The sequence below is a fragment of the Sphingomonas floccifaciens genome (assembly GCF_042681125.1).
Lineage (GTDB): Bacteria > Pseudomonadota > Alphaproteobacteria > Sphingomonadales > Sphingomonadaceae > Sphingomonas > Sphingomonas floccifaciens.
In genome coordinates, this window is the sequence record NZ_JBHUFC010000001.1 from 18,290 (window position 1) to 74,382 (window position 56,093).

Genomic DNA, 56,093 nt, shown 5'->3' on the forward strand with positions numbered 1-56,093 from the left:
TCGTTCTCCCCGATCGCCGCGGACATGGCCTTGGGCAGGCGTTGGTTGCCACCCTCGAACAACAGGCCCGACACCTCCGGGTGCAGCGCCTGCATCTTCTGACCACGACGGCCGCGCCGTTCTTCCGGACGCTCGGCTATGCCGACACCGATCGCGGCGCGGCTCCCCCGGCCATCGCCGCATCGCGCGAGTTCGCCGCGCTGTGCCCCGCGTCGGCCGCCTACCTCGTGAAAGCTCTCTGATGCCGCTCCGCACGCTCGCCGATCCCGATACCATGCCGGCGCTCGATTCTGCCTACGTCATACAGCGGCCGGCGCTGGGGCTTGGCCCGCTCGATCCCGCACCGCGTATTCTTCTGCTCTATGGTTCGCTGCGCGAACGGTCCTTCTCCCGGCTGTGCGTCGAGGAAGCGGCGCGCCTGCTCCGGTTCTTCGGCTGCGAGACGCGCATCTTCGATCCATCGACTCTGCCGCTGCCCGACCAACATGCCGGCGATGACCATCCGGCCGTCCACGAGCTGCGTGAGCTGTCTTTATGGTCGGAGGGTCAGGTGTGGTGCAGCCCCGAACGTCACGGGCAGATCACCGGCATCATGAAGTTGCAGATCGACCATCTGCCGCTGTCGATGGGCGGGATGCGCCCGACGCAGGGGCGAACGCTCGCGGTCATGCAGGTGTCGGCCGGATCGCAGTCGTTCAACAGCGTCAACACGCTGCGCGTGCTGGGCCGCTGGATGCGGATGGTGACGATACCGAACCAGTCGAGCGTCGCCAAGGCGTTCAACGAGTTCGATGATGCCGGACGGATGAAGCCGTCGAGCTACTATGACCGGATCGTGGACGTGATGGAGGAGCTGGTGCGGTTCACGGTATTGCTGCGCCCGCATGCCGCCCAGCTCGTGGACCGCTATTCCGAGCGCAAGGAAGCAGGCGTGCGAATCGATCCGACGATCGATCTATCGAGTATCGCGACGGCCCCACAAAGTTAGCATCCAGGCGCGGGGAGGCTGCAGTGCACATAAGCAGATAGGATCAGCTCCCGATACCGAGAGCCATGCGGGCAGTTCGTCCCTGTCGTCGGCGATCCAGAAGCCGGCCCTAACCGTAAGACGCCACAGGCGTTATGTTTGAACGGACGATCTAACCCAGCTGCGTGGGCAGGATATGACGATGACCAATGCGATCATTCAGCCCGGCGCTAAGAAGGTGAAGACCAGCAAGACGCGATCCGGCAGCGTAACGGTGAGAGCGCCTGCGCCTTCCGAAGCGGTGGTCGAGCACAATGTAAGAGCCAGCACCCAAGCGCTCGACCGAGTGACAGAGCGATTGGCAAAGGCTGGCGTCAGGCTTTCCGTGAAGAAAAGCGTGCCGCTCTATTGGCTCGAGAGCGACAATCCCGATGTGATGATCCGCAAGCTGAACGGAAAAGTTGAGCGGGGTAGCCTCGTTGACGGTGTGTTCAAGGCAATCGGCTGATTACGGCGGTAGAGGCTACCAGGGTCGCAAGAACTCAAGAACAGGGCCAGGAAGGCCGCCCCTTGATGCCCAAGGCAAAAGCGGGGAGGCCATGTTGCTCGCATCCTACTGCATCTTCTGCGGCATTTGAAGAAACAGGCTGGCCAGGGAAACCGAGGGCCGCCTTGTAAGGCGGCCCCGGTGCTAGTTCCCTAAGCGGGAAACGGACAATCCAGTGGATGCCGCATGTCCCGATTTGATAGGGGTTGCCTCCTGGTTGGACAAGTCTCCTAGAAAGACGGATGTGCCACGTGGCACACCAATGGTCGTCGAAAGCACGAAGATTGGAGATTTTCAGGCTGAGCTGCTTGCCCTCGGTAGGGTCGACCTGCCGATCTTCGTGCTTTCGACGACCATCTCCAGCTTCGGTTATTAAAAGCTCGAACGCACCGCGAAAACGCTATCGGCAGCGAGGCGCCACCTCCGAGACGGCCAACGTAGTTCGTGCTTTTGAAAACCAGGCAAAGGCGCTGCACTAGGCTTCACGTCTTGCGCAACAGCGCCGCCTTTGTATCGTTGAGGATGCGCGAAAGCCGCTCACGACCAGAGCCCACCAAGCTGCTACCTTGGTGGGCTCAAACCATCGTTCATGAAGGCTGCTGTCTCAATGAGGCCGCCAACGACAAGAATCAGTATCCGAAATCCCGCGACAGGACGGCTCGTTACTGTCTACGGTGGCGGGGCTCTACGCGACAGGCTAACTCTCAAGGAAGAATTGGGCCTTGCTCGGCCCATTGCCGCGCAAGTTCTTCGGTCGGATCAATGACCGCGCAGGAAGCCCGCAGAAAGCCGATTGGCAATTGAACCAACGCCCGCCGCCACGATCGTCCCTGCTGCGATCCTTGTCGCTCTGCCTGCTCTGCTCGCGTTCCTGCCCCTGTTGGCGCATGCCGCCGACAGAGTGCTCGCCGGATCGTCATAGTGAGACAATTTGTTGTGTCGGCCCGCTCTGCCGATGACGAAATCCCAAAGCTCTCCAACTTTACCAACCCGCTTTGATCGCCGACGCGCGCTGAGACCAGCAGCATTTTTGAGAGAGCCGCCGCAGCGGTTGCACTTCCATGTCGCGGACAGGATCAGGCCGGTGAGCAGGAAGCGCACGTCGGTGGCGACCCGGCCGACGCCGAAGATCTCCCTTGAACCAGTTACCGCTCGCCATCACGACCATTGCCTCAATCAGCACCCTGAACCGGCCCGATTCGTGCCGGCGTCAGCTGGTCGCGCCGGTGGGCGTGATGGCCAGAGCTGAATCGGCATCGGGATGGCCGAGCAGCCTGAGCAGAATTTGCGAACAGAGGGCAGGGGGCACACGTTCGTCGCGCATTAGGTCGAATAGCGCGTCATCCTCAGGAGTCAGCGTCATGCCCTCGATTGCGAGATTTGCGCGAGCATCCTCATCGTCCTCGCGCCACATTGTATCCTCGGACGGGCTGCCGCGCACATAATCGAGCGCGCGAATTTCACGCCGCAGTGTGTCAAGGTCGATCATAGTCATGTCTCCCCTTTTGCCTCATCGAAGGCCCGCGTGCCGCGCCGCTTCCTCAGCCCAAGCTCGTCGCCGACAGGTTCGTACCACACCGTCCTACCATCCATGGAGCGCACGTAGGTGATCGCGCAATCGCGGCGGGGCGATCAGCGCTTTACGGCGCAATCTCGCTATCGAAGCGGAATGTGCCCGTCGCTGTTCTCGGGTTGATCGTGTCGCTTGGACCCTTGAGCCAATCACGTCGAGTATGTAGCTTAGCTGCGGTCAGGAGACCGCTCTTACGGTAAGACAGGCTCACAGTTTTACATAATCTATATTGTCGAGATTTCATCCATCATGTTTCGGTGAACTACCGGGCCCCAGTGGGTGCGCACTCGCCTGCAGCCTTCATGGCGCATCGTTGCGCCCAGCGGCGCTCCGTCTCCTCGACGGTGATCAGCCTCGGGGTATGAAAGAGTTTAAGCCACTGGTTGTTGCACTCGGCGCGCTCGATCACCGCGGCGGCGGCGACAAAGGCCGGATGATCCACGCATTGCGCGAGCGGCCTGCCTACCACGGCGACCGCTAAGGCCTCCGGATACGTCCCGTGAAGCGTCAGAACGCCATCGCTGTAACTGCCGCACGCGAAAGTGAAGTAGGGCGTCAGCACGCCGTTGTGGCAGAAGAGCGCGCCGAAATGGCCTTGGCAGCCGAAGTGCGCCCTGTCTCCGTCGTGGAGCGCCGCCTGCCGCTCCTCGCGGAAGACCTCGGCCGGGTTTTGGCCGGTCCGCTCGATCAGCGCCACCGCCACGTCACTGATCCAGCCGACTGAGCCGGTGCTTCTGATCACCTTCAGCCGCTCGACATTGCGGCGATGTCCGGTTCCGCTCTGCGCATGCATCCTGCCCAGCCGAGGCGTCGAGCCGACGCTCTCGATCCTCGACGGCGCCCACCACATGTGGATATCGAGCCGGATGTCGAGCGCCACGTAGGGAAGACGGAAGAGGTGCGACGGCGGCGCGTCGAACCGCAGCGGCTCCATACGAAGCCAGAGAGGAGCGGCTCCGCCGCCGAGGCGCGCCACATCGCGCTCGAAGCCCTCGCGCATCTTCCGATCGCGACGCAGCAGCTTGCGGCGATGCGTCCTGGCATGGACGAGCCGGTCAACCATGAGAGCGGCCACACGCTCCACCGGCGTCCAGGTGTCTCGGCGAAGCTGCCAGTCCTCGATGCCGATCGGTAGGACCATACCCCCGAGGTCGAAGTCTAGGACGTTTATCCCGAGGGTCGGCTCCGACACGTCGCCTTCCTCGCCGGCGAGCGTCACGCGGACATCGCGGCAATCGGGAGGCGCGACGCCGAGTCCGGGCAGGGCGGCCAGCAGGCGCCGCAGCTCGGCCACGAGCTTCCCCACCTCGTGTCCGGGCAAGATGGCGCCATCCCACGCGTCCATGTCGTCGACCAGCGGCTCGGCCTCGTTGGTGTCACGCTCCCCGTCCCATGGCCATTCGCCAACCGGGAGGTCGGACACGCCGTCCCAAGGGCGACCCAGCTAGCCGAGGCGGTTGTACTTGTCCCTCCTGATCCAGGAGGGTAGCCGCCGGATCCATGGCGCGACGTCGAAGGCGCGGAGCCTCCACCATTCGCGACCGGCCGCCATCCCGGTCACGATCCGCTCGCCGTCCGGTGCGCGGGTCAGATCATCCTCGGCGGCGAGTTCCGGGAGCGGCAGCGTGAGTTGCCTCCATGGCATACGCTTCGTCTCGGGATCGAGGCCCCGCGTCACGCGCGCACCGTCGCAAACTTATGCTTCAGTCCGTTGCGGGTCCCCGCAACCAACGGTGTAACACTAAAAGCCCCAGTCCCACCGGACTGGGGCTTTTGTGCGTTCTGCTCCCGCCGCTTCGCCGGCGAAAGACCGACCGCCGCAGCCTCGGCAAATGTCAGCATCTCGAACAGATCGCCGTGCAGCTGAATGTGGCGACGCTTCCCGCCCCGCTCATCGCCGGGCTGAACGACGATCCTGTCGATGAGGACGCGGATCGCCTCGCGTGCGACATTGCCCTCTTCCGAGCGCAAGTGCTGCTCGAGTTGCTCGACCGCTCGTTCGTAAACCAGCGCATAGTTGGCCGGCAGGCGCACGACGCACGACGACGACCGCGACCGCGGCGGTGGCCGCCGAGATCATGCCGAGTCGTCCGCCGATCAGCGAAATCGTGATGGCGATCGCGACCGAGGCGTACAGCCCCACGCGCGGATCGACGCCGGCGATAATTGAGAAGCCGATCGCTTCCGGGATCAGGGCAAGCGCGACGACGATGCCGGCGAGTACGTCGCGGCGGGCGGCGGTGCCGTCAGTAAACCACTGGCGGCGGTAGGAAGCGAAATCGAATGTCATGCGGGTTCCACATCAGGGCACATGGCGCGGCAGGGCGGCGCGGGTCGGTTGCATGTGTGATGTTGTCCGGCGGATCGGCGGCCGGCATAGCCACCCGGGGTCTCACCGGGTCCTTGCGATTGTCGCGGGCTTTAGGCGAAAATGTCGGGCGCGCGCAACCGCGACGCGATCAGGCCGATGTCGCGGTGACGTAGGAAGCGACGCCTACGTCAACGATCAGCGACGTGCCGATCGCAGCAGCTTCGCGAGTCCGCACGGACCGATCACGTTTGCAAATCAATGTCCCTCGCCCGGGAACGTTTCGACCCTAATCCGCCCTTTGCGCATCCAGCCAGCGGGCCGAGATGTCGCCCCGATGCCCATCCGGTGCCAGTGCCGCGCGGAGGGCGTCGAGCAGCGGTGGCAGTGCCTGGGTGAAGGCATAGGGCGGATTGATGATGAAGAGGCCTGCGCCGTTATAGATTCCGGGCTGGTCGGCATCGTACAGCCAATGCTCGACGTTCAGGAATTTCGGGATACCCAGCCGGCGCAACTGGCCCTTCCACTGCTGGTGGGTCAGGCGGTCCTTCAGCGGATACCAGACGACGGTCACGCCATGCGCCCATTTGCGGTGCGCCGCGGCGAGAGTGGCGGTGATGCGGGCGCGCTCGTCGGTCTGCTCATAGGGTGGATCGACGACCACCACGCCGCGCGCCGTGCGGGTCGGCAGCATCGCCAGCCAGAGTTCATAGGCGTCGCGCTCATGCACGGCCGCCGGCGTACCGCGCATCGCGCCGCGCAGGGCGTGCGCATCCTCGGGATGTTTTTCGTTGAGGATCAGCACGTCCTGCGGGCGCAGCAGTTGCGCCATAACCTGCGGGGAGCCGGGATAGAGGTGCGGCTCCGTCCCGACATTCACGGCGCGAACGGCGGCGCGATAGTCGTCGAGCAGCGGGTTCGCATCGGCAAAGGCCCGCAGCACGCCGTACGCGGCCTCGCCGGTGCGCTGCGCCTGTTCGCCGCCGAGGTCGTAGAGCCCGCAGCCGGCATGGGCGTCGATCAGCGTCAGCGCGCCCGGCTTCTGCTGCAAAGCCCGGACCAGCGCGATCAGCAGGCTGTGCTTCACGACATCGGCGCTGTTGCCGGCATGGAAGGAATGACGATAGTTCATGGCAATCCAAATCCTGTCATCGCGGATATGCGCTGAAGGTGCCGTCGCTTGGGCTGGAGGTCTCCTCGAACCGACCCGGCGCGATCCCCGCGACGGACCAGTCGCCGATCGACCAGCGGACCAGCCGCAGCGTCGGCAGCCCGACCGCCGCCGTCATGCGACGCACCTGCCGGTTGCGGCCTTCGCGGATGGTGATCCTCAGCCAGGTGTCGGGGATCGCCTTGCGCTGGCGTATCGGCGGATCGCGCAGCCAGAGGTCCGGCGGGTCGATCCGGACGACATCGGCGGGCAGCGTCATGCCATCCTTCAGCCGGACGCCGCGACGCAATGGGGCCAGGTCCGCCTCCTGCGGATCGCCCTCGACCTGCACGAGATAGGTCTTGGGCATCTTGAAGCGCGGGTCGGCGATCCGTGCCTGCAACCGCCCGTCGTCGCACAGCAGCAACAGCCCTTCGCTGTCCCGATCGAGCCGCCCGGCGGGATAGACGCTCGGCACCGCGATGAAGTCCGACAATGTCGCCCGGACCGTCGGCGATCCGCGATCGGTGAATTGCGACAGGACCCCGAAGGGTTTGTTGAACAACAACAGCCGGCTCATGCCGCGCCCATATCGTCCGCCCGCGGCAATGTCTTCCGAGCTTTGGCGGTCAGGCCGAGTTCCGGGCAATGGCAGCGGCGTCGGGGCGACGAATAATGTCCGCGCCGCCCGGTCGCGGATTTGCCTTGCTAGAAGTCGAGCGCGAGCGCGGCGACCAGCCGTCCCTTGCTGTCCTCCTCCGCCAAGCGCCCGCGATAGCGTGCATCGACCCAGGCGAGGGACAAGGTCACGGGGCCGGTCGCGAAATCGGCGCCGACCAGCCAGTCGATCTTGGGTGCATCCGTGGTGGTGTTGACCCCCGCTTCGCGACCGAGATGGGCTCGCACGGTGACCGGTACCCGGGGCAGCGGCGTCGAGACGTCGGTGAAGACGTAGAGGCCGTCCGTGTCGCCCAGCTGCGCCTGGTGCGGAGTGTAGCTGATGCCGAGCTTCACCTCGCCATCGCCCACGGCGTGAGCGCCGCTGCCATAGATTTCCGCGCTGCTGACGTTGTCGGCGCCGGGGTACAGATAGGAGATGATGCCGACATCGACGCTCCATCCCGAGAGCACGGTGCGGTAGCCGCCGTACACGTCCACTTCCGTATGCGCGCCTTCATAGGCCGCGATCGTCGAGCCCCAGAGGCCGGCGTAGATGCCGGACGGGGCGGTCGCTTCCACCGACCCCTGAACCGCCGGATCACCATCAGTCTGGGTGATGCCGCGGAAGCGATAGTCGCTGACGGCGGACAGGTTGATGTTCACGACCGGCGTGTCGCCCGTGATCCGCTTGCCGTCGGGAATTGCGTCGGGATCGCGGTTCGGGCGCGGCCCATTGGTCTGGACAGGGGGCGTGGGCACGGGAACGCCATCGGTCGGCGTCGGTAGCAGGAACGCTACCAGGGCAAGCGGAATCATGCGGCCTCCATCTGGCGAAGAAATATGGCGATGTCGTCGTTCAGGGTGCCGAGCATCGTCGCCAGGTCCATGGCGACGGCATCCATGCGATCCGCGGCGTCCAGGCCGACGGCGATCGCCGAGCGTGCATCGGCCACCGCAGCCGCGGTATTGCGACTTTCGGCGGCGACCGCATCGATGCTCTGCCGGATGGTCGAGGCGCCCTGCACCTGCTGCTGGACGACCGTGGTGATGACGCCGGTGGCGAGTTCGGTCCGCGACAGGGCGGACGCGACCGTCCGGGCGGCGTTCGAGGTGTCGGCGGTGCGGCGCATCAGCGTGTCGAGCTGATCGGCCACCAGCCGGGTCAGGCCGGCGGTATGATCGGCCAATGCCTTCACCTCGTTCGCGACGACGGCAAAGCCCTCGCCCGCGACACCGGCGCGCGCCGCTTCGATCCGCGCGTTGAGCGCGACCAGGTTGGTCTGTCGGGACAATTGGTCGATGCCGCCGACGATCCGGCCGATCTCATCCAGCGACGCGGACAGGGCGGTGATGCTGACCTGCACCTGTTCGCCGTCGTCGCTGGCGCGCTGGACCTCGACCAGCGCGGCGCGGGCCTCCTCCTCGATCTCGCGACCGGTGTCGGCGAAGGCGGCGGCCTCTGGCGTCAGCTTGCCCATGCACCGTTCGGTCTCCTCCGCGGCACGGGTGGCGACGTCAACCAGTTGTCCCAGCCCGCGGCCCTGGTCGCGGACATGCTCGGACGCGCCCGCCAGACTTTGCGCCTGGCCCTGCATGGCGCGGAGCAGCGGCGACAGCTTCGCGTCGAGCTGCTGTTTCGCGTCGCTCAGCGCCGCCTGTCGGGTCGCGGCAAGGCGCCGGTTCAGTTCGTCGTTCTCGCGCCTGACGTTGCGGACGATCACTTCCAGCCGTTCGCGAGCGGCTGCTTCGGCTGCCGCCGCGCCGGATCTGGCGGCCTTCAGGTCGGCCAGTGCGTGTCGCGCATCCTGCGCGTCGGTCGCGGACTGGCGCATCGCCGCGTCGGTCTGCTCGATCGCCAGGCGGCAGCGGCGCAGGATTCGACTGCCGATCAGCGCCATCGCCAGCAGGAGCAAAGCGAGCGGCGGCAGGCACATCGTGCGCAGCGCCGTTCCCGGCCGCTGCACGGACCAGGCAAGGTGGCCGAGCGGACGACCGTGCGGATTGCGGAGCACGGACATGCCGGGCGCGGACGCGGTCGACGTGGCCTTCGCGTCGAAATGCAGGCCGGTCAGTCCCCGTTCGGCGCCGAGAGCGCCAAGCTGCTCGGACGTCAGGATATCGACGAACAGCAGATAGGATGCCGGTCCCGAGGGCAAGCTGACCTTGCCGGGGTCCGGCACGATCGCCGCAATGCTGAAGGCGGCCAGCTGGTCGCCGATGCGAACCAGGCCGCCGCGGCGATGATCCTCGCCGACCGGCTTTCGGCGCAGTTCCGCCACGGCTTTCGTCAGCGCCGGCCCCATCATCGCGAACGGGTCGATGCGCGCCTGCGACAGGCGATCGCTCGCGTAGATCGCCCGGTTGCGGCCATCGATCACGAAACTGTGTTCATAGCCCTGCGTACGAAACAGATAGGGGCCGATGTTGTCGCTCGCCCATTCCGGGTCGAGCGCAATCACCAGATTGGCGACCGAATCGTCCCAGGTCGCGTAATCGCTCTGGTTGCGCCGCATGAAGTCGAGCCGGCCCGTCACCACCAGATTGGCGAGCTCTGCTTCGCGCTTCGCCTCCTGCGCATCGGACTTGACCGTCAGCCAGATCAGCAAGGCGAGGATGATGACGCCCGCTGCCCCCATGATCGCGCAGAGCGGATACAGAAAATGGCGCCGATAGCTGCGGAGCGACGCGCGATCATGTCCCTCCGCCATCGCTGTCGTGCCATCCTGCATGCAGAGGCTGATGACAGCGATACCTTAAAACCGAGATAATTGCTTTGAATTGTATAGTTTAATTTCTGCCGGCGAATCCGGCATCATCGGGCGATGCCATCCCGCGGGCGGCGGATCATGCCGGCGTCCCCTGCGTAATGCGACCACGCTCAGGCTGCGCGCGCGGCGAGCCCATGCCGCCGATGCCGGGCTAGACTAGGAGCGAATGACGCCGGCCGAGGGCTATCCGGGGCGGACGGTCCCGGCCGCACAGCTGCAAGACATCACTTCGGAGCGGTGTCGCCGGGATAGCGGTGGGCGGGATCGACTTCCGCCGGGGGATTGGTCGGTGCGGGGCGTATGTCGCCCGGCTTTGGCGCGGGTTTCGGCGTGGGGCTGGGGGCGGGAATGGTGCTGCTCCTCGAAGCGGTGGGCGTGTCCTGCGGCGCGCTGCACCCGGTGGCGACCGGCAGGACCAGCGCGAGACACATCAGCCGGGCAGGGTGGGGCAACGCCAGTCTCCGATCGAAATTCATGCGCGCAAGCTATCGGGCAATATCGCCGCGGCCAAGCCCCGTCCGCTGCTCCAATGGCTGCTGGCCTAATTAATCGGGCGTTGACGAAGGCCGGCCGGCGTGAAATATCTCCTGTCATCGACCTGGGGCAACATCCTGAATTGCTTTGGGGATTTCGGTTGTGCGGCGGTCTTGGGAGGGGCTGCCGAAGTATGCGGCGGGCGTGTGTCCTGCCGACCGGCGCCGGTCTGCGGACCGGACGCGCAGTCCCTTTGCGGGGGCTCGTAAAGACAGACTGTCGTTGCCTGCCGCCGGGTGTGGCCGGGGAAGCGTCGGATACGGCGCGGTGCCCGTCCGCGTGCGCGGTTCGTGACGGAATCACCAGGACATGTACGGGAGAGTTTGTAGATGATTAGCGAGATCTACCGGGCCGAGGATCAGGTCCAGCACGAAGCGAACGCCGCCATCTGCGGATGCCCGGCCTGCACGGGCACGGCGGGCGACGCATCCGACGCGGTCGGCGCCTCGATCGACCCGCTGGCGGGCGGCACCCTCAACGGCAAGCCGATCTGGACCGCGGATCAGGTCGCCGCCTACCTCAACCGTACCGGCGCCGCCTATGGCAGCAAACCGACCGACGCGGTCCAGCAGGGCGACAGCGATATCAAGACGATCACCTACGGCTTCTTCGCGACGCAGGCGGAACTGGCCAACAACGGCTATGTCTATCAGTCGCCGGCCGACGGAAAATATTACGGCCTGGCCGAATATTTCAACTTCGCCGCCTTCAACGATATCCAGAAGTCTGCCGCGCGCGAAGCGATGCAGTCGTGGGACGATATCGTCGCGGTGTCGTTCGTCGAAACCAACGTCAACAACGCCGACATTACCTTCGGCAACCTCGCGAACGCGCCGACGACCCAGGCCTATTCGCGCCTGCCGCTCGACCGCATCTTCGCAAACGACGCGGTCAACGCGCAGTCGAAGGAGATCGCCGGCGACGTCTGGATCTCCGCCAGCCAGCAGAGCAACTTCCGCCTGGACGAGGGCGGCTACGGACTGCAGACGCTGACGCACGAGGTCGGCCACTCGATCGGCCTCAGCCATCCGGGCGCGTATAATGCGGCACCGGGCCTCTCGATCACTTATGGCGCCAATGCGGAATATGCGCAGGACACGCGTGCCTATACGATCATGTCCTATTTCGAGGGCAGCTCGATCTCGGGCACGCGCCACTTCGACTTCCACATGTCGACGACCGCCTATGCCGGCGTGCCGCTGATCCACGACATCGCCGCGGCGCAGAAGATCTACGGCGCCGACATGACGACGCGCACCGGCGATACCGTGTACGGCTTCAACAGCAATGCCGGTCGTGATTCCTACGACTTCACCAAGACGCCGGCGCCGATCATGGCGATCTGGGATGCCGGCGGGAACGACACGATCGACGCGTCGGGCTATGCGACCAACCAGCTGATCGACCTGGCCCCGGGCTCGCTCAGCAACATCGGCGGCGTGACCTACGACACCGCGCCGTCGCTGGCGCAGGTCAACGCCAACCGCGCGCTCCAGGGCCTGCCGCCCGTCGCGCAGGCGACCTATGACGCCAACATGGCCGCGCTGAAGGCCAATCCGGTGGTCGGCACGCTGACCAACAACGTCGGCATCGCCTATGGCGCGACGATCGAGAATGCGATCGGCGGGTCGGGCAACGACACGATCCTGGGCAACAGCGTCGACAACATTCTGACGGGCAATGCCGGTAACGACATGCTCGCCGGTGGCGGCGGCAACGACATCCTCGATGGCGGAATCGGCGACGACACGATGCTGGGCGGCCTCGGCAACGACGTCTTCTTCGTCGGTCAGGTCGGCGACGTCGTGATCGAAAAGGCGAACGAGGGCACCGACACCGTCCGCAGCGCGATCGATTACGTGCTGGGCGACAATGTCGAGAATCTGGTGCTGACCGGCGCTGCGACGACCGGCACCGGCAACGCGCTCGACAATCGGCTGGAGGGCAATGCCCTGTCCAACCGCCTCGACGGCGGCGCGGGCAACGACATCCTGGTCGGTGGCGACGGCATCGATTACCTGACCGGCGGCGCCGGCGCGGACATCTTCGTGGCGGAAATCACCGCGACCAAGACCGCCAGCAAGGTCGGCACTTTGTCGTTCGACGTCGTGCTCGACTTCGCGGCCGGCGATCGCATCGATCTGAGCGGCATCGACGCCAACACCCTCGTGGCAGGCGATCAGGCCTTCACCTTCGTCGGCAACGCGGCCGGCAAGAATGCGGGCGAGCTGTCAATGCAGCGTTTCGGCAACATCAACGCCGCCGAGAACGCGCTGGGCATGGATCTCGACGGCATCGACGGCAAGAGCCCGTTCCAGGGGCCGGTGACGGTGCTGCTCGGCAACGTCGACGGTGGCGGCTATGATTTCGCGATGGTGTTGTTCGACACCAAGACGATCACGCCGCCCGAACTCATCCTGTGATCGACATGGCGGAGCGCACCCGCGGCGCTCCGCCATCTGTCCGGGCGCGGGCGTTGCTGAGACGAATCGTCATCCAGCCGATCCGTCATTTCCGTTCTTAGAGCTGGGAGCGATCAGCTTTGTTCACCCCCGTTCGCCCTGAGCGAAGTCGAAGGGCAGTTCTGCGCAAGGTGCTTCGACTTCGCTCAGCACGAACGGGTGAACAAAGCTGATCGAAACCGACCCTTAGCTTCGTCGTCCCGGACTTGATCCGGGACCCAGAGCCAAGAGCCGTGCCGCTTGTGGCCCTGGATCCCGGATCAAGTCCGGGATGACGGTGCCTTGATGGCAGATATTCGACGCCCTGATGCCGAGTGGCGATCCGTCGTCGAGTCCGGCCCATTGCACTTGCGACGGCCACGCCCGCCCCGCATAACACATCATGTCCTTTCCGATCGTGATGGACCGCGAAGGGGCCGGACGGCGGGGTGATGGTCCCCGCGTCCGGCCCTTTTCGGCGGTTCGTCGGATCGTCTCGTCCAGAAAGCTTCCCCGATGCGTCTGCTCGCCTCCTGCCTCTCGCTGTCTCTGATCGCCGGCACGGCGGCCGCGCAGGAGCGGCCGGCCGTGACTGCGGCCGACTACACGCGCGCCATGAAGCAACTGGGGCCGTGGACGGCGCCGCTGGTCGATCATGCGGTGCGCTCGGCGCATTGGATCGACGCGCGGCGCTTCTGGTATGTCGACACCGATCGCGGTGTGCCGACGATCATGCTGGTCGACGCGACCAAGGGGACCAAGGCACCCGCCTTCGATACGGTGACGTTGCTCGGTGCGCTGAACGCGGCCGGGCTGAAGGAGCGCGACGCGACGAGGCTGGGCTTCGACGGCTTCGAGCCGGACTTCGCGCAGGGCACCGCGGTCGTCCGTGTCCGCGGCGAGCGGTTTTCCTGCGCGCTGGCGCAACCCTATGGCTGTACCAAGCCGACGGGGCAGCGTGCCGGCCTGGCTTCGGCCGTGCTGTCGCCGGACGGCAAGCGCGCGGTGTTCGTGCGCGATTGGAACCTCTGGGTCCGCGACGTGGCCAGCGGGGCGGAGCGCCAGCTGACGACCGATGGCGTCAAGGACTTCGGCTACGCGACCGACAATGCGGGCTGGAAGCATTCGGACGACGCCATCGTCATCTGGTCGCCGGATTCGACGAAGGTCGCGACTTTCCAGCAGGACCAGCGCGCCGTCGCCGACTTCTCGACCACGACGACGCAGGTCGGCCACTCGGTTGTCGAAACGTGGAAATATCCCTTCGTCGGCGACAAGGAGATCATCCAGATCCAGCGCGTCATCGTAGACGTTGACCGCGGACAGGTGACCCGGCTGAAGATGCCGGCGGAACCCCACCGGTCGTCGCTGTGCGACGACGTCGTCTGCGGCGATGGCCCGCAGGACATGCAGTGGGCGAAGGACGGCCGGACGCTCGCCTTCGTCTCCACCTCGCGCGACCACAAGGTCGAGACGGTCCGCATCGCCGATGCGACCACGGGCGCGGTGCGGGACGTGTTCACCGAAACCGTGCCGACCTGGTTCGACAGCGGCTACAATGACGAGGGCTTCAACTGGCGCTACCTGTCGCAGCGCGGCGAGATCCTGTGGTGGTCGCAGCGGGACGACTGGGGCCATTATTATCTGTACAGCGCGAAGACCGGCAAGCTGCTGCGGCAGGTGACGCGCGGCGCATGGAACGTCGACCACCCCGTCCATATCGACGAGCGTAGCGGCCGAATGCTGATCGCCGCGGTCGGTCGCGAAACCGGGACGGACCCCTATTATCGCAGCATCTACGCCGTGAGTTTGAACGGCGGCGCCCCGAAGCTGCTGACGCCCGAGCGGCAGGACCATATCGCGCTGCCGTCGAGCGACGGTCGCTATTTCGTCGATATCTATTCGACGCCGCAGGAGGCGCAGACGGCCGTGCTGCGGCGCGCCGATGGCAAGCTGGTCGTAAACCTCGCGAAAGGTGACCTGACCCGGCTGCGGGCGACGGGGTGGCAGGCGCCGGAGAGCATCGCGGTCCGGTGCAGCGACGGCAAGACCGTGTGCCACGGGCTGCTCTTCAAGCCGGCGGGGCTCGATCCGCAGCGCAAATATCCGGTCGTCGACTATATCTATCCGGGGCCGTTCATGGGGACGATCCCATCGCGGCAGTTCTCGACGGCGCTGAACGACACTGGGGCGCTGGCGCAACTGGGCTTCGCGGTCGTGGCGATCGACGGGATGGGAACCCCGCGCCGGTCGAAGGCCTTCCAGGACTATTACCACCGCGACATGGGCCTTCAGGCCGTGCCCGATCAGGTCACCGGTATCCAGGATCTGGCGTCGCGCTATGCCTGGATCGATACCGACCGCGTCGGCATCTGGGGGCATTCGGGCGGCGGCAATGCGACCGCGACCGCGATGTTCCGTTACCCCGAGTTCTTCAAGGTCGGGATCGCCGAGAGCGGCAATCACGACAACCGGAACTATGAGGATGATTATTACGAGAAATACCTCGGCCTGCTGACGAGCGACGGCAAGACGACGAACTACGACGGGCAGGCCAACCAGGACTTCGCCAAGAACCTGAAGGGTAAGCTGCTGCTCGCGCACGGCATTCTAGACGACAATGTGCCCTTGTCGTCGACTCTGCTGGTCGTCGATGCGCTGCAAAAGGCGAACAAGGACTTCGACCTCATCCTCTTCCCTCGCGCCCAACACGGCTTTGGCGACATGGGCGGTTACATGATGCGGCGCCGCTGGGACTATTTCGTCGAACATCTGATGGGCGCGACGCCGCCGAAGGAGTTCAAGATCACGGGGCCGGGCGCGGGGCGGTAATCCGACGTCGGACGCGGGGCTCCTCGCCCTGCGTGCCGGCAAGGCGGTGAACGTCGGTGTGACGGTCGATTCAGGCGACGGTTCGCCGCCTCTTGCCGAATGCCGATCCGCCGGAGTGAAGCGCGAGCTTGCTGGATAGCTCATACCGGCGCCGCTTCGTAGCAGGCCTATATTCTCTAGATACGGTTACGGCCTTCACACCGCACATTCCACCGCTTGATTTTGTTACGAACTGGTCCGTATAAGAATAAAAAGAGCGGGAGAGGTGCGATGGCTGTGCAAGCGATGCCGGAGAAGGCGCGTGCGTCGTTCATGGGGGCAACGCGACAGCGCTATGTCATGCTGTCGCTGATCGCGACAGGCACGCTCATCAATTATCTCGATCGCACGATCCTCGGCGTCGCAGCACCCGCCCTGACCAAGGAGTTGGGGATCAACGCCGCGCTGATGGGTGTCATCTTTTCCGCCTTCAGCTGGTCTTATGCGGCGTCGCAGGTGCCGGGCGGGGCGTTCCTCGATCGATTCGGGACGCGACTGACCTACTGCCTGTCGGTCGCCTTCTGGTCGTTCTTCACGCTGCTGCAGGCGTTCGTCCACGGCGTCGGCGCGCTCATCGGGTTGCGGCTGGCGCTCGGGGTGGCGGAGAGCCCGTGCTTCCCGGCGAACAGCCGGGTCGTCGCCACTTGGTTCCCGCGCGACGAGCGGGCGTTCGCGACCGGCGTCTACACGGTCGGCGAATATATCGGCCTCGCTTTCCTCAGCCCGCTGTTGTTCCTCGCGCTGGCGACCTTCGGTTGGCGGTCGCTGTTCGTGGGCGCGGGCGCGATCGGCCTGCTCTTCGCCATCGTCTGGTGGCGCGGCTATCGCGAGCCGAAGGAAAGCCGTGCCAATCAGGCGGAGCTCGACGAGATCGTCGCCGGCGGCGCGCTGCTCGATCAGCCGCCCGTCCAGCGGTTCGACTGGTCGGCGGCGGGCAAGCTGCTCAAGACGCGGCAGATGTGGGGAATCTGCCTCGGCCAGTTCGCGGGCAATTCGACCTTGGTGTTCTTCCTCACCTGGTTCCCGACCTATCTCGCGACCGAGCGACATATGGACTGGCTGAAGATCGGCTTCTTCGCGATCGCGCCCTTCATCGCGGCATCGGTCGGGGTGCTGTTCGGCGGCTGGTGGTCGGACCGGATGCTGCGGCAGGGCAAGTCGCCCAATGTCGCGCGCAAGCTGCCGATCATCCTCGGGCTGCTGCTCGCTTCCACGATCATCGCGGCAAACTTCGTCGAGAGCAACGCCGCGGTCATCGCGATCCTGAGCCTCGCCTTCTTCGCGCAAGGCATGGCGGCGCTGGGCTGGACGCTCGTGTCCGACATCGCGCCCGAAGGCATGCTGGGCGTGACCGGCGGCATCTTTAACCTGGCCGCGAACCTGGCGGGGATCGTGACGCCGCTCGTCGTCGGTGGCATCGTCGCGGCGACGGGCAGCTTCTTCTACGCGCTGGCCTTCATAGGCGTCGTCGCGCTGCTGGGGGCGCTGGCCTATATCGTCGTGCTGGGCGACGTGAAGCGGATCGTGCTGGACTGACACATGCCCGTTCGTGCTGAGCGTGTCGAAGCACGAACGGAAGGGTGGGGGCGTCAGTCCACCGGCGGCGCAGGGCGGAAGCGGTTCTGCGCCGTTAGGCGGATCGGGGCGTTGGGCGCGCCATAGCCATCATAATCGGCACGATCGACGAATTCGAAGAAGAAGGTCCGGGCGAACGCGCGGCTGTAGATCTGGCGGTATCGGCGGCCGGGCGCCTCTTCGTCGATCAGGATGCCGTACTGACGCAGGGTCGCGGTTTCGTCGTCGGACAGGCCGAATTTTGCCGCGACGTCGTCATGGTAGTTGGCCGGGATCGGTAGCCGCTGAAGCCCGCGGGCGGCAAGCGCTTCCGCCGTCGCGGCTACGTCGGCCACGCGCAGCGCGATATGCTGGAACCCTGCGCCGAACGATTGCGACAGGAACCGCGCGGACAGCGCGCCCGGCGCGTCGGTGCTGTTGAGCGTGATGCGAAAGCTGCCCTCGCGGTTCTGGATCGCCTGGCTCTGGACCAGGCCGTTCGGGTCGATCACGTCCTGCGGTGTCTGCACCTGCACGTCGAACAGTGCGCGCCAGTAGAGTTGCCACGACAGGAATTCGTCGTGATGGACGGTCGCGGCGAGGTGATCGATCGCCAGGATGTCGACGCGTGGCTCAGCGGGTGCCGCGTCGATCACGAATTCGTCGTCCCAGATCGTCCGGGCCGCTTCGGTGTCTAGCACATAGACCAGACTGCCCGCGACGCCGCGCAGCGCCGGCATGGCGGGCAGGTCGCTGGCGTGCTCGGGAATGCCGAGCGCGCGCGCTCTTGCCACCGCCGCCGGTCCGTCGGCGACAACCAGCCCGATCGCGCAGATCGCGGTGCCGTGGACGGTGCGATAGCTGGCGGCGAAACCATCCTCTTCGTAATTCAGCACGAAATTCGCCGCGCCGGCGCGCCATAGCTCGACGCGCTTGCTGCGGTGGCGGCCGATCCGGTCGAAACCCGCACGGTGCAGCATCGCGCTGAGCTCGTCCGCGTCCGTCTCGGCGACGGCGAATTCGACGAATTCGACGCGGTCGATCTTGGCGCGGGCGGGCATCGTCGTCGGCCACCCCAACTTCCGCGCAGCGGCGTCGCGCAGCGCATCTAGCGCGCGCAGGCCATCGCGCGCGACCATCTCCGCCGAGCTGCCGCGGAAGCGGTCGTTGAAGATCTCCAGGCTCAGCGGCCCGTCGTAGCCGATGCGCAGGATCTCGGCGACATAGGCGGTCAGGTCGAACCCGCCCTGCGCGGGCAGGCTGCGGAAATGGCGGCTCCAGTAGAGATAGTCCATGTCGAGCAGCGGCGCGTCGGCCAGCTGGACGAAGACGAGCTTTGCCGGATCGATCGCGCGGATCGATTCGACCGGAATCCGCCTCGCGAGCGAATGGAAGCTGTCGAGCAAGATGCCGATATTGGGGTGATCGACCGCTTGCACGATCTCCCACACGTCGCGGTGGTCGGCGACGTGACGGCCCCAGGCGAGCGCTTCGTAACCGACGGTGACGCCATATTCGGCGGCGATATCACCCACCGCGCGCAGGTCCGCGACGATCGTATCGCGGTCCCCCGACGCGAGCGGGGAAGTGTTCGAACACAGCAGCAGCCGGTCGCAGCCGAGCGTCTGCATCACTGCGAACTTCTGGCGCGCGCGGGCAAGCGCGCGGGTGCGGTGCGGTTCCGGCATCCCCTCCACATCGCGCAGCGGCTGATAAAGCACGCAGGTCAGGCCGAGGCTGTCGAGCAGCGCCCGCACCTCTACGGCCGACAGCGCGGAGGCGATGAAATCGGTGTCGAAAATCTCGACCGCGCGGAACCCCGCAGCGGCGGCGGCGCGCAGCTTGTCCTCCAGCGTGCCGCTGATCGATACGGTCGCGATGGCGTTGGTCATGGCGCTGTGCCTTCGGGTTTGGGGAGCGGAACACTGGCGAGCCGGTCGGACTGGAACGACCCGAGCCACACGGTATCGCCGACCAACGCCGCGGCGGAAAGGCCGTTGAACTGCGGCTGCGGGCGGCCATAGGCGACGGTCGCAATGCGGCGCGCGGTTCGGTCGACCGCACCGACCACCCAGCCGCGGTGGCAGAGCATCGGGTCTGCGACCCCGTTCACGACCGCGCGGAGTCCCCCACAGGCGGGCTCGTCGAGGCGCATTCCTGCGACCAGCAGTCGCCCGCCCGACCAGCGGATGTTGTCGGGCATGAAGTCTGGCGCGACGAAGCGATCGACCGGCTGGCGGGTGTCGGCGCGGTCGTACATCACGACCGCGTGCCAGCCGAAGGCGACGACGTAGAAGTGCCGCTCGTCGGGGTCGGTCTCGATCCCGTTGTTGCCGGGCAGCTCGGTGCCGGGCAGCTGTTCGAAGCGGTCGGCGCCGGGCGCGAGCCGCCACACCGCGCCGGTCGGGCGTCCGAGCATGAAGTCGCCGATCGTCGTGCCGGGTCGCGTCAGGACAGTGGCGAGGATCGTGCCGTCGGCGAAGCTCGCGACGCTGTTCGCGACCTGGCCGGCGGGCATGGGGACGCAGCCACGCCAGGTCAGCGTCGGTGGGGCGGTGCCGGTGGCGGCGACATCGAACATCTCGATCGACTCCCGTCCGCCGTGATTGACGACCAAGAGCCGCCAGCGACCGGGGCCGGTCGCGCGGAGCGATAGGCCGCGGGCATTGAACAGCGCGGCGTCGAGCGGGCCGGGGCAGGTGCGCATCCAGCGCGGGTCGGGGCGGCGCTGCCCGGCATCGCCCGTGTACCACTGCGTTGCGCGGCGGGCGTCGATATCGACCAGCTTCAGCCCCGCGCCACGGGCGAACCCGCTGGCGATCAGCCAGCGCGTGCCCGGCAGCGCGACGACGTCCTCGGGCTTCTCGGTCCCGCAGACATAGGCGAGCGTGTCGTCGGCGGTGCAGGCGGGCGTCGCCGCCAGGGCGGTGGCAAGGGCGAGCGCCAGCATCCGTCAGTCGCGCGGGCGCGCGCCGGTCGGGCGGGGCGGCACGGCGGCCCCGTCGAACAGCGCGATGTCGCGGTAATGCGGCCAGTCGACGACCTCGCTGTGCGGGGCGAGGCGGACGAGACGCGGGCCGCTCGCATCGAACGCGGGCCATGGACCGACGGTCGGGCTGCGCGGTACGCCGGTACGCGCGAAAGACAGCAGTGCGTCCGACATTTCGCGTTCCAGGGTGACGTCGCCCGGTTCCCAGATGCGGGTACGGCGGAACAGGTTCAGCGAATCGCGGGTGCGCAACCAATAGGGCACGTCGCCGGTGTGATAGGCGCCGACCGTCGCCGGATCATGGTCGCTGAAGGTGATGCCCGGCGCATAGGGCTGGCGGCGGATGAACAGATAGGCATAGGCGGGCGCCGTGCCGTAGCGCGCCTGGTGGCTGGCCCAAGCCGCCATCTGCACGCCGACCGAGGCATCGCGGGCAATGTCGCTCGCGTCGCGGGTCGCATCGCCGCTGTCATAGGCCTTCAGGATAGCGTCGGCCCGTGCGCCATAGCGTTCGCGCACGGCGGCGGTCAGGCCGGTGCGATCGGTGATGCGGTCGAACGGGCGAAAACTCTCGTCGCGGGTGTAGCCGATCAGCACCGGTACGTCATTCTGGCGGCGGCCGGCGAACACGGCTTCGGCCGGACCGGTCACGACGCGCCCGTCCTGCACGATCGACACGCGGGCGCCCTGCGCGGCGACGATGCGGTCGCCCGGCACGGCCCGCAAGGCGTCGAGCGTCGTCGCGCCGAGCGCGGTCGCCAGCTCGACCCCCTGCTTCTCGCCGGTCGCCAGCGTGGCCGGACCCAGCATCCCGCCGAACGGACTGCCGCTCATACCCACCGCGCGCGCGAACAAGCCGCGCGCGGCGGGGCTCATCTGGAGCAGCGCGACCGACATCGACCCGGCCGACTGGCCGACGATCGTCACATTGTCGGGATCGCCGCCGAACCGCGCGATATTGCGCCGGACCCATTGCAGGCCAACGATCTGGTCCATCAGCCCGTAATTGCCCGACCGGCCCTGCTGTTCACGGCTGAGCGCGGGATGGGAAAGGAAGCCGAGCGCGCCGACGCGGTAGGCGAGGTTGACGCGCACGACCCCGGCGCGGGCCAGCGGCTCGCCCGAGTAGTTCGCCATGCTTGCCGACCCGATGGTGAAGCCGCCGCCGAAGATCCAGACGACGACCGGCGCCTTCTTCGCCGCCCGCGGTGCCCAGACGTTGAGGTACAGGCAGTCCTCGCTGGTCGCCTCCTCGCCGAAATAATGATTCTGCCGCGAACTGCGTAAGGGCTGGAGGCATTCGGGTGCGAAGCGGTCGGCGCGATAGACGCCCGCCCAAGGTGCGCGCGGTTGTGGCGGCTTCCAGCGCAGATCGCGCACGGGCGGCGCGGCGAAGGGCACGCCCAGGAAGGCGTCGACCCCGGACGACAGTGCTATCCCCTCGACCCGCCCGGCGTCGGTCGTGCGCACCGGCGCGGCGGGCTGGCTCTGCGCGGTCAATGCCGCCAGCGCGACGGCCGCGAACAGCGCGCGGGCCATCATCGGCGCGGCACGCCCAGGTTTTTGTGGAAGAAATCGAAGGTCGCATTGGTCGCCTTCAAGGTCGCCGCACGGGTGTCCGCGGGCGTCTTGCCGATGAAGCTGTGGTCCACGCCGGGGATGTAGATCGATTCGACCTTCACGCCGGCCTTGCGCAGCGCCGCCTCGCCCAGCCGCGACTGGGTGACGGGGACGACCTTGTCCTCCTCGCCATGGATCAGCAGGAAGGGCGGGTCTTTCGCATCGATGTGCGTGACCGGGCTGACCGCGGCGATCGTGTCGGCCGGGCAGGGGCCGTCGCACCCCAGCAGCTTGCTTCCGGCCGCATTGCCGTCGGGCGTCGCGGTCATGCCGCGAAAGTCGTAGACGCCGTACCACGTCACCGCAGCCTGTACGCAGCCGTTGGCCGCCGCCGTGGGATCGAGGCCGGTATCGCGGCAGGTGACGGCGGTCAGCGCCGCGAGATGTCCGCCCGCCGATCCGCCCCAGACGCCGACGCGGGCCGGATCGATGCCATAGTCACCGGCATGGGTGCGCAGGAAGCGCAGCGCGGCGTTCGAATCCTGCAACTGTGCCGGGAAGCGCGCTTCGCCCGACAGGCGGTATTCCAGGCTGGCGACGACGAAACCTTCGCTGGCCAGCGACGCCAGCACCTTCGGGAAATCGGCGAGCGCACCCGAATGCCGCGTATGGCCGCCGACCCAGCCGCCGCCGTGGATATAGAGGATCAGCGGGTGCGGCCCCTTTGACGGGGGCACATAGATATCGACGATCTGCGGCCGGTATCCGGGGATCGTCTGATAGACGACGTCGCGATACGCCTTCACCCCGCCGGGGAAGGGGACGGCGACGACTGGAAACCTGTCCTCGACGACCGGCGCGGCGGCGGTCGGGAAAGTCCGATCCTGAGCATGGGCTGCGGTGGCGGCGCTCAGGGCCAGCAGGGCGCACAGCGTGCGGTTCATCGACGATCCTCCCACATGATCGTCCGGCCTGTGTCGACCGGACCTTTTCGCCATCCTATCAACGCACTCGGCATCGGCAAAGCAAAAAGAGGAACTGGTTCGTACCACAAAATCGGACCGAGGCCGAAATCCCGTTGCACGCTCGCCTGTCGGGGCTAGACCGCGATTATGGCATCCGATCATCCTCCCGCCGATACTGAAGTGCCCCCCAACAAGGTCCGCCGCACCCGCGCGGAAGCGCGCGAAGCCGCGATCGATGCGATCCTGGACGTCGCGACGGAGGAATTTGTCGAGAAGGGGCTCGCTGGAGCGCGGATCGACGAGATCGCGGGTAAGGCGACCAAGCGGAAGATCTATTATTATTTCGGCGGGAAGGACGAGCTGTACCGCGCCGTGCTGGAACGCGCCTATCGCCGCGTGCGGTCGAGCGAGGCGGAGGTCGACATCGACAGCGGCACCGCGGTCGCCGCGCTGCGCCGGCTGATCGAGCATGACGTGCGCTATCACTCGCAGCATCCCGAGCTGGTGCGACTCGTGATGAACGAGAATATCCACCGGGCCGAGCATCTGCGTCAGATCGACGGCCTGCCGACCAACAACCGTCGCGTGATCGACCTGCTCGCGCGCATCCTGGAGCGCGGCGTGGCAGAGGGTGCGTTCCGCCCCGGCATTGATCCGATCGACCTGCACATGAACATGACCGCGCTCGCCTTCTACAACGTCTCCAACCAGTTCACCTTCGCGCATAATTTCGGGGTCGACATGACCAGCGAGGGGGCGATCGAAAAACGTGCGGCCCAGGTTGGGGATATTCTGCTCGCCTGGGTCGGCAGGGACCGCGGCGCCTGACAAAATATCACGTCAGTTGACAGGAACCAGTTCGTAACACTAATGATCGACCATTGACCGTCGGGACACTCGACGGCGTTGGGGAGGATCATATGCGACAGGCGACGTTCCGCTTTGCGTTCACCACATCCGTTCTGACTCTGGCCGCGGCCTTCGCGTCGTCCGCCGCAGCGCAGACCATACCCGCCGCCGATCCGGCCGCGCAGGCGCCATCGACCGCCTCCGAAGAGGATGCCGCCGCTGCCGACGTCATCGTCACCGGTACGCTGATCCGTCGCGCCAACGACAGTTCGGCCAGCCCGATCGTGTCGGTCAGCGATGCCTCGATCCGCGAAACCGGTGCGGTGAACGTGGTCGACGCGCTGAACCAGATCCCCAGCTTCACCACGTCGGGCAACGGCAACACCGGCGGCCAGGGCACCGGCGGCCGGTCGACCGTCAACCTTCACGGCCTCGGTTCCAATCGCAACCTCGTGCTGCTCGACGGCCGTCGCCTGCCGGTGTCGGACATCAACGGCAACGTCGATATCAACATCATTCCCGATGCGATCATCGGCGGCGTCGACGTCATCACCGGTGGCGCGTCGGCGGTTTATGGGTCGGACGCGATCTCGGGCGTCGTGAACTTCAAGACGCTGCGCAAGCTCGACGGCTTCCGCATCGACCTGCAGAACGGCATTTCCGAGCGCGGCGACGCCTATCGCTTCAACGGGTCGCTCGCCTTCGGCAGCTCGTTCGGCGGCGATCGCGGCAATGTCGTGGCGGCATTCAGCTATGCCAAGGCCGATCCGATCAACGGGTCGACGCGTGCCTTCTTCAACGACAAGACGCCGTCCTCCTTCATCGGCAGCGGCACCTTCGTCCCCAGCGCGACCAACGCGCCGAGCAGCGCGACCGTGAACGGGGTCTTCGCCAGCTATGGCAACACGACGACCATCAACCCGCTGCTGAACCTGGGATTCAACAACGACAGCACGCTGTTCACCCAGACCGGTGCGATCAACTACAAGGGCGCGCGCGATACCCAGGGCTATCTGCTCGTCGGCAACAACGTCCGCATGCCCGTCGGCCAGCAGATCCAGTTCGCCAACGCACTCGACCGCAAGACCGCGTTTCTGAAGGGCGATTACCAGCTGAGCCCCGCGCTGACCGCCTATGGCCAGTTCATGTACGTCGATCTGACGGTGAACACCGAAAGCGGCGGCAGCCTGACGCAGTTCGGCGCGCTGACGACGGTGCCGACGACCAATCCCTTCATTCCGGCGGCGCTGCGCACCATCCTGGCGTCGCGACCCAATCCGACCGCGCCCTTCACCTGGAACGGACGCTATGTCGGCGTGCCGTACAAGAGCTTCGGCGAACATTACACGATCCAGCAGTATCTTGCCGGCCTGCGCGGCGACATCGCATCCGGCTGGACGTTCGACGTGTTCGCATCATGGGACAAGTCGGCGCATCAGCTGAAGATCGGCAATGCGGTGGTAAAGAGCCGGGTGCAGACGCTGCTCAACGCCAGCGACGGCGGCGCATCGGTGTGCGCGGGCGGCCTGAACATCTTCGGCGACGCCAATGCGCGCTCGCTGTCGGCGGCGTGCCGGGACTATATCACCAAGACCGCTTTCTCGCAGGAGGACCTGACCCAGACGCAGGTCCAGGCGCAGTTGAACGGCCGCCTGTTCGATCTCGGCGCCGGCCCGGCGCAGATCGCGGTCGTCGGCAGCTATCGCAAGAACACCTACGACTATGTGCCCGACAGCGACCTGCGCGCACAGAATCTGGAATCGATCATCGCCTCGGCCCCGGCGGCGGGCAACATCAGCGTCAAGGAAATCGCGGCGCAGGTCGACGTGCCGTTACTGTCGAACCGCCCGTTCTTCGAGGAACTGGGCGTCGGTGCGGCGGTCCGTCTGTCCGACTATTCGGTCACGGGTTCGGTCACCAGCTACGAGGCTGACGCGCGCTGGCGGCCGTTCAAGCCGCTGCTGATCCGCGGCAGCTATCAGCGCGCCGTGCGTGCGCCCAACATCGGCGAGCTTTTCACGCCCGCCTCCGGCACCCAGCTGGTCATCGGTACGCCGCCCGCCTCGATCGGCGACCCGTGCGACATCCGTTCGGGCGCGCGCACCGGTGCCAACGGCACGCAGGTCAGTGCCCTGTGCGTCGCGCAAGGCGTGCCGGCGGCTGCGGTCAGCTCCTATACCTTCCCGACCACCGCGACCGGTCAGACGATCGCCGGCAACCTGGGCCTGACCCCGGAAAAGGCCGACACCTATAACGTCGGCTTCGTCTTCGACGTGCCCGGCCGCGGGGTCTTCGGCGACCTGACGCTGTCGGTCGACTATTACAACATCAAGGTGAAGAACGTCATTTCGACCGTGCCGGGCCTGACCGTGCTGTCGAAGTGCTTCAATCTCGACGGCACCAACCCGAGCTACAGCGCGTCGAACTCCTACTGCACCGCGATCCAGCGCGATGCGACGGGGCAGATCGTATCGGTCAACACGCCGTATCTGAACATCGGCGGCCTGCGTACCGAGGGCGTCGAATTCCAGGCGAACTGGAGCGTGCCGACGCCCTTCCTGGGCGAAAGCAGCAGCGTGTTCGTCAATGCTGGGGTCGACTGGACCCGCAAATATGAAGTGCAGCTGCTGCCGGGCTCGCCGTTCCTCGACTATACCGGCGTCAGCAACGGCGGGGCGGGGCCGACCAGCGTTCCGCCGCGCGCGACACCGAAGTGGAAGGCACTGACCTCGTTCGGCTATCGCGGTGAAGGCGGTAGCCTGGGCCTGCGCTGGCGCTACCAGAGCCCCCTGCGCGACGTCAGCGCGGTGCTGACGCCCGCGACGGCGCAGGTTGGCGTGCCCGCCTATGCGCTATGGGATATGTTCACGACGTTGAAGGCGGCGCAGGGCTTCGAACTGCGCTTCGGCGTCAACAACCTGTTCGACAAGCAGCTGCCCTATGTCGCCAGCTCGCAGAACGGCACCGACGTCGCGCTGTACGATGCGGTCGGTCGGTCCTTCTATGCCGGCGTGCGTGTCAGCTTCTGACGATCTCGGCGCGGCGGCAACCTCCCGCCGCCGCGCCGAACCGACGAGGAACGAGATGATCAGATCCGGCCTTATCGGACGCGCGATCCTGGCCTCGCGCTCGCCCTGGCTCCACGAGCAGGAGGCGCGTGCGCAGGGCTTCGACCTCAGCTACACATTGTTCGACTTCGACGATCGCGGCTGGGACGATGCGGCGTTGCCCGACCTGCTCACGCGCCTGCGGACCGAGGGCTTCGCCGGCGTGAACGTCACCTATCCGTTCAAGCAGGCGGTGATCCCCCACCTCGATGCGCTGGCCGACAGCGCGCAGGCGGTGGGGGCGGTCAACACCATCGCGATCCGCGACGGACGCCTGACGGGCCACAACACCGACATGATCGGCTTCGGCGACAGCCTGCGCGCCGGCCTGCCCGACGCGACGCTCGACCGGGTGCTGCAACTGGGCGCGGGCGGCGCCGGGGCGGCGGTGGCAAGCGCGCTGCTGGCCGCGGGCGTCCGCCGGCTGGAGATTTGCGACGTGGATGCGGACCGGGCTGCGGCGCTGGCGGCGCGACTTCGTCCGCGCTTCGCAGCCGACATCGTGGTCCGTTCGGCCGGTGATCACGATACCCGCGCGATCGACGGTATCGTCAATGCGACGCCGGTGGGCATGATGACCAAGCCCGGCCTGCCGATATCGCCACATCAAATTCGATCGCATCTCTGGGTGGCGGACATCGTGTACTTTCCCCGTGAAACCGAACTGCTCGCGACCGCGCGCGCGGCAGGGTGCGCGACGCTCGACGGCAGCGGGATGGTCATCCGTCAGGCCGCGGCGGCGTTCGAGATCATCACCGGCCATGCCGCCAACGTGCCACGCATGGCCGAAAGCTTCGAACGGGAATTCTGAACCGCCACGGCTGGGTCGTGCTTGCGACAGTCGATCCGGTGCGGTGCTTCATCGTAAATGCCCATAATCACCCGTGATGCGGCGCGCTGTTCGACCGCGTCGCGCTGCTCGGCTATCAGGGCACGCTATTCTCGCGCGGCGGGCTCGCAACCGCCCTGTGACAAAATCCTTCGCGGATTCGTCAGGTCCGGCCATAAGCCGCCGACACGGCGCGATGATTCGTCACGGTGACGGGGGTGAAGGTGGGTTCGGTAAAGATCGTGAACGTGCCGGACATCTCGCCGGGCGACCCGTTCGTCGACGTCCACAGCGTCGATGACCGCAGCGTGACGTGGCAGAGGTTCAGCGGGCTGCCGCGCAATGCGATCGAGCGCGCGGTGCGCCGCCCGCGCCTGTCGCGATATCGCGCGGCCTGGTCGGCAGTCGGCGCGGCACGATCCGCCGACGTCATCATCTCGCACCTGCCACGTATGACCGCGGCGGTCGAGGACATGCGCGCGCTGCGCAAGCCGGACTGCGTGCACTTGGCCTTTTCGTTCAACTTCACCGACCTGCCCGCCGGCCGCGACGTGGCCCGGATGCGTCGCGCGTTCAGCGGTGTCGACCAATTCTGCGTCTATTCGGAGTACGAGGCGACGACCTATCCGCAGCTGTTCGGCGTCGATCCCGCCCGGTTCGAGCGCGTCCTGTGGACGCAGGAGACGCCGCGGACCGACACCACGCTTGACCTGCCGTTCGATCGGTTCGTCGTCGCGATCGGCGGCGAGGGACGGGATTATGCGGGCATGTTGGCGGCGGCGCGGAGTGATCCGTCGACGAACTGGATCGTCGTCGCGCGTCCCAGCACGCTGTTCGACGACGCGCCCTCGAACATGAAGGTGTTCTTCAACCTCCCGCCCGAACTGACCTGGGGCATCGCCGCGCGGGCGGCGGCGGTGATCGTGCCGTTGAAGAGCGACCGGACCTGTTGCGGGCATATCACGATCGTATCGGCTCAGCTGCTCGGCCTGCCGGTCGTCTCGACGCGGTCGATGGCGACGACCGAATATACCGTCGGCATCCCCGGCAGCACGCTGATCGAACCCGGCGCGCCCGACGCGCTGGCCGCTGCCGCGGCGGCATCCGTCGCCGATGCCCCCCGCAACCGCCAACTGGCCGAATCCTTCGTGGCCGAAGCGAAGGAGCGGTACGACCGCAAGCATTGGGCGGAGTATCTTCGCCGGTTCCTCCAGACGCGTATCCCGGCGTGATGCAGTCGGCGAAGGAAGGGCTCGTGCAGCGAAATATTAGCGATCAGGCCCTATCGCCCGAGGCCATGTCGATGCCCGTCCGCCTTATCCATCCAAAGCGCCACGGCGATGCGCGTGGGTGGTTTACCGAAACGTACAACCGCGCGACGTTCGCCGCGCTCGGTATCGATGCGACGTTCGTGCAGGACAATCATTCGCTGTCGGTGCCGGCGTTCACGCTGCGTGGGCTCCATTTCCAGACACCGCCGCGGGGGCAGGACAAGCTGGTGCGGTGCATTCGCGGGCGGGTGTTCGATGTGGCGGTCGACGTGCGGCGGGGGGCGCCGACCTATGGGCAGTGGGTCGGGGCCGAATTGTCGGCGGAGAATGGCGACCAGCTGTTCATCCCCATCGGCTTCGCGCACGGCTTCCTGACGCTCGAGCCCGATTGCGAGATCGCGTATAAATGCTCCGACACCTATGCGCCCGAGGCCGATGGCGGCATCGCGTGGGACAGTGTCGGCATCGACTGGCCGCTGCCCGCCGGCGTCATGCCCGAACTGTCACCGAAGGACGCGGCGCAGCCGGCGCTCGCCGACTTCGACAGCCCCTTTCCCTATGACGGCCGTCCGCTGACGCCGCTCGCTTGAGGCTCTATCCCATGCGTATCTTCGTCACCGGCGGCGCCGGGTTCATCGGCTCGGCGCTCGTCCGGCACCTCATCGAGAACACCAGCCACGAGGTGCTCAACTTCGACAAGCTGACCTACGCCGGCACGCTGTCGACGGTCGAGCGCGTCGCCCAGTCGAACCGCTATCGCTTCGTCCAGGGCGACATCTGCGATGCGGAAACCGTCCGCGCCGCGATCGCCGAGTTCCGGCCCGACGTCATCACCCATCTTGCCGCCGAGAGCCATGTCGACCGCTCGATCGACGGACCCGGCGCATTCGTCCAGACCAATGTCGTCGGCACCTATACGATGCTCGCCGAGGCGCGCGCCTATTGGCTGGGCCTCGACGAGGCGGCGAAGGCGGCGTTCCGCTTCCATCATATCTCGACCGACGAGGTCTATGGGTCGCTCGGCGATACCGGGCTGTTCACCGAGGACACGCCCTACGATCCGCGCTCGCCCTATTCGGCGTCAAAGGCGGGCAGCGACCATCTCGTGTCGGCATGGGGCCATACTTTCGGCCTGCCGGTGCTCATTACCAACTGCTCGAACAACTACGGGCCGTATCACTTCCCCGAAAAGCTCATCCCGCTGATGATCGCCAAGGCGCTCGATGGCGAGCCGCTGCCGATCTACGGCGCGGGCGACCAGGTCCGCGACTGGCTGTATGTCGAGGACCATGTCCGCGCGCTGCAAGCGGTGTTCGAGCGTGGGCAGCCGGGCCGCACCTACAATGTCGGCGGGCATAACGAGCGGCAGAACATCGAGGTTGTCCGCACGCTCTGCGCGATCCTCGATGAACTGCGGCCGCGCGCCGATGGCCGTCCCTATGCCGAGCAGATGACGCAGGTCGCCGACCGCCCCGGCCACGACAAGCGCTATGCCATCGACGCCGCGCGGATCGGCGACGAACTGGGCTGGACCCCGGCGGAGACGTTCGAGACCGGCATCCGCAAAACGGTCGACTGGTATCTGGCGAACGAGGCCTGGTGGCGCCCGTTGATCGCAGCCAAGGCCGCCGAGCGCCGCGGCGTCGCATGACGCACGCGGTCCTCGTCACCGGCGGCGGTGGCCAGCTTGGCACCGAGTTGCAGCGCTGTGCCTGGCCTGAGGGGTGGGAAGTCGTCGCGCTCGACGTCGCCGACCTCGACCTGGCCGACACCGCCGCCATCGCCAGGGTGGTGGCGTCTCGCGACTGGGCTGCGGTCATCAACGGTGCCGCCTATACCGCGGTCGACAAGGCCGAGAGCGACGTCGTCACCGCCTGGGCGGTCAACGCGCTGGCCCCGGCCGCGTTCGGCGAGGCGTGCGCGAAGGCCGGCATCCCGCTCGTCCAGGTCTCGACCGACTATGTCTTCCCCGGCGACAAGCCGGGCGCGTGGGAACCCGACGACGCGGTCGCGCCGCTGAGCGTCTATGGCGCGTCGAAACTGGGCGGTGAGCTGGCGGTGCGCACTTCGGGCGCGCGGGCGGTCGTCGTGCGCACGGCCTGGGTCGTCTCGGCGCACGGCAGCAATTTCATCAAGACGATGCTGCGCGTCGCCGCCGAGCGCGATACCCTGCGCGTCGTCGACGATCAGACCGGCAGCCCGACCGGCGCCGCCGACCTGGCGCAGGCGCTGATGACCATCGCGGTGCGTCTGGTCGAGGACGCCGACGCGCCGACCGGAACCTATCATTTCAGCAACGCCGGGCCGGTCACCTGGGCCGGCTTCGCGCGCGAGATCTTCCGCCAGTCGGGCTTGCGCGGCGGGCCTGTCGCCGCGGTCGAAGGGATCACCACCGCCGACTATCCCACTCCCGCGCGCCGACCCGCCAATTCGCTGCTGTCGCACGATGCGATCCAGCGCGCCTATGGCATCACCCCGCGCCCCTGGCAGGACGCGCTCGGCGACATCCTCGACGAGCTTATCGGAGCAGTGACATGAAGGGCATCATCCTCGCCGGCGGCTCGGGCACGCGGCTTCACCCGGCGACGCTGGCGGTCAACAAGCAGCTGCTGCCGATCTACGACAAGCCGATGATCTATTATCCGCTCAGCGTCCTGATGCTGGCGGGGATCCGCGACATCCTGATCATCTCCAGCCCCGAATATCTCGGCAACTACCAGCGGTTGTTCGACGACGGTTCGGCCTTCGGCCTGTCGATCCGCTATGCCGAGCAGCCGAGCCCCGACGGCCTCGCCCAGGCCTTCACCATCGGTGCCGACTTCATCGGCGACGACCATGTCGCGCTCGTGCTGGGCGACAACATCTTCTTCGGCGCCCACCTGACCGACCTGCTGGCCAGCGCCGTCGCGCGGCCCACGGGTGCCACCGTCTTCAGCTACCGCGTCGACGACCCCGAACGCTACGGCGTCGTCGAATTCGACCACGCCGGCCGCGCGGTCAGCATCGAGGAAAAGCCCGCCGCGCCCAAGTCCAATCACGCGGTCACCGGCCTCTATTTCTACGACAACCGCGTCGTCGAGATGGCCCGCAACCTCAAGCCCTCGGCCCGCGGCGAACTGGAAATCACCGACATCAACCGCCTCTACATGGACGCCGGCGACCTCTACGTCGAACAGATGGGCCGCGGCTATGCCTGGCTCGACACCGGCACCCACGACAGCCTGCTCGAGGCCAGCGAATTCGTCCGCACCCTCCAGCACCGACAGGGCGTCCAGGTCGCCTGCCTGGAGGAAATCGCCTTCGAACAAGGCTTCATCTCCGCCGAACAGGCCCGCGAAGCGGGCGAGCGGTTCAAGAAAACCGCCTACGGCCGCGCCATCCTCAATGCCGTCGATGGACGCTGACGAGACGAGGCGCTAGAGCGTGTTTAGGCTGCGTGAAGGCACCGTGACGGAGCCGATTTTGGTTCAGGGCAAGGAGCGAGGAGCGGAGCGATGCAATTGCATCGTGACCGACGAGCGACGCCGCCCTGGGGCAAAATCGGCCCGCCGCCTTGGCGGTTGCCCTGTCGCGCCCGCCGGTCTGCGTCGCGAGCCTTGCAGGTAGCGCCGCTACCTGCTGCACCACGCTCCTTGCCGGAAGAACACGACAGGGCGATCACGGTGCCTTCACGCAGCCTAAACACGCTCTAGCCGGACAGGGTGGCGGGTCTGCGCTCGATGCAGGTCAACAGGGCCGGGACGGCGATCAGGGCGATGCCGCCGAGTTCGAGCAGATGATTGATGCGCAGATGCGCTGCATTGGCACCGAGCAGGCGATCGACATGGTGGAAGGATGCCGCGCGGATCAGAACAAAGGTCGCGAGGACGACGATGCCGAGTAACGCCCGGCGTTCCTGGGGCGGCCCTTTCGCCGCGAGCCGGGCCATCAGCCGGCACAGCAGAATCGCTGCGACGAACAGGACGGTGATGAACGCCATCTGCACGAAGCGACGGTCCTCGTACCAACCCTGGTAAAAGGCCACGCGTCGGCCGATCACGACGACCAGCGCCTGGAGATCGAGCTGCTTGTTGATCCCGAGGGCGAGGAGTGCTGCCGCGAGGATCGGCCAGGTTCCGCTGCGGCCCGAGCATTGCAGCGACACGCGACCCGCCCACCAGCAGAGCGCCGCCGTAACGAGATAGGCCGCGACGATGGACCAGCCGATGGCCGTAGGATCGCCGATGCCGGGGGACCATCCGAACACCATGGCTGCGACGTGACATGGATCATGGCAGGAGTCGAGAATGGGCCAAGCAGCCGCTCGGCCCAACGCGTATCGGAATGATACTGTGCAAGGCACATGCTAACGGTAACGAATTCCTACAAAGTGACGCTCGAGGGGAACGACGGGTGTTCGCGGCGGTTCATCGCGCCACACCTTGGGATAGCGCGATGACAGAGAAATCTACGGTTCCATACGCGCTCGCGGTCGACGACGACCCGCTGATCGTGATGGATGTCTGCAATATCCTCGAGGACGCCGGCTTTCGATGTCTCGATGCGATGTCGGTAGCGGAGGCGCAGGCGCTGCTGCTCGAGCACGAACCTTCGATCGCTTTGCTGTTCAGCGATGTCGACATGGGTGATGGGCATGACGGTTTCTACCTGGCGCGCTGGGTCGCGGAGCGGTTCGACGAGGTCGAGATCGTGATCGCTTCAGGCGCCGCGGTTCCGGCCATGGGCGACCTGCCCGATCGCGCGACCTTCCTTCGCAAGCCGTTCAGCGCGGCGACCGTGAAGGAACATCTGGCCGAAACTCTACCCGATCACAAAAAGCCGGCGCCGCTGAGGCGCGCGGTGTGACCGCTCATCGCGTGCGAAGCGTGATCCGGGTCAGTTCGGATGGAACGCCCAGCCGTAGGGCGAAGCCTGGCCATAAGGCGGTGCCGTTGTTGACGTAGAGCGTCATCGCGCCGACAGGATACATCCCCGAGACGAAGCCGTCGTTGGCGCGGGCGACCACGCGGTCGAGACCACGGATCATGCCGCCGTGGGTATGGCCGGACAATTGGACCGCGACACCGCGCGCCGCATTGCCGCGCGCCGTCTTCGGCTGGTGATCGAGCAGCAGGATGGGCACGCCTGCGGGCGCGCCCGCCAAGGCGGCGGCGACATCCGGTCCGGGGCGTCCGACGCTCGGTGCGGACAGGTCGGTCACGCCGGCGAGTACGAGCCGCCCGTCGCCGCGGGTCAGAACCGCATGCGCATTGGGCAGCATCCGGAACTCGAGCGACGCCAGATGACGCATCCAGTCGTCGTAGCTGAAGAAATATTCGTGATTGCCCGGAATGGCATAGACGCCATCGGGCGCGCGCAACCCGGCTAGCGGCGCGATATCCGCTCGGCGGTTCGCGACCGACCCGTCGATGAAGTCGCCGGTCACGACGATCAGGTCCGCACCCGCCGCATTGGTCTGCTCGACGACTGCGCTGGCCCAGGATGCCGGATAGAGCCGACTGAGGTGCAGGTCGGTCAACTGGATCAGGCGATAGCCATCGAATGCCCGCGGCAGCCCGGGTACGGCGATCTCGACATCCTTGATCGGCGGCACCCGGAGCGCGTTCCACACGCCGATCGCTGCCAGCACCGACGCGACGCCGGCGATCGCGTAGCGGGCCGTGTCGGGGATGCTCACCCTCGACCGCTGCACCGCCGCGACGACGAGGGTGCCGAGATCGAGCAGCAACTGGAACACCGCAAGCAACAGGATCGCGCCGAACGCCCAGTTGAATGCGATGACGACGGCCCTCGGCATCTCGGGATCGAACACCGACCCGGACGAAAGCCGGCTCCACAGATGATATTGCGAGGCGACGAGCAGCAACGCCGCGGACGCCAGCTTCACCAGCATCGGCAGATCGAGCGGCCACAGCCACCGCGTCAGCACGAACAGGCAGGGCAGGGCGAAGAACAGGTGGAAGATGGCACGTCTCCGAAGGCGGAGCGTGAGTGTGCCCCGGCGTCCCCTGTCGAAATCGCTCGATCGCCCGAAAGGTCCGCCGCCCTTCCTAGTCGCTCTCAGTCGCGGAAGACCACCGTCTTCGCGCCGTTCAGCAGAACGCGATCCTCCAGATGCAGGCGGACGGCCTCCGCCAGCACGCGGCGCTCGATGTCGCGGCCCTTGCGAACCAGATCGTCGGGCTGGTCGGCATGGCTGATCGCCTCCACGTCCTGATGGATGATCGGGCCCTCATCCAGGTCGGCGGTGACATAATGCGCGGTCGCGCCGATCATCTTCACGCCGCGGGCATGCGCCTGGTGATAGGGTTTCGCGCCCTTGAAGCCCGGCAGGAAGCTGTGGTGGATATTGATGCACCGCCCGCTCAGGAACGCGGCCAGATCGTCCGACAGGATCTGCATGTAGCGCGCGAGGATGACCAGTTCGGCGCCGCTTTCGTCCACCAGAGCCTTGATCCGCGCCTCCTGCTCGGCCTTGGTCTCGCGGGTGATCGGGAAATGGTGATAGGGCGTCGATCCGATCAGCGAGATGGTCAGCACATCGCGCGGATGGTTGCCGACGATGCCGACGACGTCCATCGCCAGTTCGCCAAGCCGCTGGCGATAGAGCAGGTCGCCGAGGCAATGGTCGAACTTGCTGACCAGCAGCAGCACCTTGCGCCGCGCCGCCCGCGCCCGCAGCGTCCAGGTCATGCCGTAGCGGTCGGCGACGCCGGCGAACGCCGTGCGGATCGTGTCCGGGTCGGCGTCGCGCGGATCGAACTCGACCCGCATGAAGAAGCTGTCCTCCGCCCGGTCGTTGAACTGCTGCGCGGCGACGATGTTGCAGCCCTGGTCCGACAGGAACCCGGTCACCGCCGCGGTGATGCCTAGGCCGTCGCGGCACGACAGCGCGAGAATCTGGGTATCGGTCACGGGCGTCTCCTCTCCGGCGCAAGGCCGTGTCATTTTTGTTTGTGTCGCAAACAATCCATAGTATGTGTTGCGTACAAAGTGCAACGATTGGGATGAGGATCATGGCGGCGAATCTCGAAGAGCGACTGAATGCGGGTGGCAACATCGTGGAGATGCTGCGCAATTCGCAACTGGGCGCTTATGTCTATCCGGTCGTCGCCCCCGAATTCTCGAACTGGCGGTCCGAACAATGGGCGTGGCAGCACAGCGCGGTGCTGTTCGACCAGTCGCACCACATGGTGAACCTCTACATCCGCGGCCGAGACGCGCTGAAGCTGTTGTCCGAAACGATGGTTAACAGCCCCAAGGGCTGGACCGTCAACAAGGCCAAGCAATATGTGCCGACGACGCCCTATGGCCATGTCATCGGCGACGGCATCATCTTCTGGGAGGAGGAACAGTCCTTCACCTATGTCGGTCGCGCACCGGCGGCGAACTGGCTGCGCTATCAGGCGGCGACCGGCGGCTATGACGTCGAGATCGAGCTCGACGACCGTTCGCCGATGCGGCCGATGGGCAAGCCGGTGCGGCGCAAGGAATGGCGTTTCCAGATCCAGGGGCCGAACGCCTGGGCGGTGATCGAGAAGCTGAACGGCGGGCCGCTCGAACAGTTGAAGTTCTTCAACATGAGCACGATGACCATCGCCGGCCGCACCGTCCGCACGCTGCGCCACGGCATGTCGGGTGCGCCGGGGCTGGAGATCTGGGGTCCGTATGACGAGCAGGAGGAAATCCGCGCCGCCATCCTGGAAGCCGGCGCCGAATTCGGCCTGATCGCCTGCGGCAGCCGCGCCTATCCGTCGAACACGTTGGAGAGCGGCTGGATTCCGTCGCCGCTGCCGGCGATCTACACGGGCGAAAAGCTGAAGGGCTTCCGCGAATGGCTGGGCGCCGACAGCTATGAAGCGACCGGGTCGATTGGCGGGTCGTTCGTGTCCGACAATATCGAGGATTATTACCTCAATCCGTGGGAGCTGGGCTATGGCCCGTTCGTCAAGTTCGACCACGACTTCCACGGGCGTGAAGCGCTGGAGGCGCTCGACCCGGCGGCGCAGCGGCGCAAGGTGACGCTGGCTTGGCATCCCGAGGACATGGCGAAGATCACCGCGTCGCTGTTCGACCCCGACGGCGAACAGTATAAGTTCTTCGACGTGCCGCTCGCCAATTATGCCTCGTCCAACTACGACAAGGTGGTCGACGCCGATGGCCGCACGGTCGGCTTCTCGATGTTCACCGGCTATTCCTACAACGAGAAGCAGGCGCTGAGCCTGGCGACGATCGACCCGAAGATCCCGGTCGGCACCGAACTCCACGTCATCTGGGGCGAGGAGAATGGCGGCACGCGCAAGACGACGGTCGAGCCGCATGTCCAGCTGCCGGTGCGGGCGATCGTCAGCCCGGTTCCCTACAGCCGCGTCGCGCGCGACACCTATGCCGAGGGGTGGCGGACGGGACGCTGACGATGACGATCCCGGTCATCCATCCCAATTGGGCGCGCGATCCCGTCGGGATCACCGAGGGTTATTCGCTGGAGATCACCGCGAAGGACGTGGCGGCGCTCGACGAGGCTGCCACGATCGTCGCGCCCGAGACGCCGGTGTCGGTCACCTTCCTGCCCGGCGAGGATGCCAACGCGCGCGTTGCCGCGGCGGTCGCCGTCCGCCGGCTGGGGATGGAGCCGATGCCACATTTCTCGGCACGGCGGATCACCTCGGCGGACGATTTCGAGGGCTATCTGCGCCGCGTGGTGCAGGAGGCGGGCGTCCGGCGCTGCTTCGTCGTCGCGGGCGATCCGGCCGAGCCGGTCGGTCCCTATGGCGACAGCATGGCGATGATCGCGACGGGCGCGTTCGAGCGGTCGGGCGTGCAGGTGATCGGGATCGGCGGCCATCCCGAGGGCCATCCGCACATGACCACCGAGCAATGCTGGGCGGTGCTGGAAGCCAAGGCAGCGGAGATCGAGCGGCGCGGGATGGCGCCGCTGATCGTGACGCAATTCGCCTTCGATGCCGACGCTCTGCTGGACTGGCTGGCAGAACTGCGCCGTCGCGGGATCGACGCGCCGGTCAGGATCGGCGTGCCGGGACCGGCGGGGATCAAGCGGCTGTTGTCCTTCGCGGCACGGTGCGGGGTCGGCGCGTCGGCATCGGTGATGCGCAAATACGGGCTGTCGATCACCAACCTGCTCGGCAGCGCCGGACCGGACGCGCTGGTCGATGCACTGGCGGCGGGCCTGACCCCGGCGCACGGGCGGGTGCGGCTGCATTTCTATCCGTTCGGCGGGCTGGTGAAGACGATCCAGTGGATCGACGACTATAACCGTCGCCACGGGGCGGCTTGAGCTATCGACCGCCGCACGCGCGGGCGCCTATGATGGCGCCCATGTCGAAGCCGAAGGACGTCACCGCCCCGACCACGCCGCACGTCCCGGGGGACGAGGATATCGGGGCGATCAACGATATCGTCGGCTTCCACATCCGGCTGGCGCATGGCGCGGTGTACCGGCATTTCACCGAGAGCTTCACCCAGATCGACCTGACGCAGAAGCAGGTGTCGGCGCTGTGGCTGATCGACGACCATCCCGATATCGCGCAGACCGACCTGGCGCAGCGGATGCGGATGGACCGGGCGACGACGATGGCGATCGTCAACCGCTTGCAGGATCGCGGCCTGCTGGTCCGCGGCCAGTCCGCCACCGATCGCCGCCGCCAGACGCTGAACCTGACGCCGGCGGGGCAGGAGGTGCTCGGCCAGGCCAAGGTCGCGATCGCGGCGCACGAGGCGTGGCTGAAGTCGCGCTTCACCGAAAAGGAAGTCGCGTCGCTGATCGAGATGCTGGCGCGCATCCACGAATAGCGGAAACCAGCGCGGACCGACATTCGGCCGATCGAGCAATGTCAGTGCTTCCTTTCTGCGTCATCCCGGATCGAGTCCGGGATGACGATCCCTTCGGGCCACCGTGCCACGCCTGCTGAAAGTCGAAAGGCTCTACCGCGCGACCGACTTCGCCGCGTCGCTCGCCAGCCTGTCGGCGCGTTCGTTGTCGGGGTGGCCGGCATGTCCCTTGACCCAGGTCCATTCGATGCGGTGCGGTTCGGCAGCGGCGAGCAGGGCCTGCCACAGCTCGGCGTTCTTGACCGGCTTGCGATCGGCGGTCTTCCAGCCGTTCTTGCGCCAGCCGTGGACCCACTTGGTCAGGCCATCCATGACATAGCGGCTGTCGGTCGACAGCTTCACGCGGCACGGCTGCTTCAGCGCCGACAGCCCGCGGATCGCCGCCATCAGCTCCATCCGGTTGTTGGTCGTCGGATTCTCCGCGCCCGACATCTCCTTCTCCGTCGTGCCGAAGCGCAGCAAAGCGCCCCAGCCGCCGGGGCCGGGATTGCCCTTGCAGGCGCCGTCGGTGGCGATTTCGACATAGGGCAGTTCGGTGGTCATGCGGTTTGTTCGTACCATTCGAGGCGGCGGAGATAGGCGAGCGGGTCCTTGCGCGTCACCAGCGCATCGGCCGGCGTGTTCAGCCAGTCCCAGGCGCGGCTGAGCAAGAAGCGGATGCAGGCCCCGCGCGCGAGGAGGGCGAGGGCGGCGCGTTCGTCTGTCGACAGCGGGCGGACGCTCTCATATCCTTCGTACAGTGCCTTACCGATCTCCGCGTCGGCCGGTGCGCCGGCACCGTCGAACGCCCAGGCGGAGTGCATGATGGCGAGGTCGTAGGCGAGGATGTCGGTCGCGGCGAAATAGAAGTCGATCAGGCCGGTAACCCGGTCGCCCAGCATCAGCACATTGTCCGGGAACAGGTCGGCGTGGATCGCGCCGGTCGGCAGGTGGCGGGGCCAAGCCGACTCCACGTCCGCCAGCGCCGCGTCGAGCCTCGCGAACAGGCCGGGCTGGATCGTGTCGAGGCTGGTGCCGCAGCGGTCCAGTAACGGGCGCCATTCCGCGATGCCCATCGAGTTCGGCCGGTCCCCGGTGAAGTCCTCCAGCGCGACATGCATCTGTGCCATCGCAGCACCAGCGGCACGCGCCTGTTCGGGGGTGGGATGCGACACGGACACGCCGGTCAGGAAGCGGATCAGGCAGGCGGCGCGACCCTCCAGCTGTTGGATCGCGGTCCCCGTCCGGTCGGGGATCGCCGGCGGCACGGGCAGGCCCTTGGCCGCGAGATGGTCGAGCAAAGCCATAAAATACGGCAGGTCGCCCGCCGCGACGCGTTTTTCGTACAAAGTCAGGATAAAACGGTCGCGGGTCGTGTCGACGAGGTAGTTGGAGTTCTCAACGCCCTCGGCGATGCCTTTGGCCGAGACGAGGTCGCCGACGTCGTAGCGGGCGAGGAAGGTCGAAAGCGTCTCCGCCGAGACGTGCGTGTAGACGGCCATTTCCGGCAAACCCCCCGTTCGTGCTGAGCGAAGTCGAAGCACTGTCCTTCCTGGACAGCGGGCGCAAAGAAGAAAATGCAGCGCTTCGACAAGCTCAGCGCGAACGGTGGGAGTGTCCCCTACGCCGCCTGCAATTCCTTCGGCAGCTTGAAGGCGATCGACTCGCGGGTCGTCTCTTCCTCGCGCTCCCGCACCTCGAACCGGGTGTTGAGCAGGTCGACCAGTTCCCGGATCAATACTTCCGGGGCCGATGCGCCCGCGGTCAGGCCGAGCGTGCCGACGCCCTCCAGCCACGTCCAGTCGAGATCGGTGGCGCGCTGGATCAGATGCGCGGAGACACCCTCGCGCTTGGCGACTTCGACCAGGCGCAGCGAATTGGACGAATTGGGCGCGCCGATCACCAGCATCAGGTCGCACTGGCTGGCGATCGCCTTAACCGCGGCCTGGCGGTTCGACGTCGCGTAGCAGATGTCGTCGGCCTTGGGCGCGACGATCGTCGGGAAGCGGCGCTGGAGGATGCCCATGATCGCGGCGGTGTCGTCGACCGACAGCGTGGTCTGGGTAAGGAAGGCGAGGTTGTCGGGATCGATGGCCGTGAAGCCTTCGGCATCCGCCTCGGTTTCGATCAACGTCATGTGCCCCGCGGGCACCTGACCGAAGGTACCGATGACTTCGGGGTGACCGGCATGGCCGACGAACAGGATGTGACGGCCCGCGGCGACCAGGCGTTCGGCCTGGCGATGGACCTTGCTGACCAGCGGGCAGGTCGCGTCGAGGTAGGACAGGCCGCGCGACTCCGCCTTGGCCGGCACCGCCTTGGGCACGCCGTGAGCCGAAAAGACGACGGGCACGCCGTCCGGCACGTCGTCCAGCGTCTCGACGAACACCGCGCCCTTCGCCTTCAGCGTGTCGACGACGAACTTGTTGTGGACGATCTCGTGCCGGACGTAGACCGGCGCGCCATAGCGTTCGATCGCCAGCTCGACGATCTGGATCGCGCGGTCGACCCCGGCGCAGAAGCCGCGCGGCGCAGCGATGAGGAGGTCGAGGACGGGCTTGGTGGCTTGGGTCATCACACGACAAGCTCCTACGCGATTGACGACGCGCGCGGAAGTACGCGTATGTCGTCCTGGGCGGAAGTATGCGTGTGCTTGCGCGCACGGAAGCCGCTTGGTAGCGCATCGCGGCGTTACGAAAGGTTCCCCCGCGTTGATGTCCCGTAAGCTCGTCGTTCTTGCGACCCTCGCCCTTCTCGGCACCACCGCCTGTTCGCGGCGCGGGGAAATCGACGCCTCGGGCGGGATCACCGCGGTGCGCACCGTGTGCCCGTCGGTCGGCGTGCCGGCAGCGACCGGCGATATCACCCTGTTCAGCTCGCCGACCGATCGCACGGCGGATGCGATCGACGTGACCGCGTCGATCACCAACGTCCGCGCGACGTGCAGCGACGGCGGCGATCCGATCACTTCGCAGCTGACGTTCGACGTGCTCGCCCGCCGCACCAACACCGACGGAGCGCGCGAAGTGACATTGCCCTATTTCACGACCGTGCTTCAGGGCGGCAGCGTGATCGTCGCCAAGCGCGTCGGTCGCGTGACGCTGCGCTTCGAACCCGGTCAGGCGCGCGCGCAGGCCAGCGGTACCGGCACCGCCTATATCACCCGCGCCGCCGCGACCCTGCCGGAGGATGTCCGCCGTCAGATCACGCGTGAGCGCAAGGCCGGGCAGGAAGATGCGGCGGTCGATCCGCTCGCCGATCCCGCGGTCCGCACCGCGGTCGCCAAGGCGACGTTCGAGGCGCTGGTCGGCTTCCAGCTGACCGACGAGCAGCTGCGCTACAACGTCACCCGCTGATCGCCCGTATCGTCCTCCCCTGTCAGGGGGAGGATCGATATCAAGCCCTGGGAGCCCACTCCAGGTCGAGCGCCGCCACGCGTTTGGGCAGCGGCGACAGGCGGCGGATCGCGGCGGGGTCCCGCAGGATCAGCGTCGACCCTTCGCGCGCGATCAGGCCCTCGCGCTCCAGCGCGCGGACGGTGCGGTTGGTGTGAACCATCGTCAGACCGAGCACGTCGCCGATCTGTTCCTGCGTCAGCGGCAGTTCGAACCGGTCCGCCTCGCCGACGCCGGTGCTTAGGAGCCGGTCGTGGACGTTGACCAGGAAAGTCGCATAGCGCTCGCGGGCTGACGACCGGCCCATCAGGGCGACGATGTCCATCAACGCGATGCGTTCCATCTGCACTGCCGCGAACAGGAATGCGGTCAGGCGGGGCGATTCTTCGAACACAGGCCGCAATCGCGCCATCGGTACGAAGGCGACGCTGACGTCCGTCAGCGCGAGAAGCGTGTCGCCCGCCTTCGCCAGCACCATGCCCGGCGTACCGAGCATGTCGCCGGGCAGATGCAGCTTGACGATCTGACGCAGGCCCGATGGCAGGAGGATCGACGAGCACGCCCATCCCTCGATCAACAGATAGATGCCGCGAATGGGATCACCCTCGCGCCGGATCGTCGTATAGCGACGATAGCGCACCGGAGGATCGCCCAACGACTGAAGCATCTGCGCCTCCTCTGGCGACAGCGCAAACACGTCCTTGAACCGGTTCAGCGGATAATCCGGCACCACGCACTCCTCTGGGGGAATCGCGATCTCCCAGAAAAGTGCGCGCTTGGCCTATACCAAGGTTAAATCATCGACGGCAGTTGCGAAGATACCCACGTAAATTACGACATTCGCCTCACGCCTCGCCGCGGGCATAGCCTTTCAGCTCGTCGCCCATCAGCCGGACGACGTGAAGGACGTTGGTGCTGCCCGGCGTCTTGAACGGCACGCCGGCGCATACGATGATGCTGTCTCCGGCTCCGGCGATGCCGTGACGCAGTGCCATGCGCTTGGCCTTGCCCACCATCTCCTCGAACGAATCGACGTCGCGGGTGTGGACGGCGTGGACGCCCCACAGCAGGCCGAGTTTGCGCGCCGTGTCGATCTCCGGTGTCAGGACCAGGATCGGCACCGACGGCCGCTCGCGCGCCAGGCGGCGGGCGGTCGAGCCGGAGGAGGTGAAGCACACCATCGCCTTGGCCGATACAGTGACGGCGATCCCCTTCGCCGCCTCCGCCAGTGCGTCGGCGGTGGTGGGGTCGGGCTTCGTCACGGTGAAGTGGACGCGGTCGCCATGGCCGGGATCGAGTTCGACCGAGGTCGCGATCGAATCCATCATCGTCACCGATTCGACCGGCCAGGCGCCCGCCGCGCTCTCGGCCGACAGCATGATCGCGTCGGCGCCGTCATAGACCGCAGTCGCGACGTCCGACACCTCCGCGCGGGTCGGTGAGGGCGACGTGATCATCGATTCGAGCATCTGCGTCGCGACGACGACGGGCTTGCCCTGTCGGCGCGCGGTCTCGACGATGCGCTTCTGCAGGGGCGGCACCGATTCGGGCGGCAGTTCGACGCCCAGGTCGCCGCGAGCGACCATCACGCCGTCGCAGCCCTCGACGATCTCCTCCAGCCGCTGCACCGCCGATGGCTTCTCGATCTTGGCGAGCAGCGCGGCGCGGCCGCCGATCAGCTTGCGTCCCTCGGCCAGATCCTCCGGCCGCTGGACGAAGCTCATTGCGATCCAGTCGACGCCGCAATCGAGCGCGAACGCCATGTCGCTGCGATCCTTCTCGGTCAGCGCGGCGAGCGGCAGGACCATGTCGGGGACGTTCAGGCCCTTGTTGTTGCTCAGCGTGCCGCCGACGACGACTTCGGTGACGATGCGGTCGGCGTCATGCTCGACCACGCGCAGCACCATCTTGCCGTCGTCGAGCAGCAGGCGGGCGCCGTCCTCGGCCGCGGCGAAGATTTCCTTGTGTGGCAGGCGGACGCGGGTCGCATCGCCCGGCGTCGGATCCTGGTCGAGCACGAAGCGCTGGCCGGTTTCCAGAAGCACGCGTCCCTCCGCGAACTGTCCGACGCGCAGCTTCGGCCCCTGAAGGTCGGCGAGGATCGTCGTCGGGCGGCCCAGCTTCTTTTCGAGGCCACGGATCGCGGCGATCACGGGGCGCTTCGATTCCTGGTCGCCGTGGCTCATGTTCACGCGGAACGCGTCGGCGCCGGCGGCGAACAGCTTTTCGATCATTTCGGGCGTGCTGGAGGCAGGCCCCAGCGTCGCGAGCACACGGACCTTGCGGTTGCGGGGCGGGAACATGGCGGTCATGATTATCCTTCGCACGGGCAGTCGGCCCGCCCTAGCGTGGAAACGACTCGGCGTTCAATGAATAGGAATGCGTGGAATGGACGAATTGGACAATCTCGACGACCGGACCGCGGCCGAAGCCTTCCGCCGGCTGGTCCGCCACCTGCGCCATCGCGCCGATGCGCAGAACGTCGACCTGATGGGACTGTCGGGTTTCTGCCGCAATTGCCTGAGCGACTGGGTGGGCGAGGCGGGTGGCCTCGACAAGGACACCGCGCGCCAGGCGATCTACGGCATGCCATACGCCGAGTGGAAGGCGCAGTATCAGGGTGAGGCGACGCCCGAGCAGCTCGCCCGCATGGCGGAGAGTGTCGCCAGAAACGCGCCGTAAACGACGCCGTTCACTGCATAACCGACGTTGACCGGACAGGCCCGCCGCGCGCAACATGGCGGGACGAAGCGGCGGTCTGCACAGGCCGCCTCACCTGTCCGTCGAGAGGCAGGGCGGAAATTGGGGGAGCGGCGATGAAGACGGGGACGATTCTGGGCGTGGTGCTGACGGTGGCGATGCCCGCGGCGGCGCAGACAGCGGCGCCTGCACCGGCACCGGCACAGGCCACGGCGGAGAAGGTGACCTACATCCACGCCGGCCGGCTGCTCGCCGATCCGACCAAGGCTCCGCGGGGAAATTCCACGATCGTCGTGCGCGGTGGTAAGGTCGCGGAAGTCCGCGACGGCTTCGTTACGCCCGAAGGCGGCGCGGCACTGGTCGATCTGAAGGACCGCTATGTCCTGCCGGGCCTGATCGACATGCACGTCCATTTCTATTCGTCGGGCTATCCGTTGAAATCGCGGCTGGAGGCGTCGGGCGTGGACAAGGAGGACGCCTTCGTTGCGGCGGCGGGCCGTGCGAAAGCGACGCTGCTGACCGGCTTCACCACCGTCCGCGACCTCGGCGCTCCCGAGCCGCGCGGCATCCGCGCACTGCGCGACGCGATCGCCCGCGGCGATCTGGAGGGGCCGACGATCGTCAATGCCGGCCGCATGATCTCGGTCACCGCGGGCCATGGCGACGCCAACGGCCTGAAGGAGGATTACGCCCACGCCGAGCGGATGGAGGCGACGCATCTGTGCAACGGCGCCGACGACTGCCGCCGCGCGACCCGCGAGCAGATCTTCACCGGCGCGGACGTGATCAAGTTCGCCGCGTCGGGCGGCGTCGGCTCGAACATCGCCGGTGGTCTCGAAGCGCAGATGACGCCGGAGGAAATGAAGGCGATCGTCGACACCGCCCACAGCTTCGGCCGCAAGGCGACGGCGCACGCCCATGGCAAGTCGGGCATCGACATGGCGCTCCGGGCCGGCGTCGATTCGATCGAGCACGGCAGCTACATCGACGACGAGACGATCCGCCTGTTCAAGGAAAAGGGCGCCTATCTGGTCCCGACGATGCACGCCTTCGAAAGCGTCATCCGCCAGAGCCGCGCCGGCGAGCGCCCCGCTGCCTCTGCCGCCAAGGCCGAGGAGGTGGCCAAGGTCGTCAAGGACAGCCACCGCCGCGCCTTTGCACAGGGGGTGAAGGTCGCCTTCGGCACCGACTCCGGCGTCGGCCCCCACGCGACCAATGCGCTGGAATTCGGTTACATGACCGCCGTCGGCATGCCGGCCGCACAAGCGATCCGCACCGCAACCGTGGACGCAGCGGCGCTGCTCGGCCGCGAAAACCGCATCGGCCGCATCGCGCCGGGGATGGACGCGGATATCATCGCGGTTGCAGGCGATCCGATGGCGGACGTGGCCCGGCTGAACGCGGTGGACTTCGTCATGCAGCGCGGCGCGGTGCGGAAGATGGCGGGGAAGGTGGCGCTGTTTCCGGCGGAGTGAATGTACGGATAGTTCGGCCGGTCCGCCTGCCGCACCACCACCCCTTGCGCTCGTGACCCGATAGGGTAAACGCCGCTTCCCTCAGCTGGTACGCGCCCCGGGGGGCGGCGCCGGCGTCTCATTTGGAGCGAGCAATGACCGATAACGTGTCGGCCGAGCAGCTGCGCCTGTTCATCGAGCGCATCGAACGGCTGGAAGAAGAAAAGCGCGGAATCGCCGACGATATCAAGGACGTCTACGGCGAAGCGAAGTCGACCGGCTTCGACGCGAAGACGATGCGCAAGATCGTGTCTCTGCGGAAGATGGAAAAGCACCACCGCGACGAGGCGGATGCGTTGCTGGAAACATACCGCAACGCGCTGGGTCTCGTCTAAGCGACGTCGGCGTTTCCGCGAGCGCGGGACTTCATCTTCCGCGCATAGCACGCGGCCGATCCGGGAGATGGGTCCCCGCCTGCGCGGGGACGAGGGATTTGGTGGCGGCCGGACGTAAGCTAAGGCGCGTCCGGTTTTTCCGGCGCGAGTTTTCAGCCCATGTCCAAGCCCCCGCTCAACGAGCTCGCCCAGCAACTGCTCGGCAAGCCCGCAGCCCAGCTCGATCCCGAGGAGCGACGCGTCCTCGAAACGATCGAGGCAGGCACGCTGGTCAGCCGCGATGCCGGCGACGTTGCCGACGAACGCGAGAGTTTCGGCGACCGGCTGTCGGACCGGGTCGCGGCGATCGGCGGCAGCTGGGGCTTCATCATCGGCTTTTCGCTGGTGCTGGTCGGCTGGATGCTGCTCAATTCTGACGTGTTGTCGCACTTCGGGATGGCATTCGATCCCTACCCCTACATCTTCCTCAACCTGATGCTGTCGACGGTCGCCGCGATCCAGGCGCCCGTCATCATGATGAGTCAGAACCGCCAGGCATCGAAGGACCGGCTGGCTGCCAGTCTGGACTTCGAAACCAACCTGAGGGCGGAAATCGAAATCCTGCGGCTGCACCACAAGCTGGACGTCGCGGTGGTCGAGCGGTTGCAGGCGCTGGAGGCGAAGATCGATGCGCTCGGCGATGGCGGGATAAGTTCACCCCGTTCGCGCTGAGCTTGTCGAAGCGCTGCACTTTCTACTATCGGCCATTCGCACAAGAAGGGCAGGGCTTCGATACGCTGGGCCCGAACGGAAGAGAGTCATGGCAGGCCATTCAAAATTCAAGAACATCATGCACCGCAAGGGCGCGCAGGATAAGAAGCGCTCGGGCATGTTTTCGAAGCTCAGCCGCGAAATCACCGTCGCGGCGAAGATGGGCCTGCCCGATCCCGACATGAACCCGCGGCTGCGCGCCGCGATCAACGCCGCCAAGGCGCAGTCGATGCCGAAGGACAATATCCAGCGCGCGATCGAAAAGGCGTCGAAGGGCGATACCGAGAATTACGAGGAAATCCGCTACGAGGGCTTCGGCCCAGGCGGCGTCAGCCTGATCATCGAGGCGCTGACCGACAACCGCAACCGCACCGCGACCAATGTCCGCACCGCGGTGTCGAAGAACGGCGGCAACCTGGGCACGGCCGGTTCGGTCAGCCACGGCTTCGACCGCGTCGGGCTGATCACCTATCCGGCGACCGCAGGCGATGCCGAAAAGGTGTTCGAGGCGGCCCTAGAAGCCGGCGCCGAGGACGTGACGTCGAGCGAGGACGGCCACGAGATCTGGACCGAACAGGGCTCGCTCCATGAAGTCGTAAAGGCGCTGGAGTCGGTTCTGGGCGAAGCCGAAGGTGCGAAGCTCGCCTGGCGCCCGCAGACGATGGTCGAGGTCGGCGAGGGCGATGCGGCGACGTTGTTCAAACTGATCGACGCGCTGGACGACGACGACGACGTCCAGACCGTATGGGGGAATTACGAAGTCTCCGATGCGGTGATGGAGAAGCTGGGCTGAGTTTCGTAGAAGAGATTTGATTCACGCAAAGGCACGAAGGCGCGAAGAGTGCTGGCCGGCACCTGTGTCGCGCCAGCGAGAGTTTGGCGCTTTCCTCGATCGGCTGCCGCTTGCGCAGCGGATGAGCCACTTGGCGCAGCATCTTCGCGCCTTTGCGCCTTTGCGTGAACAACCCTTCTCTTCTTCCTTTTGCGCAGCAAAGGTCGAACGATGATCATCCTCGGCCTCGACCCCGGCCTCGGCACCACCGGCTGGGGCGTTATCCTGGCGGAGGGCAATCGCCTGCGTCACATCGCCAATGGCCAGATCAGGACCGAGCCGGCGATGCCGCTGCCGCGGCGCCTGTCGAACCTCTACGAAGCGCTGGGCGATGTCATTCGGGCCGAACGTCCCGATAGCGCGGCGGCGGAGGAAGTGCTGGGCAACAGTAACGCGCAGTCGACGCTGAAGCTGGGTCAGGCGCGGGGCGTCGTGCTGCTGGCGGCGGCATCGGCCGGGCTGGTCATCGGCGAATATCACCCCAGCACGGTCAAGAAGGCCGTGGTCGGCACCGGCGGGGCGGAGAAGCGGCAGATCCAAGCGATGGTCGGCGTCCTGCTGCCCGGCGTGAAGCTGGCAGGACCCGACGCGGCCGATGCGCTGGCGGTGGCGATCACCCACGCGCATCACGTCGCGAGCGCCCGGTCGTTGGGGCTTAATCTGCGCCGCGACTGAAACCTTTTGGTAAGGCTTGGCCGCGACAAGCTGGCGGCTGCTTATGTCGAACGACTTCACCGCCCTGTCCGCCGGATCGCCGCGCGCGATGATGGACCGCCGCATCGACACCGCCGTGTCGGCAGGCGTCCTGACGCCGCAGGATCGGGCGGCGGTCGCGGTCGCGCTGGATACGGTCGACCACGGCTTGTCGCGCGATGGTGCCGGCGCGGGCGGGTCGATGAAGGCGCGGATCGACGCACTGATCTCCGCGCAGGTCAACAACGGCACGTTGACCACCGATCAGGGCGTCGCGCTGGAATCCTTCTTCGGTGGCGAAACCACGCCGGAAATCTCGCCGAGCCAGGCCGCGCTGCCGCCGGTCGCGAGCGAGGACAAGGCGCCCCCGGGCGTAAAAACCGCGCGCGAACAGATCGCATCGTTCGAGGCGATGCTCGACCGCATGCGCCGCAGCCTGACGCCGGCGGATATCTATGGCGCCGGGTCGACGGCGGGCAGCGGGCTGGTGTTCAACCGCGACGCTTGAGAGGGCGCGGCTTTCTCATTCGTGCGGGCTGTCGACGTCGGTCGTCTAGGGGACTGGTGGAGCGGCTCTGTTCCGGTTAGGTTCCGGCGGATGACTGTCCTTTCCTTCTGCCACGCCGTCAGACGGGATCGCTTTGCGACCCCGCTGCCCGACGTGGCGTCTCCGCGATTTGCTTTCGCAAATCGGCGGGCGCCCGCTTCATGATCGCTCATCTCAAAGGCATACTGACGTCGACCGCGTCGGACCACGCCGTCATCGACGTCGCGGGCGTCGGCTATCTCGTCGGTGCGTCCGCGCGCACGCTCGACACGCTCGGTCCGGTGGGCGAGGGGGTGACGCTTCACACCGAATTGCTGGTCGGTGAGGATTTCCTGCGCCTCGTCGGTTTCGCCACCGCATCCGAACGCGACTGGTTTCGCCTGCTGACCGGCGTCCAGGGCGTCGGTGCGCGCGTGGCACTAGCGATCCTGTCGGCACTACCGCCCGACGACCTGTCCCGCGCGGTGGCGGCACAGGACAAGGCCATGGTCGCGCGCGCCAATGGCGTCGGCCCGAAGCTCGCCGAACGCATCGTGCGTGAACTGAAGGACAAGGTCGGCACGGTCGCGCTCGGGCCGATGACGGGCACCAGCGCGACCCCGGCGGGGAGTGCCGCAGGCGACGCGATGTCCGCGCTCGGCAACCTCGGCTTCAAGCCGGCGGAGGCCAGCGCGGCGGTCGCGGCGGCGGAGGAGGAGTTGGGGCCGGGGGCAACACTCGACGCGCTGGTCCGGCTGGCGCTCCGGAAGGCGGCGAAGTGACGTTGGCGTCGCTGGACGTCGCCGCGCGAGAGGACTATATCGGGAACATGGCCGATCTCAGCGTCCCCCTGTCGACCGATCTGCAAAGCTATGTCGATGCGCGAGTCGCCGCGGAGGGGTTCGCCGATCCCGCCGCCTTCGTTCGCGCGCTCGTCCAGCGTGATCAGGATGAATATACCCGGGATGTGGCGCGCGTACAGCGTCTGATCGATGAGGGTATTGCGTCCGGTATCATCGACGACGAGCCCGAAAACATCCTGCGCCAGATTATGGACGAAATTCCCGGACGGCATGGCTGACGTTCGCCTGAGCCGGGCGGCGTCGCGTGATTTTCGCGATATTCGGGAAGCGGGGGTTCGCGAGCACGGTGTAGCGGCTTCGGATCGATATATGGCCGGTTTTGAACGCCTGTTCACCCTTTTGCAGGATCAGCCATTGGCGGGACAGGAGCGTCCGGAATTCCGACAGCCGATCCGAAGTCTTTCGCATCGCCCGTATCGAATTCTCTATCATTTTGCCGGTGATACCGTCGTGATCGATCGCATCATTCATCACGCACGCGACGTGCGGCATATCTTGCCGATGGATCAATGACCGACGACCGTATCCTGACCGCCAGCCGCCGGCCCGAAGACGTCGATGCTGCGCTGCGCCCGAAGAGCCTCGACGAATTCGTCGGGCAGAAGGCCGCGCGCGAGAATCTGCGGGTGTTCATCGACGCCGCCAAGTCGCGTGGCGATGCGCTGGACCATGTGCTGTTCTTCGGCCCGCCGGGGCTCGGCAAGACGACGCTGGCGCAGATCGTCGCGCGTGAGATGGGGGTGGGATTCCGCGCGACCTCCGGCCCGGTCATCGCCAAGTCGGGCGACCTCGCCGCGTTGCTGACGAACCTTGAGGATGGCGACGTCCTGTTCATCGACGAGATCCACCGCCTGAACCCCGCCGTCGAGGAAGTGCTGTACCCGGCGATGGAGGACCGCGCGCTCGACCTGATGATCGGGGAGGGGCCGTCTGCACGATCGGTGCGGATCGACCTGCCGCGCTTTACGCTGGTCGGTGCGACGACGCGGCAGGGACTGCTGACCACGCCGTTGCGGGACCGCTTCGGCATCCCGGTGCGGCTGCAATTCTATACGGTCGACGAATTGCTGCGGGTGGTGACGCGTGCGGCCGGGCTCCTCGACCTGCACGTTGCCGACGACGGTGCGCGTGAGATCGCCAGGCGGAGCCGGGGCACGCCGCGCATTGCGGGGCGGCTGCTGCGCCGCGTGCGCGACTTCGCCAATGTCGCGGGCGTCGAAACGGTGGACGCCCGGGCGGCCGACAGCGCGCTGACCCGGCTGGAGGTCGACAACCTCGGACTCGATGCGATGGACCGGCGCTATCTGACGATGATCGCCGACATCTATCGCGGCGGGCCGGTTGGCGTGGAAACGCTGGCGGCGGGGCTCAGCGAGCCGCGCGATACGATCGAGGAAGTGATCGAGCCTTACCTGATTCAGCTCGGCCTGATCGCCCGGACGGCACGGGGGCGGTGCCTGAACGGACTGGGGTGGAAGCACCTTGGGCTTGAGCCGCCGACGGGGTCGCAGGACGGGCTGTTTGATTAGGTGGGGAATAGATTCTTCCCCGGGAGGCAGGGCTATCGCAGATGGCCGGGACGCCCCTGGCAACCTGTAGAAGTGCAAGTTTTCGGAGGGTCGTCTCGTCCGACGAGGTCACTGGTGGCCTGAAACTGACCTCGGCTGCGACACAAATGTGGCCTCTCGCGACATAAAGTTCGTATCCGATTTCCTTCCTTCGCCGGAGGGAATCGGATCAGGCGCCTACCGCCTCCGACACATTCGCGAACCCGTCGCGCGCCAGCAGCCGGTCCAGCCCCTTGGCGATCGCGCGCGCCAGCCCCGGTCCTTCGTAGACCAGGGCCGAATAGAGCTGGATCAGGCTCGCCCCGGCGCGGATGCGGGCATATGCTTCGTCCGCGCTGCCGATGCCGCCGGCGGAGATGAGCGGCAGGCGTCCGCCGGTCGCGGCGCGGAAATCGGCAAGGCGCTGCGCCGCGAGCGGGGCGAGCGGGGCGCCGGACAGGCCGCCGGTCTCCACCGCATTGCCGGACTTGAGCGGCGGGCGGGAAATGGTGGTGTTGCTGACGATGAGGGCGTCGATGCGGTGGTCGATCGCGGCGCGCGCGATCTCGTCGATCTGTGGCTGCTCCAGATCGGGCGCGACCTTCAGGAAGAGCGGAGTCAGTGCCGCCGCCTCGCGCGTCGCCGTCAACAATTCGGCGAGCGCCGCGCCGTGCTGAAGGTCGCGCAAGCCCGGCGTATTGGGCGACGATATGTTGATCGTGACGTAATCGGCGCAGCGGCTCGCCCGCGTGACGCCCGTCACATAGTCGGCGGTGCGGTCGGTGGCGTCCTTGTTCGCGCCGACGTTGATGCCCAGCACGCCCTTGCGATCGCGCGGCAGGCGGTCGAGCGCGGCGGTAAGCCCGCCGTTGTTGAAGCCCATCCGATTGATGACCCCCCGGTCGTCGACCAGGCGAAACAGGCGCGGCTTGGGGTTGCCGCTCTGGGGCAAGGGGGTCAGCGTGCCGACCTCGACGCTGCCGAACCCAAGGCCGTGGAAGCCATGGACCGCCTCGCCATCCTTGTCGACGCCGGCGGCCAGTCCGACCGGATTGGGGAAGTGGACGCCCGCGACGATATTGGCGAGCCGCGGGCTCGTTTCCACCCGCCCGGTTCGCGATCCCGCCGCCGCCAGCGCGCGGATGGTCAGGCGGTGCGCCTGTTCGGCGTCGAGGGCGAAGAGGAAGGGGTGGTACCAGCGCATGGCGCAAATCTAGCGGGAAGCGACCGCGCACGTCACCCCCAAGTGTTGGTTGGGCGACTCTGACGCGAGATCGAATTTCGGGTATGGTTGCAACCCGGCGTTCGACGCGATAGTCCTCGACAAAATCGAAAGGAGCGGATGCAGTCATGGCCCTCGACGCGGAGACGTTCGACGCGCTGATTGATACCGTCCGCCGGTTCGTCGCCGAACGGCTGCGCCCGCTGGAGGCGCAGGTCGAGGCGGACGACGCGATTCCCGCCGACATCGTCGATGCGATGAAGGGCATGGGTCTGTTCGGCCTGTCGATCGCTGAAGACTATGGCGGACTCGGCCTGACGATGGAGGAGGAAGTCCGCGTCGCGATCGAGCTGGGGCGGACGACGCCGGCGTTCCGCTCGGCCTTCGGGACCAATGTCGGCATCGGCAGCCAGGGGCTGGTGATGGCCGGCACGCCCGAGCAGAAGGCCGCATGGCTGCCACGGATCGCGAGCGGGGAGGTGGTGACGAGCTTTGCGCTGACCGAACCCGACGTCGGGTCCGATTCGGGGGCGGTCAGGGCGCGGGCCGTCAGGGACGGCGACGTGTACCGCCTGTCGGGGACGAAGCGCTACATCACCAATGCCGACCGCGCCGACCTGTTCACGGTGATGGCGCGGACCGGTGACGATCCCGGTGCGCGCGGCGTGTCCGCCTTCCTCGTTCCGCGCAACCTGCCCGGCGTGTCGGTCGGCGAGCCCGAGAAGAAGATGGGCCAGAAGGGCGCGAAGGTCGCCGACGTTCATTTCGACGACGTGGCGGTGCCGGTCGCCAATCGGCTGGGCGCGGAGGGCGCAGGCTTCAAGATCGCGATGCGCGTGCTCGATCGCGGGCGGCTGCATATCGCCGCGGTGTGCGTGGGTGTCGCGGAGCGGCTGATCGCCGACAGCGTCGCCTATGCGCTCGAGCGCAAGCAGTTCGGCAAGCCGATCGGCGAGCATCAGCTGATTCAGGCGATGATCGCGGATTCGAAGACCGAAGCGCTGGCAGCGCGCGCATTGGTGCTCGACGCGGCGGACCGGAAGGACCGTGGCGAGGACGTCGTGCTCGAAAGCGCCGCGGCGAAGTATTTCGCGAGCGAGATGGTCGGCCGCGTCGCGGACCGCGCGGTGCAGATCTACGGCGGGGCGGGCTATGTCGCCGACCACGGCATCGAACGGCTCTACCGCGACGTGCGATTGTTCCGCATCTACGAGGGCACGAGCCAGATCCAGCAGCTGATCATCGCGAGAGAGACGATGAAGCGGGGCGGGTAGAGATTTGGCCCTCTCCCCTCGGGGAGAGGGCAGACGAGCGGAGCGAAGTCGGGAGAGGGGCAGTGGGCCAACGCCTGAGACACAGCCCCTCTCCCAACCCTCTCCCCTGAGGGGAGAGGGCTTTTCATGGAGAAATCAATGGACACCACCAGCCTCTTTCGCCTCGACGGTCGCGTCGCGCTTGTGACCGGGGGCAGCCGCGGGATCGGCAAGATGATCGCGCGCGGCTTCATCGAGTCGGGCGCGAAGGTCTATATCTCCGCGCGCAAGGCCGACGCCTGTTTCGCGACCGCGGAGGAACTCGGGCCGAACTGCATCGCGCTGCCGCAGGACGTGTCGACGGTCGAGGGGTGCAAGGCGCTGGCCGAGCAACTGGCCGAGCATGAAAGCGCGCTCGACATTCTGGTCAACAACGCCGGCGCCGCGTGGGGCGTGCCGTTCGAGGAGTTTCCCGAAAGCGGCTGGGACAAGGTCATGGACCTGAACGTCAAGTCGCCCTTCTTCCTGACCCAGGCGCTGCACGGCGCCCTGAAGGCCGGAGCGGCGCGGTCGCGGCCAGCGAAGGTTATCAACATCACCTCGATCGACGGCATGCGACTGAATGCTTGGGAGACGTACAGCTATCAGGCGTCGAAAGCGGCGCTGATCCAACTGACCAAGCGCATGGCCGCGCGGCTGGTGCAGGACGGGATCAACGTCACCTCGATCGCGCCCGGCGCCTTCGCCAGCGACATGAACAAGGCCGCGCGCGACCATGGCGAGCATGTCGCCAAGGGCATCCCGGCGGGACGCATCGGCGAGGCGGAGGACATGGCGGGTGTCGCGATCTACCTCGCCAGCCGGGCGGGGGACTATGTCATCGGCGAGACGATCGCGGTGGACGGCGGGCTGGTGCACGCGTCGCTGGGGACCAGCATCGGGCATTAAGTACAAGTAATCCTCCCCTTCTAGGGGAGGTGGCAGGCCGCAGGCCTGACGGAGGGGTCTTCAGCCATCGATAGCGCGACACCCCTCCGTCGCGCTGACGCGCGCCACCTCCCCTTGCAGGGGAGGTCTGGCTTCACCCCGCCGGTGTCACCTCGATCACGTCCAGCGTCGATTCGAACGCCGGTTGCGGCAGGACGATGCGCCAGCGGCGGGCGGCGACACGCTCGACCGTGCCGGCCATGTCGCGCATCCGATCCTGGCCATAGCGCAGCGGCGTCGGTTCGTCGGTCAGCGCCAGCGTGCCGAGGAAGACGCCGCGCGATGTTGTGTCGGGATAGAGCAGCCCGTTCACGCGCTGCGCGCCCTCCGCCTGCGTCAGGCGCAGCAGTCCGCCGTCGGCGGCAATCCGACAGGGGAGCGCGGGTTGTACAGCGACCGGCGCGCGGCTGTCGTCACGAATGCCGAGCTTGATCGTGCGGCAACGATAGTCGCCCGCCGGCGGCACCGGATCGCTGCCGAGCGCACGATCGGGTTCGAGCAGGGCGCCTTCGCTCGCGACCGCCGCCGACCCGCCCCGCGCGCGGACGGTATCGAGCGCGGCGGTCCAGCTGTCGCGGCCGGTGCGGATGCGGGTGCGGTCGTCGGCCGTCGCCGCCTCGCGCCAGTTGACCGCCGCCGGCGTGCGGCATTCCGCGGCATCGCTCGCAGCGCTGTCCTGCGCCGCGCACAGCGCCAGGCCGGCGA

At 66.7% G+C, this 56,093-nt stretch carries 54 protein-coding genes, 1 pseudogene and 1 other annotated feature (1 of these 56 cut by a window edge); of the genes and pseudogenes, 32 read left to right on the forward strand and 23 right to left on the reverse strand.

All coding sequences use genetic code 11. From position 1 onward, the window contains the following. The 3 genes from ACFSC3_RS00095 to ACFSC3_RS00105 form a co-directional block, all read left to right on the forward strand. Positions 1–242, forward strand: a 242-nt coding sequence (locus tag ACFSC3_RS00095; RefSeq protein ID WP_380937511.1) for a GNAT family N-acetyltransferase, incomplete at its 5' end; no start/stop codon positions are given. Continuing rightward, the gene (gene arsH / locus ACFSC3_RS00100; protein ID WP_380937513.1) at positions 242–988 is read left to right on the forward strand and encodes an arsenical resistance protein ArsH; all 747 of its coding nucleotides are present in this window, start codon (positions 242–244) and stop codon (positions 986–988) included. The genes ACFSC3_RS00095 and arsH, both read left to right, overlap by 1 nt. Before the next feature lie 181 nt (positions 989–1,169). Further along, positions 1,170–1,475, forward strand: a complete 306-nt coding sequence (locus ACFSC3_RS00105; RefSeq protein ID WP_350025996.1) for a hypothetical protein — start codon at positions 1,170–1,172, stop codon at positions 1,473–1,475. Between the two features lie 1,249 nt (positions 1,476–2,724). Here ACFSC3_RS00105 and ACFSC3_RS00110 read toward each other — a convergent pair. The 9 genes and pseudogenes from ACFSC3_RS00110 to ACFSC3_RS00150 form a co-directional block, all read right to left on the reverse strand. Beyond that, on the reverse strand, positions 2,725–3,009 hold the full coding sequence (locus tag ACFSC3_RS00110; protein WP_350025997.1) for a hypothetical protein: 285 nt from the start codon (positions 3,007–3,009) through the stop codon (positions 2,725–2,727). Positions 3,010–3,349: 340 nt separating this feature from the next. After that, positions 3,350–4,510: a hypothetical protein gene (locus ACFSC3_RS00115; protein WP_350025998.1), complete on the reverse strand. Its 1,161-nt coding sequence runs from the start codon at positions 4,508–4,510 to the stop codon at positions 3,350–3,352. Positions 4,511–4,531: 21 nt separating this feature from the next. After that, positions 4,532–4,732: a hypothetical protein gene (locus tag ACFSC3_RS00120; protein WP_380937516.1), complete on the reverse strand. Its 201-nt coding sequence runs from the start codon at positions 4,730–4,732 to the stop codon at positions 4,532–4,534. Between the two features lie 396 nt (positions 4,733–5,128). Further along, a pseudogene (locus ACFSC3_RS00125) lies at positions 5,129–5,377 on the reverse strand (SulP family inorganic anion transporter); the annotation flags it as partial. A gap of 60 nt (positions 5,378–5,437) precedes the next feature. After that, positions 5,438–5,493 (reverse strand) — a sequence feature (sul1 is cis-regulatory element that is thought to sense ions involved in sulfur or methionine metabolism; They are found in Alphaproteobacteria). Positions 5,494–5,684: 191 nt separating this feature from the next. Then, complete coding sequence (locus ACFSC3_RS00130) at positions 5,685–6,527, reverse strand: 23S rRNA (adenine(2030)-N(6))-methyltransferase RlmJ (RefSeq protein WP_380937518.1); 843 nt, start codon at positions 6,525–6,527, stop codon at positions 5,685–5,687. A 16-nt stretch (positions 6,528–6,543) separates the two neighbouring features. Continuing rightward, positions 6,544–7,125, reverse strand: a complete 582-nt coding sequence (locus ACFSC3_RS00135) for a pseudouridine synthase (protein ID WP_380937520.1) — start codon at positions 7,123–7,125, stop codon at positions 6,544–6,546. Positions 7,126–7,253: 128 nt separating this feature from the next. Next, positions 7,254–8,021: a TorF family putative porin gene (locus tag ACFSC3_RS00140; RefSeq protein WP_380937522.1), complete on the reverse strand. Its 768-nt coding sequence runs from the start codon at positions 8,019–8,021 to the stop codon at positions 7,254–7,256. Further along, positions 8,018–9,934, reverse strand: a complete 1,917-nt coding sequence (locus tag ACFSC3_RS00145) for a methyl-accepting chemotaxis protein (protein ID WP_380937524.1) — start codon at positions 9,932–9,934, stop codon at positions 8,018–8,020. The genes ACFSC3_RS00140 and ACFSC3_RS00145 overlap by 4 nt, the downstream gene beginning before the upstream one ends. A 263-nt stretch (positions 9,935–10,197) precedes the next feature. Next, the gene (locus ACFSC3_RS00150) at positions 10,198–10,449 is read right to left on the reverse strand and encodes a hypothetical protein (protein WP_380937526.1); all 252 of its coding nucleotides are present in this window, start codon (positions 10,447–10,449) and stop codon (positions 10,198–10,200) included. A gap of 387 nt (positions 10,450–10,836) precedes the next feature. On the opposite strand from ACFSC3_RS00150, the gene ACFSC3_RS00155 reads away from it, so the two are divergent. The 3 genes from ACFSC3_RS00155 to ACFSC3_RS00165 all read left to right on the forward strand — a co-directional run bounded on the left by ACFSC3_RS00155 (position 10,837) and on the right by ACFSC3_RS00165 (position 17,355). Continuing rightward, a complete protein-coding gene (locus ACFSC3_RS00155; RefSeq protein ID WP_380937528.1) occupies positions 10,837–12,930 on the forward strand; it encodes a M10 family metallopeptidase C-terminal domain-containing protein in 2,094 nt (697 codons plus the stop codon). 534 nt (positions 12,931–13,464) lie between these two features. After that, positions 13,465–15,780, forward strand: coding sequence for a S9 family peptidase (locus tag ACFSC3_RS00160; RefSeq protein ID WP_380937530.1), 2,316 nt, complete (start codon positions 13,465–13,467; stop codon positions 15,778–15,780). A gap of 270 nt (positions 15,781–16,050) precedes the next feature. After that, a complete protein-coding gene (locus ACFSC3_RS00165) occupies positions 16,051–17,355 on the forward strand; it encodes an MFS transporter (RefSeq protein WP_380937532.1) in 1,305 nt (434 codons plus the stop codon). A gap of 53 nt (positions 17,356–17,408) precedes the next feature. Here ACFSC3_RS00165 and ACFSC3_RS00170 read toward each other — a convergent pair whose 3' ends face one another. Genes ACFSC3_RS00170 through ACFSC3_RS00185 form a run of 4 tightly spaced genes read right to left on the reverse strand, consistent with a single transcriptional unit; the run spans position 17,409 to position 22,866 of the window. Beyond that, positions 17,409–19,265, reverse strand: coding sequence for a bifunctional sugar phosphate isomerase/epimerase/4-hydroxyphenylpyruvate dioxygenase family protein (locus tag ACFSC3_RS00170; RefSeq protein WP_380937534.1), 1,857 nt, complete (start codon positions 19,263–19,265; stop codon positions 17,409–17,411). Next, positions 19,262–20,323, reverse strand: a complete 1,062-nt coding sequence (locus ACFSC3_RS00175) for an SMP-30/gluconolactonase/LRE family protein (protein ID WP_380937536.1) — start codon at positions 20,321–20,323, stop codon at positions 19,262–19,264. Before ACFSC3_RS00175 ends, ACFSC3_RS00170 begins: the two co-directional genes overlap by 4 nt. Positions 20,324–20,326: 3 nt before the next feature. Beyond that, positions 20,327–21,904 (reverse strand): carboxylesterase/lipase family protein, encoded by a 1,578-nt coding sequence (locus ACFSC3_RS00180; protein WP_380937538.1) that lies wholly within the window; start codon positions 21,902–21,904, stop codon positions 20,327–20,329. Beyond that, positions 21,901–22,866, reverse strand: a complete 966-nt coding sequence (locus ACFSC3_RS00185; RefSeq protein WP_380937540.1) for an alpha/beta hydrolase fold domain-containing protein — start codon at positions 22,864–22,866, stop codon at positions 21,901–21,903. The genes ACFSC3_RS00180 and ACFSC3_RS00185 overlap by 4 nt, the downstream gene beginning before the upstream one ends. A gap of 168 nt (positions 22,867–23,034) precedes the next feature. Here ACFSC3_RS00185 and ACFSC3_RS00190 point away from each other — a divergent pair, with 168 nt between their 5' ends. The 8 genes from ACFSC3_RS00190 (at position 23,035) to rfbA (ending at position 32,347) form a co-directional block, all read left to right on the forward strand. Beyond that, entirely contained in the window at positions 23,035–23,715 is a 681-nt protein-coding gene (locus tag ACFSC3_RS00190) for a TetR/AcrR family transcriptional regulator (RefSeq protein ID WP_380937542.1), read from the forward strand. A gap of 92 nt (positions 23,716–23,807) precedes the next feature. Further along, the gene (locus tag ACFSC3_RS00195; protein ID WP_380937544.1) at positions 23,808–26,765 is read left to right on the forward strand and encodes a TonB-dependent receptor domain-containing protein; all 2,958 of its coding nucleotides are present in this window, start codon (positions 23,808–23,810) and stop codon (positions 26,763–26,765) included. A gap of 55 nt (positions 26,766–26,820) precedes the next feature. Next, a complete protein-coding gene (locus tag ACFSC3_RS00200; protein ID WP_380937546.1) occupies positions 26,821–27,654 on the forward strand; it encodes a shikimate dehydrogenase in 834 nt (277 codons plus the stop codon). Positions 27,655–27,896: 242 nt separating this feature from the next. Beyond that, positions 27,897–28,904, forward strand: a complete 1,008-nt coding sequence (locus ACFSC3_RS00205) for a hypothetical protein (protein ID WP_380937547.1) — start codon at positions 27,897–27,899, stop codon at positions 28,902–28,904. 71 nt (positions 28,905–28,975) lie between these two features. Next, entirely contained in the window at positions 28,976–29,533 is a 558-nt protein-coding gene (gene rfbC / locus ACFSC3_RS00210; protein ID WP_380938518.1) for a dTDP-4-dehydrorhamnose 3,5-epimerase, read from the forward strand. 11 nt (positions 29,534–29,544) lie between these two features. Beyond that, a complete protein-coding gene (gene rfbB / locus ACFSC3_RS00215; protein ID WP_380937549.1) occupies positions 29,545–30,594 on the forward strand; it encodes a dTDP-glucose 4,6-dehydratase in 1,050 nt (349 codons plus the stop codon). Further along, complete coding sequence (gene rfbD / locus ACFSC3_RS00220) at positions 30,591–31,481, forward strand: dTDP-4-dehydrorhamnose reductase (protein ID WP_380937551.1); 891 nt, start codon at positions 30,591–30,593, stop codon at positions 31,479–31,481. The genes rfbB and rfbD overlap by 4 nt, the downstream gene beginning before the upstream one ends. After that, a complete protein-coding gene (gene rfbA / locus ACFSC3_RS00225) occupies positions 31,478–32,347 on the forward strand; it encodes a glucose-1-phosphate thymidylyltransferase RfbA (RefSeq protein ID WP_380937553.1) in 870 nt (289 codons plus the stop codon). The genes rfbD and rfbA overlap by 4 nt, the downstream gene beginning before the upstream one ends. 284 nt (positions 32,348–32,631) lie before the next feature. Here the strand turns inward: rfbA and ACFSC3_RS00230 are convergent, their stop codons facing one another. Next, complete coding sequence (locus tag ACFSC3_RS00230; protein ID WP_380937555.1) at positions 32,632–33,192, reverse strand: hypothetical protein; 561 nt, start codon at positions 33,190–33,192, stop codon at positions 32,632–32,634. Between the two features lie 185 nt (positions 33,193–33,377). Between ACFSC3_RS00230 and ACFSC3_RS00235 the strand changes: the two genes are divergently transcribed. Further along, entirely contained in the window at positions 33,378–33,788 is a 411-nt protein-coding gene (locus tag ACFSC3_RS00235; protein ID WP_380937557.1) for a response regulator, read from the forward strand. Positions 33,789–33,792: 4 nt separating this feature from the next. On the opposite strand, the gene ACFSC3_RS00240 is transcribed toward ACFSC3_RS00235, so the two are convergent. Together ACFSC3_RS00240 and purU are read right to left on the reverse strand one after the other, a co-directional pair. After that, the gene (locus ACFSC3_RS00240) at positions 33,793–34,872 is read right to left on the reverse strand and encodes a metallophosphoesterase (protein WP_380937559.1); all 1,080 of its coding nucleotides are present in this window, start codon (positions 34,870–34,872) and stop codon (positions 33,793–33,795) included. A gap of 131 nt (positions 34,873–35,003) precedes the next feature. Beyond that, positions 35,004–35,858 carry a formyltetrahydrofolate deformylase gene (gene purU, locus ACFSC3_RS00245; RefSeq protein ID WP_380937561.1) on the reverse strand — a complete coding sequence of 285 codons (855 nt, stop codon included), beginning with the start codon at positions 35,856–35,858 and terminating at the stop codon, positions 35,004–35,006. 101 nt (positions 35,859–35,959) lie between these two features. Here purU and ligM point away from each other — a divergent pair, with 101 nt between their 5' ends. Genes ligM through ACFSC3_RS00260 form a run of 3 tightly spaced genes read left to right on the forward strand, consistent with a single transcriptional unit; the run spans position 35,960 to position 38,753 of the window. Beyond that, complete coding sequence (gene ligM, locus ACFSC3_RS00250; RefSeq protein WP_380937563.1) at positions 35,960–37,357, forward strand: vanillate/3-O-methylgallate O-demethylase; 1,398 nt, start codon at positions 35,960–35,962, stop codon at positions 37,355–37,357. 2 nt (positions 37,358–37,359) lie between these two features. Beyond that, a complete protein-coding gene (locus tag ACFSC3_RS00255; RefSeq protein WP_380937565.1) occupies positions 37,360–38,238 on the forward strand; it encodes a methylenetetrahydrofolate reductase in 879 nt (292 codons plus the stop codon). 41 nt (positions 38,239–38,279) lie between these two features. Beyond that, positions 38,280–38,753: a MarR family winged helix-turn-helix transcriptional regulator gene (locus tag ACFSC3_RS00260; RefSeq protein ID WP_380937567.1), complete on the forward strand. Its 474-nt coding sequence runs from the start codon at positions 38,280–38,282 to the stop codon at positions 38,751–38,753. A gap of 132 nt (positions 38,754–38,885) precedes the next feature. Here ACFSC3_RS00260 and rnhA read toward each other — a convergent pair whose 3' ends face one another. The 3 genes from rnhA to ispH all read right to left on the reverse strand — a co-directional run bounded on the left by rnhA (position 38,886) and on the right by ispH (position 41,346). After that, positions 38,886–39,335, reverse strand: coding sequence for a ribonuclease HI (rnhA, locus tag ACFSC3_RS00265; RefSeq protein WP_380937569.1), 450 nt, complete (start codon positions 39,333–39,335; stop codon positions 38,886–38,888). Further along, positions 39,332–40,273: a homoserine kinase gene (gene thrB, locus ACFSC3_RS00270; RefSeq protein ID WP_380937571.1), complete on the reverse strand. Its 942-nt coding sequence runs from the start codon at positions 40,271–40,273 to the stop codon at positions 39,332–39,334. The genes rnhA and thrB overlap by 4 nt, the downstream gene beginning before the upstream one ends. Positions 40,274–40,392: 119 nt before the next feature. Beyond that, positions 40,393–41,346: a 4-hydroxy-3-methylbut-2-enyl diphosphate reductase gene (ispH, locus tag ACFSC3_RS00275; protein WP_380937573.1), complete on the reverse strand. Its 954-nt coding sequence runs from the start codon at positions 41,344–41,346 to the stop codon at positions 40,393–40,395. A gap of 139 nt (positions 41,347–41,485) precedes the next feature. On the opposite strand from ispH, the gene ACFSC3_RS00280 reads away from it, so the two are divergent. After that, a complete protein-coding gene (locus tag ACFSC3_RS00280) occupies positions 41,486–42,127 on the forward strand; it encodes a hypothetical protein (protein WP_380937575.1) in 642 nt (213 codons plus the stop codon). A 40-nt stretch (positions 42,128–42,167) separates the two neighbouring features. Here ACFSC3_RS00280 and ACFSC3_RS00285 read toward each other — a convergent pair whose 3' ends face one another. Both ACFSC3_RS00285 and pyk read right to left on the reverse strand, forming a co-directional pair. Continuing rightward, the gene (locus tag ACFSC3_RS00285; protein ID WP_380937577.1) at positions 42,168–42,896 is read right to left on the reverse strand and encodes a Crp/Fnr family transcriptional regulator; all 729 of its coding nucleotides are present in this window, start codon (positions 42,894–42,896) and stop codon (positions 42,168–42,170) included. Between the two features lie 115 nt (positions 42,897–43,011). Then, positions 43,012–44,478 carry a pyruvate kinase gene (gene pyk / locus ACFSC3_RS00290; protein WP_380937579.1) on the reverse strand — a complete coding sequence of 489 codons (1,467 nt, stop codon included), beginning with the start codon at positions 44,476–44,478 and terminating at the stop codon, positions 43,012–43,014. A gap of 76 nt (positions 44,479–44,554) precedes the next feature. Here pyk and ACFSC3_RS00295 point away from each other — a divergent pair, with 76 nt between their 5' ends. From ACFSC3_RS00295 to ruvB, 11 genes are all read left to right on the forward strand, one after another. Next, the gene (locus ACFSC3_RS00295) at positions 44,555–44,848 is read left to right on the forward strand and encodes a DUF1244 domain-containing protein (RefSeq protein WP_380937581.1); all 294 of its coding nucleotides are present in this window, start codon (positions 44,555–44,557) and stop codon (positions 44,846–44,848) included. Positions 44,849–44,982: 134 nt separating this feature from the next. Further along, on the forward strand, positions 44,983–46,341 hold the full coding sequence (locus ACFSC3_RS00300) for a metal-dependent hydrolase family protein (RefSeq protein ID WP_380937583.1): 1,359 nt from the start codon (positions 44,983–44,985) through the stop codon (positions 46,339–46,341). Positions 46,342–46,475: 134 nt separating this feature from the next. Beyond that, a complete protein-coding gene (locus ACFSC3_RS00305; RefSeq protein WP_294288154.1) occupies positions 46,476–46,715 on the forward strand; it encodes a DUF2312 domain-containing protein in 240 nt (79 codons plus the stop codon). 159 nt (positions 46,716–46,874) lie between these two features. After that, positions 46,875–47,426: a DUF1003 domain-containing protein gene (locus ACFSC3_RS00310; RefSeq protein ID WP_380937585.1), complete on the forward strand. Its 552-nt coding sequence runs from the start codon at positions 46,875–46,877 to the stop codon at positions 47,424–47,426. Positions 47,427–47,514: 88 nt separating this feature from the next. Next, a complete protein-coding gene (locus tag ACFSC3_RS00315) occupies positions 47,515–48,258 on the forward strand; it encodes a YebC/PmpR family DNA-binding transcriptional regulator (RefSeq protein ID WP_380937587.1) in 744 nt (247 codons plus the stop codon). Between the two features lie 210 nt (positions 48,259–48,468). Then, positions 48,469–48,972: a crossover junction endodeoxyribonuclease RuvC gene (gene ruvC / locus ACFSC3_RS00320; RefSeq protein WP_380937589.1), complete on the forward strand. Its 504-nt coding sequence runs from the start codon at positions 48,469–48,471 to the stop codon at positions 48,970–48,972. Positions 48,973–49,015: 43 nt separating this feature from the next. Further along, complete coding sequence (locus ACFSC3_RS00325) at positions 49,016–49,498, forward strand: hypothetical protein (protein WP_380937591.1); 483 nt, start codon at positions 49,016–49,018, stop codon at positions 49,496–49,498. A 200-nt stretch (positions 49,499–49,698) separates the two neighbouring features. Next, a complete protein-coding gene (gene ruvA / locus ACFSC3_RS00330) occupies positions 49,699–50,298 on the forward strand; it encodes a Holliday junction branch migration protein RuvA (RefSeq protein ID WP_380937593.1) in 600 nt (199 codons plus the stop codon). Between the two features lie 47 nt (positions 50,299–50,345). Beyond that, a complete protein-coding gene (locus ACFSC3_RS00335; RefSeq protein ID WP_380937595.1) occupies positions 50,346–50,597 on the forward strand; it encodes a ribbon-helix-helix domain-containing protein in 252 nt (83 codons plus the stop codon). After that, positions 50,590–50,892 carry a type II toxin-antitoxin system RelE/ParE family toxin gene (locus tag ACFSC3_RS00340; protein ID WP_380937597.1) on the forward strand — a complete coding sequence of 101 codons (303 nt, stop codon included), beginning with the start codon at positions 50,590–50,592 and terminating at the stop codon, positions 50,890–50,892. The genes ACFSC3_RS00335 and ACFSC3_RS00340 overlap by 8 nt, the downstream gene beginning before the upstream one ends. Next, the gene (gene ruvB / locus ACFSC3_RS00345; protein WP_380937599.1) at positions 50,889–51,908 is read left to right on the forward strand and encodes a Holliday junction branch migration DNA helicase RuvB; all 1,020 of its coding nucleotides are present in this window, start codon (positions 50,889–50,891) and stop codon (positions 51,906–51,908) included. The genes ACFSC3_RS00340 and ruvB overlap by 4 nt, the downstream gene beginning before the upstream one ends. Positions 51,909–52,116: 208 nt before the next feature. On the opposite strand, the gene ACFSC3_RS00350 is transcribed toward ruvB, so the two are convergent. Then, positions 52,117–53,130 (reverse strand): quinone-dependent dihydroorotate dehydrogenase, encoded by a 1,014-nt coding sequence (locus ACFSC3_RS00350; protein WP_380937601.1) that lies wholly within the window; start codon positions 53,128–53,130, stop codon positions 52,117–52,119. Between the two features lie 146 nt (positions 53,131–53,276). Between ACFSC3_RS00350 and ACFSC3_RS00355 the strand changes: the two genes are divergently transcribed. Both ACFSC3_RS00355 and ACFSC3_RS00360 read left to right on the forward strand, forming a co-directional pair. After that, on the forward strand, positions 53,277–54,422 hold the full coding sequence (locus ACFSC3_RS00355; RefSeq protein WP_380937603.1) for an acyl-CoA dehydrogenase family protein: 1,146 nt from the start codon (positions 53,277–53,279) through the stop codon (positions 54,420–54,422). 138 nt (positions 54,423–54,560) lie between these two features. After that, on the forward strand, positions 54,561–55,349 hold the full coding sequence (locus ACFSC3_RS00360; protein ID WP_380937605.1) for an SDR family oxidoreductase: 789 nt from the start codon (positions 54,561–54,563) through the stop codon (positions 55,347–55,349). Between the two features lie 133 nt (positions 55,350–55,482). Here ACFSC3_RS00360 and ACFSC3_RS00365 read toward each other — a convergent pair whose 3' ends face one another. After that, on the reverse strand, positions 55,483–56,093 hold the 3' portion of the coding sequence (locus ACFSC3_RS00365) for a DUF4893 domain-containing protein (RefSeq protein ID WP_380937607.1). It continues 19 nt past the right edge of the window; only the last 611 of its 630 coding nucleotides appear in the window; the start codon falls outside the window, past its right edge; the stop codon is at positions 55,483–55,485.

Coding starts and splice junctions, on each gene's coding strand:
- rfbB (WP_380937549.1), top strand. CDS start 29,545: ATGCGTATCTTCGTCACCGGCGGCGCCGGGTTCATCGGCTCGGCGCTC.
- ACFSC3_RS00175 (WP_380937536.1), bottom strand. CDS start 20,323: ATGCTGGCGCTCGCCCTTGCCACCGCCCTGGCGGCGACGCCCGCCTGC.
- ACFSC3_RS00120 (WP_380937516.1), bottom strand. CDS start 4,732: ATGCCATGGAGGCAACTCACGCTGCCGCTCCCGGAACTCGCCGCCGAG.
- ACFSC3_RS00165 (WP_380937532.1), top strand. CDS start 16,051: ATGGCTGTGCAAGCGATGCCGGAGAAGGCGCGTGCGTCGTTCATGGGG.
- ACFSC3_RS00255 (WP_380937565.1), top strand. CDS start 37,360: ATGACGATCCCGGTCATCCATCCCAATTGGGCGCGCGATCCCGTCGGG.
- rnhA (WP_380937569.1), bottom strand. CDS start 39,335: ATGACCACCGAACTGCCCTATGTCGAAATCGCCACCGACGGCGCCTGC.
- ACFSC3_RS00140 (WP_380937522.1), bottom strand. CDS start 8,021: ATGATTCCGCTTGCCCTGGTAGCGTTCCTGCTACCGACGCCGACCGAT.
- ACFSC3_RS00185 (WP_380937540.1), bottom strand. CDS start 22,866: ATGAACCGCACGCTGTGCGCCCTGCTGGCCCTGAGCGCCGCCACCGCA.
- ACFSC3_RS00145 (WP_380937524.1), bottom strand. CDS start 9,934: ATGCAGGATGGCACGACAGCGATGGCGGAGGGACATGATCGCGCGTCG.
- ACFSC3_RS00235 (WP_380937557.1), top strand. CDS start 33,378: ATGACAGAGAAATCTACGGTTCCATACGCGCTCGCGGTCGACGACGAC.
- ACFSC3_RS00310 (WP_380937585.1), top strand. CDS start 46,875: ATGTCCAAGCCCCCGCTCAACGAGCTCGCCCAGCAACTGCTCGGCAAG.
- ispH (WP_380937573.1), bottom strand. CDS start 41,346: ATGACCCAAGCCACCAAGCCCGTCCTCGACCTCCTCATCGCTGCGCCG.
- ACFSC3_RS00325 (WP_380937591.1), top strand. CDS start 49,016: ATGTCGAACGACTTCACCGCCCTGTCCGCCGGATCGCCGCGCGCGATG.
- ACFSC3_RS00340 (WP_380937597.1), top strand. CDS start 50,590: ATGGCTGACGTTCGCCTGAGCCGGGCGGCGTCGCGTGATTTTCGCGAT.
- ACFSC3_RS00190 (WP_380937542.1), top strand. CDS start 23,035: ATGGCATCCGATCATCCTCCCGCCGATACTGAAGTGCCCCCCAACAAG.
- ACFSC3_RS00150 (WP_380937526.1), bottom strand. CDS start 10,449: ATGAATTTCGATCGGAGACTGGCGTTGCCCCACCCTGCCCGGCTGATG.
- ACFSC3_RS00160 (WP_380937530.1), top strand. CDS start 13,465: ATGCGTCTGCTCGCCTCCTGCCTCTCGCTGTCTCTGATCGCCGGCACG.
- ACFSC3_RS00110 (WP_350025997.1), bottom strand. CDS start 3,009: ATGACTATGATCGACCTTGACACACTGCGGCGTGAAATTCGCGCGCTC.
- ACFSC3_RS00360 (WP_380937605.1), top strand. CDS start 54,561: ATGGACACCACCAGCCTCTTTCGCCTCGACGGTCGCGTCGCGCTTGTG.
- ruvB (WP_380937599.1), top strand. CDS start 50,889: ATGACCGACGACCGTATCCTGACCGCCAGCCGCCGGCCCGAAGACGTC.
- ACFSC3_RS00170 (WP_380937534.1), bottom strand. CDS start 19,265: ATGACCAACGCCATCGCGACCGTATCGATCAGCGGCACGCTGGAGGAC.
- ACFSC3_RS00350 (WP_380937601.1), bottom strand. CDS start 53,130: ATGCGCTGGTACCACCCCTTCCTCTTCGCCCTCGACGCCGAACAGGCG.
- ACFSC3_RS00305 (WP_294288154.1), top strand. CDS start 46,476: ATGACCGATAACGTGTCGGCCGAGCAGCTGCGCCTGTTCATCGAGCGC.
- ACFSC3_RS00200 (WP_380937546.1), top strand. CDS start 26,821: ATGATCAGATCCGGCCTTATCGGACGCGCGATCCTGGCCTCGCGCTCG.
- ACFSC3_RS00130 (WP_380937518.1), bottom strand. CDS start 6,527: ATGAACTATCGTCATTCCTTCCATGCCGGCAACAGCGCCGATGTCGTG.
- rfbD (WP_380937551.1), top strand. CDS start 30,591: ATGACGCACGCGGTCCTCGTCACCGGCGGCGGTGGCCAGCTTGGCACC.
- rfbA (WP_380937553.1), top strand. CDS start 31,478: ATGAAGGGCATCATCCTCGCCGGCGGCTCGGGCACGCGGCTTCACCCG.
- ACFSC3_RS00180 (WP_380937538.1), bottom strand. CDS start 21,904: ATGATGGCCCGCGCGCTGTTCGCGGCCGTCGCGCTGGCGGCATTGACC.
- pyk (WP_380937579.1), bottom strand. CDS start 44,478: ATGACCGCCATGTTCCCGCCCCGCAACCGCAAGGTCCGTGTGCTCGCG.
- thrB (WP_380937571.1), bottom strand. CDS start 40,273: ATGGCCGTCTACACGCACGTCTCGGCGGAGACGCTTTCGACCTTCCTC.
- ACFSC3_RS00135 (WP_380937520.1), bottom strand. CDS start 7,125: ATGAGCCGGCTGTTGTTGTTCAACAAACCCTTCGGGGTCCTGTCGCAA.
- ACFSC3_RS00230 (WP_380937555.1), bottom strand. CDS start 33,192: ATGGTGTTCGGATGGTCCCCCGGCATCGGCGATCCTACGGCCATCGGC.
- ACFSC3_RS00280 (WP_380937575.1), top strand. CDS start 41,486: ATGTCCCGTAAGCTCGTCGTTCTTGCGACCCTCGCCCTTCTCGGCACC.
- ACFSC3_RS00355 (WP_380937603.1), top strand. CDS start 53,277: ATGGCCCTCGACGCGGAGACGTTCGACGCGCTGATTGATACCGTCCGC.
- ACFSC3_RS00300 (WP_380937583.1), top strand. CDS start 44,983: ATGAAGACGGGGACGATTCTGGGCGTGGTGCTGACGGTGGCGATGCCC.
- ACFSC3_RS00260 (WP_380937567.1), top strand. CDS start 38,280: ATGTCGAAGCCGAAGGACGTCACCGCCCCGACCACGCCGCACGTCCCG.
- ACFSC3_RS00195 (WP_380937544.1), top strand. CDS start 23,808: ATGCGACAGGCGACGTTCCGCTTTGCGTTCACCACATCCGTTCTGACT.
- ACFSC3_RS00105 (WP_350025996.1), top strand. CDS start 1,170: ATGACCAATGCGATCATTCAGCCCGGCGCTAAGAAGGTGAAGACCAGC.
- ACFSC3_RS00335 (WP_380937595.1), top strand. CDS start 50,346: ATGGCCGATCTCAGCGTCCCCCTGTCGACCGATCTGCAAAGCTATGTC.
- ruvC (WP_380937589.1), top strand. CDS start 48,469: ATGATCATCCTCGGCCTCGACCCCGGCCTCGGCACCACCGGCTGGGGC.
- ruvA (WP_380937593.1), top strand. CDS start 49,699: ATGATCGCTCATCTCAAAGGCATACTGACGTCGACCGCGTCGGACCAC.
- ligM (WP_380937563.1), top strand. CDS start 35,960: ATGGCGGCGAATCTCGAAGAGCGACTGAATGCGGGTGGCAACATCGTG.
- arsH (WP_380937513.1), top strand. CDS start 242: ATGCCGCTCCGCACGCTCGCCGATCCCGATACCATGCCGGCGCTCGAT.
- ACFSC3_RS00155 (WP_380937528.1), top strand. CDS start 10,837: ATGATTAGCGAGATCTACCGGGCCGAGGATCAGGTCCAGCACGAAGCG.
- ACFSC3_RS00295 (WP_380937581.1), top strand. CDS start 44,555: ATGGACGAATTGGACAATCTCGACGACCGGACCGCGGCCGAAGCCTTC.
- rfbC (WP_380938518.1), top strand. CDS start 28,976: ATGCCCGTCCGCCTTATCCATCCAAAGCGCCACGGCGATGCGCGTGGG.
- ACFSC3_RS00315 (WP_380937587.1), top strand. CDS start 47,515: ATGGCAGGCCATTCAAAATTCAAGAACATCATGCACCGCAAGGGCGCG.